This is a genomic window from Rhizobium sp. Root1203, assembly GCF_001424945.1.
Classification (GTDB): domain Bacteria; phylum Pseudomonadota; class Alphaproteobacteria; order Rhizobiales; family Rhizobiaceae; genus Rhizobium.
The window spans coordinates 115344-173014 of record NZ_LMCW01000034.1 but is presented as its reverse complement, the minus strand read 5'-3'; the positions used below and the strand labels follow the sequence as shown (position 1 = coordinate 173014).

53 protein-coding genes (2 of these 53 cut by a window edge) are annotated in these 57671 nt (G+C 60.4%); 25 read left to right on the top strand and 28 right to left on the bottom strand.

Going from position 1 to position 57671, the window contains the following annotated elements; translation table 11 throughout:
- Window positions 1–882 carry the 5' portion of an O-antigen ligase family protein gene (locus ASC97_RS25130; RefSeq protein ID WP_057471146.1) on the bottom strand. It extends 567 nt beyond the left edge of the window, so the window shows 882 of its 1449 coding nt (coding positions 1–882); it begins with the start codon at window positions 880–882; the stop codon falls past the left edge of the window.
- Window positions 883–1141: 259 nt separating this feature from the next.
- Here ASC97_RS25130 and ASC97_RS25125 point away from each other — a divergent pair, with 259 nt between their 5' ends.
- Window positions 1142–2608, top strand: a complete 1467-nt coding sequence (locus ASC97_RS25125) for a hypothetical protein (RefSeq protein ID WP_057471044.1) — start codon at window positions 1142–1144, stop codon at window positions 2606–2608.
- Between the two features lie 56 nt (window positions 2609–2664).
- Here ASC97_RS25125 and ASC97_RS25120 read toward each other — a convergent pair whose 3' ends face one another.
- The 6 genes from ASC97_RS25120 to ASC97_RS25095 are packed head-to-tail and all read right to left on the bottom strand — an operon-like array spanning window position 2665 to window position 8392.
- A complete protein-coding gene (locus ASC97_RS25120; RefSeq protein WP_057471043.1) occupies window positions 2665–3342 on the bottom strand; it encodes a polysaccharide deacetylase family protein in 678 nt (225 codons plus the stop codon).
- A gap of 3 nt (window positions 3343–3345) precedes the next feature.
- The gene (locus tag ASC97_RS25115; protein WP_057471042.1) at window positions 3346–4308 is read right to left on the bottom strand and encodes a glycosyltransferase; all 963 of its coding nucleotides are present in this window, start codon (window positions 4306–4308) and stop codon (window positions 3346–3348) included.
- Window positions 4309–4359: 51 nt separating this feature from the next.
- On the bottom strand, window positions 4360–4617 hold the full coding sequence (locus ASC97_RS25110) for an acyl carrier protein (protein WP_057471041.1): 258 nt from the start codon (window positions 4615–4617) through the stop codon (window positions 4360–4362).
- A gap of 57 nt (window positions 4618–4674) precedes the next feature.
- Window positions 4675–5901 carry a pyridoxal-dependent decarboxylase, exosortase A system-associated gene (locus ASC97_RS25105; RefSeq protein ID WP_057471040.1) on the bottom strand — a complete coding sequence of 409 codons (1227 nt, stop codon included), beginning with the start codon at window positions 5899–5901 and terminating at the stop codon, window positions 4675–4677.
- Complete coding sequence (locus ASC97_RS25100; RefSeq protein WP_057471039.1) at window positions 5898–7487, bottom strand: acyl-CoA ligase (AMP-forming), exosortase A system-associated; 1590 nt, start codon at window positions 7485–7487, stop codon at window positions 5898–5900. The genes ASC97_RS25105 and ASC97_RS25100 overlap by 4 nt, the downstream gene beginning before the upstream one ends.
- A 17-nt stretch (window positions 7488–7504) precedes the next feature.
- Window positions 7505–8392, bottom strand: a complete 888-nt coding sequence (locus ASC97_RS25095; protein ID WP_200959543.1) for a hypothetical protein — start codon at window positions 8390–8392, stop codon at window positions 7505–7507.
- Window positions 8393–8608: 216 nt separating this feature from the next.
- Between ASC97_RS25095 and ASC97_RS25090 the strand changes: the two genes are divergently transcribed.
- The 8 genes from ASC97_RS25090 (at window position 8609) to ASC97_RS25055 (ending at window position 15037) form a co-directional block, all read left to right on the top strand.
- Window positions 8609–9832, top strand: a complete 1224-nt coding sequence (locus tag ASC97_RS25090) for a glycosyltransferase family 4 protein (protein ID WP_244481587.1) — start codon at window positions 8609–8611, stop codon at window positions 9830–9832.
- Window positions 9804–10745 (top strand): glycosyltransferase family 2 protein, encoded by a 942-nt coding sequence (locus tag ASC97_RS25085; RefSeq protein WP_057471038.1) that lies wholly within the window; start codon window positions 9804–9806, stop codon window positions 10743–10745. The genes ASC97_RS25090 and ASC97_RS25085 overlap by 29 nt, the downstream gene beginning before the upstream one ends.
- Window positions 10746–10803: 58 nt before the next feature.
- Window positions 10804–11679 (top strand): hypothetical protein, encoded by an 876-nt coding sequence (locus ASC97_RS25080; RefSeq protein ID WP_113000479.1) that lies wholly within the window; start codon window positions 10804–10806, stop codon window positions 11677–11679.
- A 184-nt stretch (window positions 11680–11863) separates the two neighbouring features.
- Window positions 11864–12268, top strand: coding sequence for a hypothetical protein (locus tag ASC97_RS25075; RefSeq protein ID WP_244481586.1), 405 nt, complete (start codon window positions 11864–11866; stop codon window positions 12266–12268).
- A 184-nt stretch (window positions 12269–12452) separates the two neighbouring features.
- Complete coding sequence (locus tag ASC97_RS25070) at window positions 12453–12995, top strand: copper chaperone PCu(A)C (RefSeq protein WP_057471142.1); 543 nt, start codon at window positions 12453–12455, stop codon at window positions 12993–12995.
- A gap of 58 nt (window positions 12996–13053) precedes the next feature.
- Window positions 13054–13422: a copper homeostasis periplasmic binding protein CopC gene (gene copC / locus ASC97_RS25065; RefSeq protein ID WP_057471036.1), complete on the top strand. Its 369-nt coding sequence runs from the start codon at window positions 13054–13056 to the stop codon at window positions 13420–13422.
- 8 nt (window positions 13423–13430) lie between these two features.
- Entirely contained in the window at window positions 13431–14315 is an 885-nt protein-coding gene (copD, locus tag ASC97_RS25060; RefSeq protein ID WP_244481585.1) for a copper homeostasis membrane protein CopD, read from the top strand.
- 119 nt (window positions 14316–14434) lie between these two features.
- Entirely contained in the window at window positions 14435–15037 is a 603-nt protein-coding gene (locus tag ASC97_RS25055; protein ID WP_057471035.1) for a HupE/UreJ family protein, read from the top strand.
- A 53-nt stretch (window positions 15038–15090) separates the two neighbouring features.
- On the opposite strand, the gene ASC97_RS25050 is transcribed toward ASC97_RS25055, so the two are convergent.
- The gene (locus tag ASC97_RS25050; protein WP_057471140.1) at window positions 15091–15498 is read right to left on the bottom strand and encodes a response regulator; all 408 of its coding nucleotides are present in this window, start codon (window positions 15496–15498) and stop codon (window positions 15091–15093) included.
- Window positions 15499–15783: 285 nt separating this feature from the next.
- Here ASC97_RS25050 and ASC97_RS25045 point away from each other — a divergent pair, with 285 nt between their 5' ends.
- The 8 genes from ASC97_RS25045 to ASC97_RS25010 all read left to right on the top strand — a co-directional run bounded on the left by ASC97_RS25045 (window position 15784) and on the right by ASC97_RS25010 (window position 29793).
- Window positions 15784–21258 carry an alpha-2-macroglobulin family protein gene (locus ASC97_RS25045; protein ID WP_057471034.1) on the top strand — a complete coding sequence of 1825 codons (5475 nt, stop codon included), beginning with the start codon at window positions 15784–15786 and terminating at the stop codon, window positions 21256–21258.
- A complete protein-coding gene (gene pbpC, locus ASC97_RS25040; RefSeq protein ID WP_057471033.1) occupies window positions 21255–23336 on the top strand; it encodes a penicillin-binding protein 1C in 2082 nt (693 codons plus the stop codon). Before ASC97_RS25045 ends, pbpC begins: the two co-directional genes overlap by 4 nt.
- A 27-nt stretch (window positions 23337–23363) precedes the next feature.
- Entirely contained in the window at window positions 23364–24563 is a 1200-nt protein-coding gene (locus tag ASC97_RS25035) for an amidohydrolase family protein (protein WP_057471032.1), read from the top strand.
- 159 nt (window positions 24564–24722) lie between these two features.
- Complete coding sequence (locus ASC97_RS25030; RefSeq protein ID WP_057471031.1) at window positions 24723–27215, top strand: heavy metal translocating P-type ATPase; 2493 nt, start codon at window positions 24723–24725, stop codon at window positions 27213–27215.
- Between the two features lie 9 nt (window positions 27216–27224).
- The gene (cueR, locus tag ASC97_RS25025) at window positions 27225–27620 is read left to right on the top strand and encodes a Cu(I)-responsive transcriptional regulator (protein WP_057471030.1); all 396 of its coding nucleotides are present in this window, start codon (window positions 27225–27227) and stop codon (window positions 27618–27620) included.
- Window positions 27621–27769: 149 nt separating this feature from the next.
- Window positions 27770–28309 (top strand): sigma-70 family RNA polymerase sigma factor, encoded by a 540-nt coding sequence (locus ASC97_RS25020; protein WP_057471029.1) that lies wholly within the window; start codon window positions 27770–27772, stop codon window positions 28307–28309.
- Window positions 28296–29063, top strand: coding sequence for an anti-sigma factor family protein (locus tag ASC97_RS25015; protein WP_057471028.1), 768 nt, complete (start codon window positions 28296–28298; stop codon window positions 29061–29063). The genes ASC97_RS25020 and ASC97_RS25015 overlap by 14 nt, the downstream gene beginning before the upstream one ends.
- 19 nt (window positions 29064–29082) lie before the next feature.
- Entirely contained in the window at window positions 29083–29793 is a 711-nt protein-coding gene (locus tag ASC97_RS25010) for a Bax inhibitor-1/YccA family protein (RefSeq protein WP_057471027.1), read from the top strand.
- A gap of 133 nt (window positions 29794–29926) precedes the next feature.
- Here the strand turns inward: ASC97_RS25010 and ASC97_RS25005 are convergent, their stop codons facing one another.
- From ASC97_RS25005 to repA, 3 genes are read right to left on the bottom strand one after another with little or no spacing between them, the layout of a single operon-like run.
- Window positions 29927–31051 (bottom strand): RHE_PE00001 family protein, encoded by a 1125-nt coding sequence (locus ASC97_RS25005; protein WP_057471026.1) that lies wholly within the window; start codon window positions 31049–31051, stop codon window positions 29927–29929.
- Between the two features lie 8 nt (window positions 31052–31059).
- Window positions 31060–32043 (bottom strand): plasmid partitioning protein RepB, encoded by a 984-nt coding sequence (repB, locus tag ASC97_RS25000; protein WP_057471025.1) that lies wholly within the window; start codon window positions 32041–32043, stop codon window positions 31060–31062.
- Entirely contained in the window at window positions 32040–33236 is a 1197-nt protein-coding gene (repA, locus tag ASC97_RS24995) for a plasmid partitioning protein RepA (protein ID WP_057471024.1), read from the bottom strand. Before repA ends, repB begins: the two co-directional genes overlap by 4 nt.
- 197 nt (window positions 33237–33433) lie before the next feature.
- On the opposite strand from repA, the gene cobF reads away from it, so the two are divergent.
- The 5 genes from cobF (at window position 33434) to ASC97_RS24970 (ending at window position 37752) form a co-directional block, all read left to right on the top strand.
- Window positions 33434–34201, top strand: coding sequence for a precorrin-6A synthase (deacetylating) (gene cobF, locus ASC97_RS24990; protein ID WP_057471023.1), 768 nt, complete (start codon window positions 33434–33436; stop codon window positions 34199–34201).
- A gap of 65 nt (window positions 34202–34266) precedes the next feature.
- Window positions 34267–35628 (top strand): precorrin-3B synthase, encoded by a 1362-nt coding sequence (gene cobG / locus ASC97_RS24985; protein WP_057471022.1) that lies wholly within the window; start codon window positions 34267–34269, stop codon window positions 35626–35628.
- A 2-nt stretch (window positions 35629–35630) separates the two neighbouring features.
- Window positions 35631–36263 (top strand): precorrin-8X methylmutase, encoded by a 633-nt coding sequence (locus ASC97_RS24980; RefSeq protein ID WP_057471021.1) that lies wholly within the window; start codon window positions 35631–35633, stop codon window positions 36261–36263.
- Window positions 36260–36991, top strand: a complete 732-nt coding sequence (locus ASC97_RS24975; RefSeq protein WP_057471020.1) for a precorrin-2 C(20)-methyltransferase — start codon at window positions 36260–36262, stop codon at window positions 36989–36991. Before ASC97_RS24980 ends, ASC97_RS24975 begins: the two co-directional genes overlap by 4 nt.
- A complete protein-coding gene (locus tag ASC97_RS24970) occupies window positions 36988–37752 on the top strand; it encodes a precorrin-3B C(17)-methyltransferase (RefSeq protein ID WP_057471019.1) in 765 nt (254 codons plus the stop codon). The genes ASC97_RS24975 and ASC97_RS24970 overlap by 4 nt, the downstream gene beginning before the upstream one ends.
- Here ASC97_RS24970 and ASC97_RS24965 read toward each other — a convergent pair.
- Entirely contained in the window at window positions 37716–38486 is a 771-nt protein-coding gene (locus tag ASC97_RS24965) for a cobalt-precorrin-6A reductase (protein WP_057471018.1), read from the bottom strand. The two genes, ASC97_RS24970 and ASC97_RS24965, sit on opposite strands and share 37 nt — an antisense overlap.
- On the opposite strand from ASC97_RS24965, the gene ASC97_RS24960 reads away from it, so the two are divergent.
- Together ASC97_RS24960 and cobM are read left to right on the top strand one after the other, a co-directional pair.
- The gene (locus tag ASC97_RS24960) at window positions 38485–39717 is read left to right on the top strand and encodes a bifunctional cobalt-precorrin-7 (C(5))-methyltransferase/cobalt-precorrin-6B (C(15))-methyltransferase (RefSeq protein ID WP_057471017.1); all 1233 of its coding nucleotides are present in this window, start codon (window positions 38485–38487) and stop codon (window positions 39715–39717) included. The two genes, ASC97_RS24965 and ASC97_RS24960, sit on opposite strands and share 2 nt — an antisense overlap.
- Before the next feature lie 10 nt (window positions 39718–39727).
- Window positions 39728–40486 (top strand): precorrin-4 C(11)-methyltransferase, encoded by a 759-nt coding sequence (gene cobM / locus ASC97_RS24955; RefSeq protein ID WP_057471016.1) that lies wholly within the window; start codon window positions 39728–39730, stop codon window positions 40484–40486.
- A gap of 40 nt (window positions 40487–40526) precedes the next feature.
- Here the strand turns inward: cobM and ASC97_RS24950 are convergent, their stop codons facing one another.
- The 7 genes from ASC97_RS24950 to ASC97_RS24920 all read right to left on the bottom strand — a co-directional run bounded on the left by ASC97_RS24950 (window position 40527) and on the right by ASC97_RS24920 (window position 46030).
- The gene (locus ASC97_RS24950) at window positions 40527–41360 is read right to left on the bottom strand and encodes a shikimate dehydrogenase family protein (protein WP_057471015.1); all 834 of its coding nucleotides are present in this window, start codon (window positions 41358–41360) and stop codon (window positions 40527–40529) included.
- Window positions 41361–41363: 3 nt separating this feature from the next.
- Entirely contained in the window at window positions 41364–42431 is a 1068-nt protein-coding gene (locus ASC97_RS24945) for a Gfo/Idh/MocA family protein (RefSeq protein WP_057471014.1), read from the bottom strand.
- Between the two features lie 55 nt (window positions 42432–42486).
- Window positions 42487–43215 (bottom strand): amino acid ABC transporter ATP-binding protein, encoded by a 729-nt coding sequence (locus tag ASC97_RS24940; RefSeq protein ID WP_200959544.1) that lies wholly within the window; start codon window positions 43213–43215, stop codon window positions 42487–42489.
- 81 nt (window positions 43216–43296) lie between these two features.
- The gene (locus ASC97_RS24935; protein WP_057471012.1) at window positions 43297–43938 is read right to left on the bottom strand and encodes an amino acid ABC transporter permease; all 642 of its coding nucleotides are present in this window, start codon (window positions 43936–43938) and stop codon (window positions 43297–43299) included.
- 9 nt (window positions 43939–43947) lie between these two features.
- Window positions 43948–44616 carry an amino acid ABC transporter permease gene (locus ASC97_RS24930; RefSeq protein WP_057471011.1) on the bottom strand — a complete coding sequence of 223 codons (669 nt, stop codon included), beginning with the start codon at window positions 44614–44616 and terminating at the stop codon, window positions 43948–43950.
- A gap of 31 nt (window positions 44617–44647) precedes the next feature.
- The gene (locus tag ASC97_RS24925) at window positions 44648–45091 is read right to left on the bottom strand and encodes a type II 3-dehydroquinate dehydratase (RefSeq protein ID WP_057471010.1); all 444 of its coding nucleotides are present in this window, start codon (window positions 45089–45091) and stop codon (window positions 44648–44650) included.
- 108 nt (window positions 45092–45199) lie between these two features.
- Entirely contained in the window at window positions 45200–46030 is an 831-nt protein-coding gene (locus tag ASC97_RS24920) for a transporter substrate-binding domain-containing protein (RefSeq protein ID WP_057471009.1), read from the bottom strand.
- 253 nt (window positions 46031–46283) lie between these two features.
- On the opposite strand from ASC97_RS24920, the gene ASC97_RS24915 reads away from it, so the two are divergent.
- Window positions 46284–48179 (top strand): bifunctional sugar phosphate isomerase/epimerase/4-hydroxyphenylpyruvate dioxygenase family protein, encoded by a 1896-nt coding sequence (locus tag ASC97_RS24915; protein ID WP_057471008.1) that lies wholly within the window; start codon window positions 46284–46286, stop codon window positions 48177–48179.
- 9 nt (window positions 48180–48188) lie between these two features.
- On the opposite strand, the gene ASC97_RS24910 is transcribed toward ASC97_RS24915, so the two are convergent.
- The 9 genes from ASC97_RS24910 to ASC97_RS24870 all read right to left on the bottom strand — a co-directional run.
- A complete protein-coding gene (locus ASC97_RS24910) occupies window positions 48189–48863 on the bottom strand; it encodes a GntR family transcriptional regulator (RefSeq protein ID WP_057471007.1) in 675 nt (224 codons plus the stop codon).
- Between the two features lie 73 nt (window positions 48864–48936).
- On the bottom strand, window positions 48937–49605 hold the full coding sequence (locus ASC97_RS24905; protein WP_057471006.1) for a GntR family transcriptional regulator: 669 nt from the start codon (window positions 49603–49605) through the stop codon (window positions 48937–48939).
- Between the two features lie 126 nt (window positions 49606–49731).
- Window positions 49732–50352, bottom strand: a complete 621-nt coding sequence (locus ASC97_RS24900; RefSeq protein WP_057471005.1) for an iron-containing redox enzyme family protein — start codon at window positions 50350–50352, stop codon at window positions 49732–49734.
- 679 nt (window positions 50353–51031) lie between these two features.
- Complete coding sequence (locus ASC97_RS24895) at window positions 51032–51532, bottom strand: BA14K family protein (RefSeq protein ID WP_057471139.1); 501 nt, start codon at window positions 51530–51532, stop codon at window positions 51032–51034.
- 241 nt (window positions 51533–51773) lie between these two features.
- A complete protein-coding gene (apnL, locus tag ASC97_RS24890; RefSeq protein WP_057471004.1) occupies window positions 51774–53666 on the bottom strand; it encodes a D-apionate lactonase in 1893 nt (630 codons plus the stop codon).
- Complete coding sequence (locus ASC97_RS24885) at window positions 53663–54697, bottom strand: Gfo/Idh/MocA family protein (protein ID WP_057471003.1); 1035 nt, start codon at window positions 54695–54697, stop codon at window positions 53663–53665. The genes apnL and ASC97_RS24885 overlap by 4 nt, the downstream gene beginning before the upstream one ends.
- Before the next feature lie 2 nt (window positions 54698–54699).
- Entirely contained in the window at window positions 54700–55764 is a 1065-nt protein-coding gene (locus tag ASC97_RS24880; protein WP_057471002.1) for an ABC transporter permease, read from the bottom strand.
- Window positions 55761–57305, bottom strand: a complete 1545-nt coding sequence (locus ASC97_RS24875; protein WP_057471001.1) for a sugar ABC transporter ATP-binding protein — start codon at window positions 57303–57305, stop codon at window positions 55761–55763. The genes ASC97_RS24880 and ASC97_RS24875 overlap by 4 nt, the downstream gene beginning before the upstream one ends.
- A protein-coding gene (locus tag ASC97_RS24870; RefSeq protein ID WP_057471000.1) for a DUF2291 family protein crosses the window boundary here: on the bottom strand, window positions 57302–57671 show its 3' portion. It continues 275 nt past the right edge of the window; 370 of the gene's 645 nt are visible here — the last part of the coding sequence; its start codon lies beyond the right edge, outside the window; the stop codon is at window positions 57302–57304. Before ASC97_RS24870 ends, ASC97_RS24875 begins: the two co-directional genes overlap by 4 nt.

The following is a 57671-nucleotide window of genomic DNA, read 5'->3' as shown; positions in this document are numbered from 1 at the left end:
GTAACCGATGAACGCCAATATCCACAGCAGTTTCCATCGACCCCTAAAGTTGCGGAGGATCCTGTTCCACGTTAGCAGCGCGATCTGGAAAGCCACGCCGGCTATCGGGGCCGACGACATCGATAGAACAGCGGTCCCGCCGACCAGGCAAACGAGGAGTGCGCGTGTGGACGACTTCTTGCTGGCCACAAGGCTGGTCAAGGAAAGCATGCTGCCGCAAAAGACACCGAACAGAATGGAATGACTGAATGGGCCCTGTACCCGCCAGAGGCCCATTCGCGGAACCATTTTCGTCACTTCGACGGTTGGAAAGATCGTCCCGAACGCTGCCAGCAAAGGCTTTTCGCCAGTCATCCATTCATAGAGGGCAAATGGCAGAAGACACATCATCAGCTTGATGACAAATATGATCATGCTGCGAAAATCGCTGGCGGTGCGAATGTAGCAGCGCGCCAGCAAATACGCGCCCGTCCCTTCGATAAACAGCATACCACCCGATTGAAGCGCAGGTCCTATCCCGTGAATGACGGCGAGCGCGAGGGCCGCCCAGATACTGTAGAGATGGAGTCCGATGTCGGCGATCCGGACGGGCCCGATCTTCCCCTGGGCCCACATCGTGATGCAAGGCAACAGAGCGACGATGAGGACAATCCGATAGGCCGAGAGATTGAGTGGGCCCAAAGGCACGATCCACGGGATCACCAGTCCGATCAGAAACAACTTGATTGCAATGGGTAGACCACCGGATGGCGCAATGACCGATTGCTTGCCCGGGTCAAGGCGTCGTCGATCGCTCCTGGCGTTCGGCAGGCTTGAAGCTGCACGTCCGCCAGCCGCGGCTCGATAGAGCGGTTGTCTGCTGGCTGCCTGATACTTAGACATCGTCATGTCCGGACACGCTGGCGGAATTGCCCTATTTCATAATTCTCCAACCTCTCTCAGAGAGACTCGAAAGAAATGGTTCCAGGCGACAATATCCAAAACCAGCTCGAACTGCGATTAATCCTTCCGACATACCTGGTTTCGTCCAAATAGACGATCCTGGCGGCGCTTACTTACTTGAATACTATCGGATAAGCTTGACAGGCTCGCTTTGGGTGCCGTCAAGCCGCCAAGGCAATCCTCGTCCAAGGAACAAGAAATGCTGTCGGGACTTGACAACCGTGATGGGCAATTCGTCATTTCTACCGGCGCCGGGCCATGCCCCAGCGGCTGGCGACAACGGCAGCTCGATGGTCTCGTCCTGAACCTGGCCCCGGGAATAAATGTCGTCCCCGTTCTGGACAAGGACGGAACGTCGATCGGTCTCCTTTTCGGAACTCCTATCGATGTCGACCGAGGCGCTATCGTCGAGGGTCAATATCGCATCGATCGAAAACTCGATGACGTGCAAGCACTCGATGGTCTCATCGAGACGTGCATCTACCGCCTGACGGGAAGCTTTCTGTTCGTCCTCAGCGCTCTTGGATTACGCCGCATCTATCTCGATGCAGACGGCACCCTCTCCGTCGTCTACGATCAGCAGGCGAAGGTTGCCGGTGCGACTGCTGCGGTTCTGCTTGACGCAGTCGGATATCAGGAGCGATTTCGGGCAAAGCTCTACAAATCGCTCGACGTCGACAATGCCGGCTGGTTTACGGCGGGCCTGACGGCGCACGAAGGAATCTCCCGGCTCCTCTGCAATCACTATCTAGACTTGGACACCTGGACTGCGAAACGTCACTGGCCCCTCGCCCCAGTCGAGATTTCCGCGGATCCCACGGCGTCTTGCGCGCGGATTTGCGAGCGCGTCTCTCAAACGATTGCGATCCTCGCCGGTGCAGGAAAAACCAGTGTTGCCCTGACAGCAGGCAACGACTCCCGCCTGCTGCTGGCGTGCTCGCGGCATCTGCTTGCCAATCTTTCCTTTGTAACAGTTGCAGCACCGACCGCCGATGTGGATGTCGCCTGCGCGACCCGGCTGGCACGCCAGTTTGGCTTGCGGCACGAGCTTCTCCCCTACCGCGAAGCCACGCCGGAGGAAGCTGACCTCTGGAGATTTAGAGCCGGGCATTGTGTTGGCGGCAACAACGTCAAGATGCATCCAAGCGTCAAGCCTCTGGAAGGACGATACTTCATAGGCGGCCTTGGGGGGGAAGTCGGCCGAGGTTTCCTTTGGTTGAATGCGGAGCATGACACGGCGATCGACGCGAAAGGTCTGGTAACCAGGTTGAAGCTGCCGCAGAATGACGAGGTGATACAGGCGGTGGAAGCCTGGCTTGCGCCCATTTCGCATTTCGACGCTTTGTTTATATTGGACCTTGCCTATCTCGAACTGCGAATGAGCGCATGGGGCTTCTGCGATTCCTATGTGAAGCCGGAGCAACACGAGATACATCCCATGATATCCAGAGCGAACTACGTCGATATGCTTTCGCTGCCGCCTGCGATGAGGCGGAAAGGCGAGGTGTACTTCAAGGCAATTGAAACTCTGTGGAAGGAAATATCGGAGATCCCGATAAACAAGTACGGCAACTACCGGGACCTTTTGCGCCCTGCCAGAGAGGCGATCAGAAATCCGAGGCGGGCATCCAGAAAGGTCATGCAGATCGTCGGTACCTGGAGATAAGGGCGGCGCAACGTCGATTGGCAACAATCCCGACGATGGTTCCAGACGGGCCGTGCCTAGGTCGAAACCTTCATCGTCATGCCTGCAGCCCTGCGAATTCGGCTCAGGGCAGGCATATGCCCGGCGAGTATCCGTCCGAGCATGCCGTCCGTCGTGTCGTGCCTGATCGACGTGCGCGGCTTCAGGAACGAAAGAGTATCGGCGCTTCCCTTGTCGCTTGAATAGGCGGCTTCATAGCCGGCGTTGCGCAGCATCGACAGGACCCTTGCGTTGTACCGCCCGAAGGGGATCGCGGCGGATCGAACGGTGCACCCGCATATCTCCTCAACCACCTTTTTGGAGGTGTTTAGTTCATTGTCCAGGTCTTTCGCAGGAAGTTTGGACCAATCACGATGATCGATGCCATGGCTGCCGATGCGCATTCCCATGGACATGAGTGAACGGATATCGTCCGCTCCCACCGATCCGGCCCGACCTATGCGGCCTGTCAGCACGAAGAACTCTGCATCAAGACCCCGTTTCATGAGCTGTGGGGCAGCAAGGAGAATGTCGGAGATATTGCCGTCATCGAACGTTATGGACAGCAGTTCGCGGTCGGGATGAGCTGCGATACGATCGAGGACATAGCAAAACCGATCCAGACCGAGCCAATAGTCCGCTTCGCCCGGTTCAAGTGGCTGCGTGTGCTCTCCGATCCCGTGGAAGTTGATTATCCGGCGTTTCGTCGTCTGCATCGTTCAACTCCGCGAACCCATCATAAAATCTGCAGCTGGTCTCAGCGGTTTCAAGGCACATGACAACGCTGCCCGATGCCACGATCCCCGCCAGCACCGCATAGCCTGACCGACAGCAATCGCGAGCCTGAACAATGCCGTCTGCACTACGCCGTGGTGACGGCCAAAGTAGCGGATCCTGTTGGCGGTCATCAGCGCGTAAAGTCGGGCGTTCCTGCCGCTTCCCCCGCTTTCATGCATGACGTGAGATAGGGGCTCGTAGATGACATCGAAGCCTGCTTCCCGGACGCGTCGGAGATAATCCACCTCCTCGCTGTAGAGGAAGAACGTTTCGTCCCATTCGCCAACAATGCGTCGCGCCCGGGCGGAAACGAGCAGGGCCGAACCGGTTGCCCACTCCACCGAACCGCGGCGATCATATCGCTCGGCACCGGTTATGACCTCTCCCAGACCGATCCGTCCCGCTAGCGGCCCGCCCAACAGGGCATCTGCCCAAGCAGTGAGCACGGAAGGTTCGCGTCGCAGGGTAGGATCGATGTGTCCATCCTCGGTGTAGTTCAAGGGAACGGCGACGCCGGTCGATGGCGTGGCCGCGCGCTCCAGCAGCGGTCTTGCCGCATCGGGATACAGCCGGAGGTCGGGATTGAGGATAAGAAGATGGCAATCAGGCTGTACTGTCGCCGCGGCCGCGTTGATGGCTGCGGCGTATCCTGCATTGCGACCCATCCGGATAACGGTTGGGTTGAGGAAATGGGCCTCGGCGATCTCGGCGGACCCGTCCCGAGAATCGTTGTCGACGACGATCACCTCAAAGCGCTCGACACCGTTCAAACCCGCCGGCAGCGAATCCAGCAGCGGCGGCAAGGCACTTGCGCTGTTGAATGCAACAATGACGACCGCCACTCCGGCCGCCTGACCGACCTCCGCCTCAAGCGGATCCTGCCCGTCCTTTTGACTGTTCACCATCTGCAGCCCCCTGCTGGAATTCGGCGCCTTGCATGCATTTCGAAGCGATTTCTAGTGAAGCCGGTTTCGATCTACGAACTGAGCCAGAGAGCCCACGGTTTCGAAGAGTTCGCCGGTGAAATCGCTGTCGTCGATCTGAAATCCGAAGCGCGATTCAATGGCGGCGGCCAGGCTCAACACAGCAAAGGAATCGAGTTCGGGTATGTTGCCGAACAGCGGTGTTGCGGCCCCTTCGATCCGGCCCCGATCCTCGATCCCGAGCGTTTCTACGATGACATCTTTCACAGCTTCGAGTGTTGACGAATTCATGATACCCCTCTCAATATTCCCAATATGTTGAAACACGGAACCTTCGCCGCTCACGCTCTACACCAGGACTTCCGGCGGCAGCGGATGTCCAAGAAATGCGGTCGGGCTGGCGGTCAGACCGTAAGCGCCGGCTTGAAAGATGACGATAAAATCCCCGATTTCTGCGTGTGGAAGCATCACGTTGTCCCCCAGCAGGTCGAGTGGCGTACATAGGCAGCCGACTACGGAGACGTTTTCCAGCTCGGTCTCGCCTATCCTATTCCCAACCACAATCGGATAGTTGCGGCGAATGACCTGGCCGAAATTGCCCGAAGCGGCCAACTGATGATGAAGTCCTCCGTCGACCACCAGATAGATGCGTCCACGGGACACCTTGCGGTCGACGACGCGCGTTACATAGACACCGGATTCGCCGACGATATATCGACCGAGCTCGATGACGACGCGGGCGTCGGGCAGATTGGGACGAATCTCGGTCTCCATCAGCGCTTCGAGCCTTTGACCGACCGGAAGGAGATCCAGAGGATGGTCTTTCTCGAAATAGGGAATTCCAAATCCGCCTCCGAGATTGAGATAACGAACCGGCCACTTGCAGTCACCGGCGAGCCGCTGCAGAAGGGCGACGTTCCTCGATAGGGCTTCGCACAGGATATCGGCGTGGAGGTTCTGGGAGCCGGCAAAGACGTGAAACCCGAGAAGCTCCAGGTCCGCAGCGGCGAGTTCCCCCAGGAGCGCCGGAATTTCCTCGACGTCGATGCCGAATTGCTGGGGGCCTCCCCCCATGCGCATGCCGGAGCCCTTGACTTGAAAATCGGGATTGACCCGCAAGGCCACTCTTGGCCGGATGCCAAGCCGGTGTCCGATTGCGGCGACGCGGGCGGCTTCGTTGGACGATTCCATCTCGATGGTCACGCCGGCCGCGACGGCTTGAATGAGTTCCGAAGTTGTCTTTCCGGGCCCTGCGAAGCTCACGTGCGAGGCCGTCATCGGTGTATCGAGTGCGGTCTTCATCTCAAAGGCCGAAGCAACGTCAAGGGCATCGACAAGACCGGCCAGATGCTGGACGACTGCAGGCATGGGATTGGCCTTGACCGCGTAACTCAACTTGACGTCGGCAGGCAGCATGGAGCGGAGGTAGCCCACCCGCGAGGTGATAAGCCTGCGATCGTAGGCGAAGAACGGCGTGCTGCCGACACGCTCCGCAAGTCGATCGAGGGAAATGCCGCCGACGGCCAGGCAGCTTTGCACCGCCTCGAACATGGCAATGGATGGGTGCGAACTCACGACCTCAATTGCTCCCGTAAAAGAACCCGATCGAATTTCCCGTTCGGATTGGTTGGAATTGCCGTCATCTCGATAACCTGGGACGGCACCATGTATTGCGGCAGACGTCGCTTGAACGCCGTCAGCAAAGCGCCGACGTCGAGCGAATTCGTCATCGGACTGGCAATGAGCACAATGCGTTGGCCCAATGCTTCGTCGTCTATCCCGAGAGCAACGGCGTCGCGCGTAAGACCGCTGGCGTAGGCTACCTCTTCGATCTCGGTCGGGCTCACCCGATAGCCGGAGGTCTTGATCATCTCGTCGCGGCGCCCGACGAAGAACAGGAACCCTTCATCGTCGGCGACGACGGTATCGCCGGAGAAAACTGCAATCTCGGGCGGCCTCCAGCTCGCGTTGGCTCCAGGCAGCGGTCGGAAACGTTCGGCCGTTCGCAGGGGGTCGTTCCAGTAGCCCATTGCGACCAGGGGCCCCCGATGCACAAGCTCGCCGGGTTCGCCCGGATCGCATCGCGTACCGTCTGGCCTGACAACCAGGACCTCGGCATTCGGGATGGCCTTGCCGATCGAATCCGGACGACGGTCGATTTCCGCGGGATCGAGATAGGTCGAGCGAAAGGCTTCGGTCAGCCCGTACATGAGAAATGGCATTGCCTGTGGGAACTGGACCCGCAGACGTTCAAGCGTTGCCTTCGGCATTCTTCCGCCTGTATTTGCGAAATAGCGCAATCTTGCTGCCACCTCTGGGGGCCAGGTCAGGGCTGCGATCTGAATCCAGAAAGGAGGCACGCCGGTAATGCCTGTGACGCGATGTTTCTCGCACAATCGTACGACGTCGCCGGGCAAGAGATAATTGAGCAATACGACATGCGCGCCCGAATTGAACCCGGTCGTCAGTTGGCTCAGGCCCGCATCGAAGCTCAATGGCAATACGGAAAGGATTGTATCGTGCGGACCGTTTTCGAGATAGTCGCTGACGCTTTCCGCGCCGACGATCATGTTCCGGTGGCTAAGCACAACGCCCTTCGGCTTGCCTGTGCTTCCTGAGGTGTAGAGAATTGCCGCCATATCGCAATCGACGGAAGCAATTTTGGGAATTTCTCCAGTGGCGCCGGAGAACATCGGAGTCCAGCCACGCGTCTGACGAACGCCGCCATCAGGCCGGTCAGTCTCGGCCGTCTCCTGATCCACCAGCACAACGTGCTCAAGCCCGTCGTTGCCGGCAAGGTACTCGCGCAGCTGTGCCCAACGATCCGTCGACGTCACCAACAGGCGGACATTGCAGTCGGCGAGGATGTAGGCGACCTGCTGAGGCCGAAGTAACGGGTTCACCGGAACCGTGACGCAATCCGCCGCCGTCGTGCCGAATATCGCGACGACGGTCTCGATACGCTTTTCAAGAAAAATGGCGACGCGATCGTCGCGCTGCAGCCCGATTGCCGCAAGAGCCGATGCAAACCCACAAACCCGCTGCCACAGTTCGATGTAGCTGCATGTCGTGTCCTTGTATGTCAATGCAGGCGCGGCAGGATGCTGCAATGCCCCGTGACGAAGCAGATGTGACAGATTTGTCCTGGTTGCTGATCGCATGAACACCTTACTCCCTACTACCAAGGCACGCACGTCAGTTCACTGTAGAGATAGTCTACGTCGCCCGGGACAAGCCGGCTGCTGCGAAACATCTTTGGTCGCGGAGACCGAAGTGCGATCGACAGACCTGGAGGTGAAACGCCCTGACGGTTCTCGATCAAAGTCGCCATAATTCCAAAGCGGGTCAGCAGGCAACTGTAGACATGGCCTGCAATCGCCTGGAAAAATTCAGGATTGCCGATATGCAGGATAGACGCAAACAGGGGCAACTGCTTGCGTCGGTCCCTTCGAAACATGACGTAGCAGTGCTGGTCGCCCCGAAGTGCGACAAGATGATGTGCTGCCGGGGCGCGCGCGTGATCCCGATAGATCTCGAGATCGCGCCCCTTGAGGCAAGAGCCGATCGTTGACGCCTCGGAAACGATGCGAACTCCGCTTCCCCATCGCGGCAGCGGCAAATTGGGTACCAGCGCTGCCGCGGTGTCCAGATGCTGGAAGTTCAGGCGTGCGTTCAGTGGAACCACGCTGCCGCTTGGCGACAGGTCGGTGAAAGTGTAGCCGTGCTGGTCGAGCAGAGCTTTCAGAAGCTTCAGTCCGTGGAAACGGTAAGCCTCGAGAACACACCATGCGGCGAGGTTGCAGAAATTCTCTTCCTGGTCGCCGATACGGCGCTTTGAATAGAACGCGACATAGACGCCGAGAATGCGGTTCTCGCCCACAAGCATGAAGCCATGATTGGGGGAAATCGATTGCCAGGACGGCTGGATCGCGGCCGCCCAGGTCGACGGCGAAAGCCTGCCGTTCAACTCGGCATGAAGAAAATTCGCAACCGCGGGAACGTCGCCGGGAGCAATCGGCCGGATCACGACAGCCCCGTCTGTCGCTTTGAAATCAGAGTTTGACACAGCCCACCAATTCCTTCGCAATCACGCTAAAACATATGCTCGCAAGCATTGGCACAAGTATTAGTGTAGGTATCTTTAGCCATAATTGCGATTGGAAGGTAGTTACACAAAAGGTCTATTGCTTATCCCGTTTGCTAACTTGAGGGTTACGATTGCGCGGTCGTATGGTCAGGCCTCTTCGTGTCGAATACACGAGCTTGGGAGGCGGCCATTTCTATGAGAAATCACATTCTAATTTTGGTTGAGAACCTGCCCGTCCCCTTCGATCGTCGGGTCTGGCAGGAAGCACAGGCGCTGAATGAGGGTGGCTACGAGGTTTCGGTCATTTGCCCTATGGGAAAAGGACACGATCAGGCTTACGAAGTATTGAACGGCATTCATATCTATCGGCATCCCCTCCGGGAGGCCGATTCCGCTGCTGGGTACTTCCGAGAGTATTGTTTCGCGCTGTTTCACCAACTCCATCTCTCGTTTCGCGTTCGGCGCCGGCAGCCGATCGACGCGATCCAGGCATGCAACCCGCCGGACCTGATGTTCCTGGTGGCCCTGGTCCACAAATTGCTGTTTGGAACTTACTTTGTATTCGATCACCACGACCTGAGCCCAGAGCTCTATGTCAGCAAGTTCGGGCGAAAGGACTTCTTTCACAAGCTGCTTCAGTTCTTCGAACGCCAGACTTTTCGCGCTGCAGACACCAGCATAGCCACCAATGAAACCTTTCGCGACATTGCCGTCGCCCGCGGGGGCATGGATCCGGACCGTGTCGTTGTGGTCAAGAGCTACCCGGAGGCATCCCGATTTCGGCTGACCGACGCGGATCAGTCCCTGATTGTACCGGGAAAGCATCTCATCGGTTACATCGGGATCATGGGCGCGCAGGACGGCGTCGAGACCCTGGTGAAGGCGGTCGCAGACATCGTGCATGTGCGAAAGCGCAACGACATCAATTGCCTGATTATCGGCGACGGGCCGGAGTTCGGGCGCCTGAAGGCGATGGCCGAAGACCTCAAACTTGGCGACACGGTGCGTTTCACCGGCTATCTCAGCGGCCAGCCGCTTATGGCCCATCTTTCGGCGCTCAATCTCGGGATCATTCCCGATCCGCCGAACGACTTCAACGACAAGCTCTCCATGAACAAGGTGTTCGAGTACATGATGCTGGGCCTGCCGTTCGTTCAGTTCAATCTGCGCCAGGCAACCAGCGATGCCGGAAACGCCGCCCTCGTCGTCTCCGAGCATTCGCCCCAAGCGCTCGCGGATGGCATTCTGGAACTCGTCGACGATCCGGAACGACGCCTGCAGATGGGCTCGGCCGGGCGTGCGGTGGCCGAGCGAAAATTTCGCTGGACGGGCGAAGCTCATCGGTATCTCGGTGCTTACCGCGATCTATTTCGACGGAGATTGGACGTCAATGATCAGCGTCATTATCCCGCATCTTGATCAGGCAGAGGCGCTGAGAGTGTGCCTGACATCCCTGGCTTCCCAGACAGGGACGCAGCAGGCAGCGGAAATCATCGTCGTCGACAACGGTTCCAAAGCTCCACCGTTCGAGATTTGCTCCAAGTTTCCCGCCGTCGCTCTTTTGTCCGAGCCGGTTCCAGGTCCGGGGCCGGCACGCAATCGCGGGGTAGCGCATGCGTCCGGTGATATCCTGGCGTTCATCGACGCCGACTGCGTTGCGGGCAAGGGCTGGCTGTCTGAAATCGAGCATCGATTTACGGCGGATGCCGAAACGGATGTCCTGGGAGGCGATGTACGGATCGCATGTGAAAACCCTGGCCGGCTGACACTGCTGGAAGCCTATGAGAGTGTATTCGCCTATCGCATGAAGGAGTATATCGCCAAGCAGGGATTTACGGGCACCGGCAACCTTGCGATGCGTGCAAAGGTTTTTGGCGCAGTCGGTCCATTTGGCGGAATCGACGTCGCCGAGGATCGGGATTGGGGCCAGCGGGCACTGCGGCAAGGTTTTCGAACACATTATTGCCCGACGATGGTCGTCTATCACCCGGCTCGCAGGACCCTTGGCGAACTTGCTCGAAAATGGGACCGGCATACAGCGCACGATTTTGCGCGCATTCAGGCGCGGCGGGGCTGGTGGCCACTTTGGATTTTGCGCGCCGGGGCGGTTGCCGTCTCGCCTGCTGCAGAGGTGATCCGAATTGGCCGTTCGGATCGGCTGAAGGGCTTGCGCGCTCGCGCACTCGCGTTTGCAGGGGTAGTGCTTGTTCGTAGTTACAGAGCCTGGATCATGCTCGCGCTGGCATTTGGTGCGGACGCCGCGAGTTTAAGCGGCCGGTGGAACCGGGAGATGCTGCCGCTTGGCCCCGATGGGGATGCGTCTTCCCGATGAGCAGCCAAGCGATCATAGAAAATGCGACAAGCGCCTTACCGGGTAGGAGGCCAGACCATTGACCGCACTTTCGAGCTGGCCGGCCGTCGCGGCTTCGCTGTTGATTGCGCTGGGTCCGGATGCCGTTCAGTCAAGCGAGGTTCCCCCGATACCTGTTGACTTGAGCAGCTTCCCTGGACCCGGCAATACCGGCGTCCCGAAGGGAACCGTTCTCGCGCCATATGACGGACCATGCGATATAACCGAGCCGAACACGGTCATTGATGCCCGTTCGGTAGAGTGCGACCTGTTTGTGAAGGCACCGGGCGTGCGGATTACGCGTAGCACCACGGGACGGATCGAAGTCGACACTCCGGGCGCTTCGCTTACGATTGAAGACAGCCTTGTCGACGGGGGCAGATGGAAGGGACCAGCCATAGGCTTTTCAGACGTCACCGCGCGGCGCGTCGACGTGAGGGGCGGGCAAACGAGCATCCAGTGCACGCCCAATTGCCTCATCGAGGATTCCTGGCTCCACGGACAATATCTTCAACCCGGCCAGCCGCAGCATCTCGGCGGTTTCTTGTCCAACGGCTGGCATGATGTGACACTTCGGCACAATACCATTGTTTGCGACGTTGAAGACGACAAGGAAGGTGGCTGCTCGGGCAGTGCCCAGATTTATGGCGACTTTGCCGTGCTCACGCGGTTCACGTTTGAGCGCAACCTGTTTCTCGCCACACCGGGTGGCTATTGCACATCATTCGGATACAACCCGGGAAAGCCCTTTGGCAGCAATCCAACGTTTATCGTCGTGACAGGCAATGTCTGGACACGGGGCCCCAATGGAAAATGTGGGTCATACGGCCCCACGACGTCGTTCGATCCGGGCGGCGAAGGCAATGTCTGGAGCGGAAACGTTTGGGAGGACGGGTCGGTAATGGTGGCCCAATAAACGTTTTCGCGGGTTCCACTAATGAAACCGGAACCCCCGATCGGCTGCCGCGCCTGTGGGTACGCCGTGCCACATCTCGTCGTTGCAGGGTTGGTCTGGCTTGTGCGAGTTGCCTAAATTGCCGCATTGCAGTTTAGTGGAATCCTCCGTACAGACAGCGGAACCGAGAGACGGTGAGGACAAGGTGACAGCCGGAAGAACGAACGCAGCTCAGTGGCTGGTGCGCATGACTTGCGCCATCGCTCTGCTGTTCGTCGGCTTTGCTCATCAGGCCCCCGCCTTCGCCAACGGCACTTTCATCGCTCCCGAGTTTGCAGAATACGTTCTTCCCGACGGCACGTTGCCCGTCATCTGCATTGCCGGCAAGGTCGATGGAAAGCACACGCATGATCAATTCCATGCCGCCAAGTGCGAAGCCTGCCGGATAAGTTCCTCGGTCCTGTTGCATGCTCCCGGTTCCGGCGGCATCGAGCGTCTTCTGATCAAGGCAACCGATGCGTCACGGGTCGAGGTCCTTGTCTTTCACCGGCAATTATTTCCTCGCAGCAGAGGCGCAAGGGCGCCCCCGCGAAATCCCGCTTTTGCTTGAACCTGCGTTCCGACAGATGTCGTGACGCTTGTCGCCATTCCAGCGCTTCGCCTTGCTGTGTCGCGTTCGGCCCAATTCAGATCATAGTCATGTCAAATCTCGTCCCGCACCGAAGGCCGTCGCCACGCTGGCACGACGTCGTGCGCGGTCAGACGAAGCGTCGTCCCCGCAAGGAGCAACCATGATGAAAAAGTTCATTATCCCAATAGCCAGCCTGTTGTTTGCAGGTCTGTTTGCCACGTTCTCAACCGCTCACGGCTTCAAGGCGGGTGACATCGAGATCGGCCACCCGCATGCGCGCGCTATGGTCCCCGGTGCAAAAGTCGGTGGCGGCTACATGAACATCACCAACAACGGGTCGACAGACGACAGGCTGGTCAGCGTGTCCTCCGATCGGGCAGCGTCGGCCGAGGTTCACCTGATGAGCGTCGATGGTGGCGTCATGACGATGCGGCCGGTGAGTGGCGGCCTCGTGGTTCCCGCCGGCAAGACGGTCGAGCTCAAGCCAGGCGGTTATCACATCATGTTCATGAGCGTGACGCAGCCCTTCAAGGCAGGCGAGATGATCAAGGCAACGTTGACCTTCGAAAAGGCAGGTGCCGTCGACGTGGAATTTTCCGTCGGCAACGCAGGCGGACCAAGCGGGGGCGGTGACCACTCGACCATGGATCACAAGAATATGGATCACACGGACATGGGCGGCATGGATATGTCCAAGCCGCAATAGGACCATTCCCGTCCACCGGACGTTCCGCGCGTTTCCCGTATCCCCAGGAGACATCCTCATGCATGAATTCACCCGCCTTTCCGTCATCTGCGCTGCGATATCCCTCGGCCTTTGCGGCCAGGCGCTGGCACACGCACACCTCACCGCCAGCGTTCCTGCCGACAAGGCGACGGTCGCAATCGCACCGACCGAGATCGATTTGCGCTTTTCCGAGGAACTGGAACTCAAATTCTCAGGAATTTCCATCGTTGGGCCCGGCAAGGCTGCGGTCAAAGTCGGCGACGCAAGACTGCTGGACGAGGGCAAGACGCTGACACTACCCGTGACTGAGAAGCTCGATGCCGGCCGCTACACGGTGGAGTGGCACGTGCTTTCGACCGATGGCCACAAGACCAAGGGCGCCCTTGATTTTGTCGTCAAGCCCTGACGTTGACCGTGACCTTTGATGGGGACCATGGCCTGATCCTGTGCCGCTTCCTGTTCGACGGCGCAGGTCTCTTCCTGTGGGGTGTGTCGGTCTATCTCGCCTGCCTCGTGCCGGCACGGTTGTCGCAGCTGTTGGATCACCGGCTTCGCGTGTCGCGCAACGTTGCGGTCTTGACGGTTATCGCGACGACGGCCGGGATGCTTCCATTGCGGGCGGCGGCGATAGGCGACGGATGGCGCGATGCCCTTTCGTCAAGCGTGCTGCAAACCGTTGTGCTTGATACCGGTGTGGGTCGGGCGTGGCTGGCACAGGCCTGTCTCAGTGCCCTGCTCATCGCTACGTTTGCACTGCCAGGCAGGCACCGGCCGCCGGCGCGAGCCGTTTGCGCCGGGCTACTGGTGCTCACGCTCGCGATAAGCGGCCATGCGGCGATGAACAGTGGCTGGTTGCGGGTCCTCCATCGGGCGAACGATGCCCTTCATCTGCTGTCGGGCGGTGCATGGCTTGGCGCTCTTGTGCCGGTTCTCGCCGTTCTGCCATTGCTTCACGATACCAAGTGGCAACATGAAGCCCGGCCGGCGTTGACACGATTTTCCACAGCGGGGCACGTTGCTGTCGCGCTTGTCCTTCTGTCGGGGACCGCCAATACGATGCTGATCGTCGGAGGCGTCCCGTCGGATTGGTCTCGCACCTATCAGGTGCTGCTTGCCGCAAAGATCGGGCTGGTCGGCGTCATGGTGACCCTCGCGATCGTCAACCGATACGTGATTGTGCCTCGCCTTGGCCTCAGTCGGTCTCTGCTTGCGCTGAAGCTCGCAACCATAGCCGAGCTATGCCTCGGCGTAGCTGTCGTCGCGCTCGTTGCATGGTTCGGCACGTTGGCGCCGGTCTGACCCAATTTCCGTACCCACAGCACCTACGTCAAATGACGGTAGTGCGCACTTTTTCTCTTTATCGGGCCGGTCTGCCGTGTCACGTTCCGAGGCGACATTGCACATTTAAAGGGGCCCACATGTTTACAAAAAGCGTTAAATTCGGCGCCGCGCTCGCGGCTCTTTTCCTTGCTCCGTCGCTTGCTTTTGCCCACACCGGCGTTGGGGATACATTCGGCTTCGTTCATGGTTTCAGCCATCCGCTTTCCGGCCTGGACCATGTGCTCGCCATGGTCATGGTCGGCGTTCTTGCCTGGCAGCTTGGCGGCCGCGCCGTCTGGGTTGTGCCGACGACCTTTGTTCTGGTGATGGCCGGAGGCGGCGTACTCGGCATGACGGGTGTCGCCATTCCTTTTGTCGAGATTGGCATCGCGCTGTCGGTCATCATTTTGGGGGCGATCGTCGCGCTTGGTATCAGGGCTCCCGTCGCAATTGCTGCAGGCATCGTCGGGTTGTTCGCGATCGCTCACGGTCACGCTCACGGTGCTGAAATGCCAGCAGCCGCAGCCGGCCTGGCGTATGCGGCCGGCTTCATGATGGCGACCGCAGCGCTTCATGTTGCGGGTCTTGCGATCGGCTCTCTGATCGGCAAAGTCGGCGGTCGCTCTGGCACATTTGCCACGCGCGCGGCAGGCGGCATAGCAGCGCTGGCAGGCGTCAGCCTTCTGGCAGGCCTCATCTGAAACGGGCGGTCCGCGAAAAGGCGGGCTTTTCAGCTCGGGGGAGAAGCGATCTCTTAGCCGCACCTGCGGCGTGCTTCCGCGGCGCGCTTCAGCGATCTCTCCACGACCGACGGCATTGCCGGCTTTGTGACGACCCCCAATGCCCCTTGCAGCTGGCCGGCAACCGCCTCCGGATTGCCGGTCATGAAGACGACGGTAACGCCGTATTCCTCCACCAGACGGCGGCCGATCTCCGGACCCGTCGGACCATCGGAAAGATTGACGTCGACAAATGCGATGTCGGCTGCCGGTGCCAGTTCCAACGCCTGGTCCTTTCCCGATGCAAGCCCGGCGACATCAAAGCCCATGGCCTTGACCGTCGCCTCAAGATCGAGGGCGATGAACAGCTCGTCCTCGACGATCAAGACCCGGTGCTTTTCGGCAGCCCTATCCGCTGGATTACGCTCTACGCTCGTACCAATCACAGTTCTCGCCTTTCATTCGAAAGAACTCGATCACATAACGGGTCCGTAGCAGATATGTTCCACCGCGATGCAGATTTGTTTCGACGTAAGGTGTTGTTAACATTAAAAAATGTTTAACGTCAACGGATTGCCTCCAGGTGATGCGGTACCTGTCACGAGGTTGTTTCCTGGCGTTCCGATAAGGAACAGGGTTAGTTGCCGCGCAGCTCATGCGCCGAGTTGACAAGCGGAACGGGAGACCGGAGAGTGACGTGATCCAGCGCCAGCATCTTGGGGGGCACTATGTCTGCACGCGTGTTTTTCGCGGCTGTCGCCGTTACTCTTTCGACCTTGTTTGCAGGGGTTGCGGCTCACGCAGCAGAGACGAAACGGGAGATCCAGACCGTACGGGATGCCGATTATTTCGGCTTCGATCTGCGCACCGAGCAAAACGTGACGCTGGAGCAGTGCAAGGCGAGCTGCATCGGCGACAAGGTCTGCAAGGCATTCACCTACAATCCGACCGCAAAATGGTGTTTTCTGAAGTCCGATTTCAAGACGATGAACGCTTTCCCCGGCGCGATTGCTGGTAAAATTATTTCGACCGCGAAGGAGCAGGAGCCGGATATCGGCGCCGCCCCGCGTGTTGCGTTCCTCTCAGGCGATGTCCTCCAGCAGGCGCGCGACGACAAGGCGAACCTCGAAGTTGCCGAGGACCAGCAGGGCCAGAGTGCCGACAGCCTCATTGCCAACGCGCGTATCGATCTGACTGCCGGCAATGTTGTCGATGCGTTGAAATCGTTCCGCAGCGCACTGGCGCTGACGCCGGAGAGTGCCGACCTGTGGCTGGAAACGGCGCGCGCGGGCGACAGCTTTGTCAAAACCGACGCCAACAGCGGCAGTGACATCTACGCTCAGGCCGTGCTTGCTGCGCTCAATGGCTACGATCTAACCCGAACTGCGACCAGTCGCGCCGACGCGCTCGCAGTGCTTGCGGCTGCCCTTGAGAAGAATACGAACTATCGTGCGGCCCTCAATTCCTACAAGGCAAGCCTCGCACTTGTGAACTACAGGGAAGTCCAGGCCGCTTTCCTCCAGCTGAAATCCACGCAGGGTTTTCGCATTACGGAGCATACGGTCGACGCTGACAGCGCAACGCCCCGTGCCTGTGTCACGTTCTCCGATTCGCTCGTCAAGACGACCGACTACACGCCGTTCGTGACCCTCAACGGTGCCGCTCCAAAAGCCCTTGAAACCAAGGACAAGCAGATCTGCGTCGAGGGCCTGACGCACGGGGAAAACTACAAGATAGCCTTCCGCACCGGCCTGCCTTCTTCCGTCGATGAAGTTCTGGAAGCTCCGGTTAGCCTCGATATTTATGTCAAGGATCGCACTGCGAGCGTGCGTTTCACCGGCGACAGCTTTGTCCTGCCGTCGACGGCCAGGCGTGGAATTCCGATCGTTTCCGTCAATATGGCGTCATCCAATCTCAAGCTTTACCGCATTGGCGATCGGGGTATCGCCCCGTTGCTGACGAGCTCGCAGTTTCTCACCCAGCTCGACGGCTACAGTGCGCAACGCATCGAGGATGACAGCGGCGAGCTGGTCTGGCAGGGCACGATCGATATCGCCAACGACCTGAACAAGGATGTGGTCACCAGCTTCCCGGTGGACGAGGCGCTGCCGGAGCGAAAGCCCGGCGTTTATGTGCTGACGGCAACCGCACCGAACGCGCCGGATCAGGATTGGAACGCCCAGGCAACCCAATGGTTCGTCGTGTCGGACATCGGCGTCACGACCTACGCCGGTACGGATGGCCTCAACGTGTTTGCGCGTTCGCTGGCTTCGGCCAAGCCGATGGCCGGCGTAGAGCTTCAGCTGCTGGCAAAGAACAATGAGGTGCTTGGAACGGCCACGACGGACGAAGACGGCCGCGCGACCTTCACGGCGGGGCTGATCCGCGGCACCTCGGCGCTGACGCCGGCCGTGATCACGGCAAGGAACGGGGCGTCCGACTACGTCTTCCTCGACATGACCCGCGCCGGCTTCGACCTTTCGGACCGCGGCGTTACCGGCCGCAGCTCGCCTGGAGCAATCGACGTTCTGACCTGGACCGAGCGTGGCATATACCGCGCGGGCGAGACGGTTCATGCAGCCGCCCTTGCCCGCGACACCGATGGCAATGCGATTGACAACCTTCCGCTCACCTTCATCTTCCTGCGTCCGGACGGCGTCGAGGATCGTCGGATCGTGCGGCAGACCAGTAACATCGGCGGCTACGCGTTCGATTTCGACGTTCAGGCCAATGCGATGCGCGGCACCTGGACGATGAACGTCCATACCGATCCGAAGAGCTCTCCGATCGCGACGAAGAGCTTCCTCGTCGACGATTTTGTGCCGGATCGTACTGATATGGAACTCAAGACCGAGGCCAAAGTCATCGGCCCTGAGACACCGGCGACGGTCAATATCAGCGGGAAATATCTCTACGGTGCGCCAGCCGCCGGCCTGACCCTTGAAGGCGACGTGGTCATCAAGCCAACGCGCCAGAGCGAGGCCTTTCCGGGATATTTCTTCGGTCTTGCCGATGAAGAGGCAAGCGAGGATTCGCGCCAGTCGATCGAAGGACTGCCGGAACTCGACGAGAACGGTGAGGGCGTCACCGACCTGACAGTCGGCGATCTGCCGGCGACGACGCAGCTTCTCAACGCCACTGTCTATATCAGGATGCAGGAAACAGGCGGCCGTGCCATCGAGCGTTCGCTGGTCATTCCGGTGAAGAACCAGGGACCGATGATTGGAATCAAGCCAGAGTTTGCCGGCGATCTCGGCGAAAACTCGATCGCCAAGTTCACAGCCATCGGCGTCAGCGCAGACGGTCAGAAGGAAGAGATGAAAGGGCTTCGCTGGAAGCTCTACAAACTCAACCGCGATTACCAATGGTATCGCGACGGGACAGCGTGGAAATACGAGCCGGTCTACACTGCAGAGCAGGTTGCGAACGGCAATGTCGACTTGAGCATGGACGGAGGCAAGATCTCTTCGCCCGTCGGATGGGGTCGCTACCGGCTGGAGGTCGAAAGCACCGAGGCCGACGGCCCGACGTCGAGCGTCGAATTCGATGCCGGCTGGTTCGTCCAGGCAACGTCGACGGAAACGCCCGACGGGCTGGAGATCGCGCTCGACAAGGAAAGCTACAAGGTGGGTGAGACGGCGAAGCTGAAGGTTTCGTCGCGATATGCCGGCGAACTAATGATCGTGGCGGGCACGGAGACACTCGTTGCCGTCCAGAATGCTGCGATCGGAGACAAGGGCGGCGAGGTGGATATCCCGGTCACCGCGGACTGGGGTGCCGGCGCTTACGTCACGGCGACCCTGTTTCGCCCGGGCAATGCCCAGGACAGCCACATGCCGATGCGCGCGATCGGCGTCAAATGGCTGAAGGTCGATCCGGCCGACCGCGCGCTGCAGGTCAAAATCGGCGCGCCTGAAAAGATGCTGCCGCGCGGACCGCTGCCCATCACTCTTGCTGTTGCAGGCGCCGGTACCAACGAGGACGCCTATGTGACGGTTGCCGCTGTCGATGTCGGCATTCTCAATCTGACCCGCTACGAGCCTCCGAATCCGGGGGACTGGTATTTCGGGCAGCGTCAGCTCGGCCTTGAAATCCGCGATCTCTACGGCCGCCTCATCGACGGCTCGCTGGGTGCGGCCGGCAAGCTCAGAACCGGTGGCGACGGCGGCGCAGTCGCGCTACAAGGCAGCCCTCCCACACAGAAACTCGTCGCATTTTTCTCCGGTCCGGTGAAACTGGACGCCGAGGGGAAAGCGCATGTGAGCTTCGACATCCCGCAGTTCAACGGCACCGCGCGCGTCATGGCGGTGGCATGGTCGAAGTCGGGCGTCGGCCAGGCGACCAGCGATGTGATCATCCGCGATCCCGTTGTCGTCACTGCCAGCCTTCCGCGCTTTCTGGCGCCGGGAGACACATCGGAACTTCGTCTCGATATCGCCAACACGGACGCGCCGGCAGGCGACTACAAGCTTGCGGTCACAGGCAATGATGCCATTGCGGTCACCAACGGCTCCCAGACGATCCGTCTTGAGGAAGGGGCCAAGTCGGCCTTGACGCTCGCGGTCACCGGCGGGCAACCAGGCAACGGCAGCGTTTCGATCAATCTTTCCGACGCGGCCGGGCTCTCGCTGGACCAGACCGTGGATGTGCCCGTTCGGCCCGCGGTCCTGCCGGTGACCGAGCGTCGCGTGCTGGCGCTGAAGCCGGGCGCCACGCTGACGGTCGACAAGGCACTGCTCGCAGACAGCGTCTTGCCGGGTGCATCCGTGAGCGTCAGCGTCACCAGGTCTGCCGCGTTCGACATTCCGGCGCTCTTGATGTCGCTCGACCGTTATCCGTTCGGTTGCGCGGAGCAGACGACGAGCCGGGCTCTGCCCCTGCTCTATCTCAGCGAACTCGCCAAGCAATCCGGCCTGGAAGACGATGCGGATGTGAAAAAGCGGGTTCAGGATGCAATCTATCGCGTGCTCTCCTATCAGGCATCCGCTGGCAGCTTCGGTCTCTGGGCCCCGGACAGCGGCGACCTCTGGCTCGATTCCTACGTTTCCGACTTTCTGACGCGGGCCCGCGAGCAGAAGTACGACGTGCCCGACCGTGCGCTCGCGCAGGCACTCGAAAATCTTCAGAATGCCCTCAGCTACGATGTCAACGTCAAGGATCAGGGCGACCAGATCGCCTACGCACTTTACGTTCTTGCGCGCAACAAGAAGGCCGCGATCAGCGATCTGCGCTATTACGCCGATACGATGATCAACGACTTCCCCACCCCGCTTGCCAAGGCCCATATCGCCGCGGCCCTTGCGCTCTACGGTGACGCGACACGCTCGAAGAATATCTTCGTCGACGCTCTGCAGATGTCGGAGCAGTCGATGGTCACGAGGGTCAACCTGTCTCGCACCGACTACGGCTCGGTTCTCCGGGACGGCGCGGCCATTCTCGCGCTTGCAGCAGAAAGCCGTCCCGTACCCCCCGTGGTGCCGGAACTCGCGAAGGCAGTCGCCAAGGAGTGGGATCGAGCCAAGTACACCAGCACGCAGGAACAGGCATGGATGCTGCTTGCCGCGCGGGCGATCCAGGGCGGCGACGATTCGCTCAAGATCGACGTCAACGGTGCGCTCCACAGCGGTGCCTATATGGCGACAATGTCGGGCGACGCCCTGATGGGCAATCCGCTGACGCTTGCCAACCGGACGGGCGATCCGGTATCGGCCGTCGTGACGACTGTTGCCGCCCCGGCTGTCCCGCTGCCGGCCGGTGGTGACGGCTTTGCCATCGATCGGACCTACTACACACTGGATGGCGAACAGGCGAACGTGACCGAAGCCAAGCAGAACGAACGCTACGTGGTCGTGGTGCACGTGGCAGAGAGCAACAACTGGCCGTCACGCATCGTCGTTACGGACCTGTTGCCGGCGGGCTTCCAGATCGACAATCCGAGCCTCGTCGACAGCGCGCAGCTGACCAACTTCGACTGGATCGGCGATATCACGGCCGCCCACACGGAATTTCGCAACGATCGGTTCGTGGCGGCATTCAACCGTTCGGCAGACGACAACCGCGAGATCAACGTCGCCTATGTCGTTCGCGCCGTGACGCCCGGCATCTACGATCATCCTGCTGCGAGCGTCGAGGACATGTATCGTCCGCAGCTGTCGGCACGCACGGCGACCGGCAAGATGGAGGTCGTTGCAGCGCAGCCATGAGACTGAGCCGGAAACTTGCGATTGGTGCTGCGAGCGGCGTCGTCCTGACCGGCGCAGCGCTCGTTGCGCTCGACGCGGCGGACAGGGCTTTCCCGCCGCCACTCGACAAGGCCGATACGGTCTCCTCTGAAGTGCTGGACGCAGACGGCAAGCTGCTGCGCGCCTTTGCGACGCCGGAAGGTCGGTGGCGGCTGAAGACAAGCGTCGCCGATGTCGATCCTCAGTTTCTGCGGATCCTCGTCGCCTATGAAGATCGCCGCTTCTACGAGCATGGCGGCGTCGACCCCTGGGCAATTGGGCGGGCAGCCGTCCAGCTCCTCACCAACGGTCGCATCGTTTCAGGTGCGTCCACTCTTTCGATGCAAGTGGCACGACTGATCGAGCCGCGTCAGGGCCGCTCGCTGTCTGCCAAACTGCTGCAGGTTGTGCGCGCCATCCAGATCGAGCGAAGGCTTTCCAAGCAGCAGATTCTCGATCTGTACCTCACCCACGCGCCGTATGGCGGCAATCTCGAAGGGGTGCGGGCTGCGAGCCTCGCCTATTTCGGCAAGGAGCCGAGGCGCCTGACCGTGGCACAGGCTGCCCTTCTGGTAGCCCTTCCGCAACTGCCCGAACGGCGCCGCCCCGACCGCAATCTCACGTCGGCGGAAGCGGCCCGCAAGCGCGTACTGGAGCGGGTCGCGGTTGTCGACGTCGTGGGAGACGGCGAGGCGGAACGCGCCGAGGCGGTGCCGGTCCAGGAAAGGCGCATGCAGCTTCCCGCGCTCGCCGCCCATGTTGCGGAAGCCGCGTTGCGCAAGGAGCCAGCTGTCTCGCAGCATCGCACGACCCTGAAGAAGCAGGTACAGGACGGGCTCGAATCTGTTGCGCGCGCTGCGGCCCTCAGGCTTGGACCGAAGCTCTCCCTTGCGATGGTCATGGCGGATGCGCAGACCGGCGAGATTGTCGGGGAAGTCGGTTCAGCCGACTATTTCGACGCCAGCCGGTCGGGCTGGATCGATATGACGCGCGTCAACCGCTCACCGGGCTCCACGCTTAAGCCATTCATTTACGGCCTTGCCTTCGAAGAGGGGCTGGTCAGCCAGGAAACGATCATCGAGGATCGCCCTGCCGATTTCTTCGGTTACCGGCCGCGCAACTTCGACATGAGCTATCAGGGCGATGTCACGGTGCGAGAGGCCCTGCAGCTGTCGCTCAACGTTCCTGCCGTCAAGCTGCTCGACGCCGTCAACCCGGCGAAGCTTCTGATCCGTTTCCGGCGCGCGGACGTGCACCCCGTTCTGCCACCGAACGAGACGCCCGGCTTGGCCATCGGCCTTGGCGGCCTCGGCATCACGCTCAAGGATCTGGTGCAGCTCTATACGGCGCTGGCCAATCGCGGCCACGCGGTCAGGATCGGTGACGGAATCAACAGTCAGCCCGGCAAGATCGATGGCGAAGCGCTGCTCGATGCCGTCGCAGTCTGGAACGTTGCCGATATCCTGTCGGGCGTCGTTGCGCCGGCGGGAGCCCCGCAGCGCGGCATCGCCTACAAGACGGGCACGAGCTACGGCTACCGCGACGCCTGGTCCGTCGGATATGACGGGCGCTATGTTCTCGGCGTCTGGGTCGGTCGTCCCGACAACGGAGCTGCACCGGGTTTGACCGGTTACGGCACGGCCGCCCCCATTCTGTTCGAAGGATTCGCGAAGTCGGGTATTGCGACGACACCCCTTCCCCGTCCTCCATCGGGCGCAATGCGGATCGCCCAGGCACAACTGCCGATCAGCCAACGCCGGTTCGCGATCAATCCAAGCGGGCTTCTCGCGACGTCCGGCCGTGAGGCAGCACCTCAGATCGTCTATCCGCCCGAGGGCGCACACGTTGACCTCGGTGCCAAGAGGGGCGATCTGTCGCCGCTGATGCTGAAGCTGCAAGGCGGGCGGGCGCCGTTTCGCTGGCTTGCCAACGGCAAGCCGCTACCGGATCTCTCTCGCCGCCGAACCAATCAATGGGTGCCGGACGGAGGCGGCTACTCCAAGCTCACCGTCATCGATGCCATGGGCCGGGCCGCGAGCGTCGGCGTTTTCGTCGACTGATAGCAATAGAAAAATCGGAGCAAGACGTTGACCTTCAGCCAGACCCTCTTCACACGCGCGAAATTCCCTGATGGAAAGCTCCGGAACGTCACGATGTCCGGTGGACGCATCACCGCGATCAGCACTGGCGGAAACGATGCAGGGGATGGGCAGGAGATCATAGACCTCGCCGGCGCGCTGCTGCTGCCTGGCTTCGTAGAAGGTCACATCCACCTCGATACGAGTTTTTACGGCGGCAAATGGATTTCGCACAAGCCTTGCACCAACGGTTTCGACGTGCACGAGCGGGTCGCGTTTCAGCGCCAGAACATGGCGATCGCCGAGCCGATGGACGTCCGCGCGCGCAAGCAGCTGGAGCTTTGCATCGCACATGGGGCCACGATCATGCGCAGCCATGTGATGGTCGATGCCTCGGTCGGGCTGACGTCGCTCGAGACTATCCTCAAGGTCCGCGAGGAATATCGCAATCTGATCGATATTCAGCTCGTTGCCTTCCCGCAAAGCGGTATCCTGAAAAGCCCAGGCACGGCTGACCTGATGGACGCAGCGATCGGTCTCGGTGCCGATCTCGTCGGCGGCCTCGATCCGGCAAGCTTCGACCGCGACGTGGAGGGTCACTTGAACGTTGTCTTCGGTATCGCTGAGCGGCGCGGCGTGGGGGTCGACATTCATCTGCACGACGCGGGTACGCTCGGGGTCTTCACCATCGAGCAGATATGCGACCGGGCGTCGGCGCTCGGCATGCAGGGGCGCGTCGCCGTCAGTCATGCCTACGGGCTTGGTGACGTGTCAGCCGATATGGCGAAACGGACAGCGGAGAAACTTGCGGGCTCGGGCGTATCCATCATGACCAATGCACCCGGTGCACACAGTTTTCCACCGGTCGTGCTCCTCCGATCGGCTGGGGTTACGGTGTTCTCCGGCAGCGACAATATCCGCGATTCCTGGTGGCCGTATGGCGATGGCGACATGTTGAGCCGGGCGATGATGATCGGCTATCGTTCCGGATTCTATACGGATGAAGAACTGGAGGCCGCGTTCGACGTCGTGACAGCCGCAGGGGCCAAGGCACTGGGGATTGAGGGCTACGGCCTTGTCGAAGGCGCAAAAGCCGATTTCGTCGTGCTCGAGGCCGAACACATTCCGCACGCGGTAGTCGAGCTTCCAAAGCAGCGTTCCGTCTATAAGGGCGGCAAACTCGTGGCGAGAGACGGAAATCTCATCTGAGGGCTTTGACGTCTACAAGGGCAGCCTACGGCGACGTCTCGCCTGCCCGGCGGTACCCGCGACCAACAATTCCGCCAGAGGATCATTTTCTTCTTGACCTTCCAGTCGCTGGAAGGTTCATAAGCCTATCCACCGCCCCCGTGGGCGAAGGAGAATCTTATGGATCACACCCACTGCCATCACGATCACCAAGATCATCACCGTGACGAGGCTGATGAAGGTCTGGTGCGCGATCCGGTCTGTGGCATGACCGTCGATCCGACTGGGGGCAAGCCCTCGCTCGACCATGGGGGCCGGAACTATCGGTTCTGCTCCGACGGGTGCCGGAATAAGTTCGAGGCGGCACCCGAGGAATACCTGACGGGGATAGACCCGGTCTGCGGCATGAACGTTGATCGCGCCACTGCAGAGCATTTCCTGAAATTCAAGGGCGAAAAGTTCTATTTCTGCTCGGCCGGATGCAAGACGAAGTTCGAAACGGATCCTGCGGTCTATCGCGACGGAAGCAGGCCGGTTGCAAAGGCAATGCCTGAGGGCACTCTCTACACCTGCCCGATGCATCCGGACGTGGTCAGCGATCGCCCGGGCGATTGCCCGAAGTGCGGCATGGCGCTGGAACCGATGGGCATTCCGCCTGCGGACGAAGGCCCGAACCCCGAACTTGTCGACTTCACGCACCGGCTGTGGGTCAGCGCTGCGTTGTCGATCCCGCTGCTGTTCATCAGCATGGCACCGATGGTCGGATTGCCGTTGCGCGACCTGATCGGTGAACGGCTGTCGTCCTTTATTGAGCTGCTTCTTGCCACGCCCGTGGTCGTCTGGGCCGCCCTTCCCTTCTTCCGCCGCGCATGGGCATCGCTCGTCAACCGCAGCCCGAACATGTGGTCATTGATCGGCCTCGGCGTCGGCACCGCATACCTCTATAGTGTGGTGGCGACACTCGCTCCGGGCCTCTTTCCGCATACGTTCCGCGGTCATGGCGACGCCGTTCCGGTCTATTTCGAGGCGGCTGCGGTCATCGTCGCGCTCGTCTTCGTCGGCCAGGTGCTCGAGCTGAAAGCACGCGAGAAGACAGGCTCCGCCATCCGCGCCCTTCTCGACCTTGCGCCAAAGACGGCGAGACGGCTTGGGGCGGACGGCGCGGAAACCGACGTTCCGGTCGATGACATTGCAGTCGGAGACCGCCTTCGCGTGCGCCCCGGTGAACGTATCCCCGTCGACGGATCGATCATCGAAGGGGAATCCACTGTCGATGAATCCATGATTACCGGCGAGGCGATGCCAGTCGAAAAGGAAACGGGCGACGGTGTCACCGGAGGGACCATCAACAAGAACGGCATGCTTATCATGACTGCCGAAAAGGTTGGCGTAGAAACGACTTTGTCGCGCATCGTCGACATGGTCGCCAAGGCCCAACGTTCGCGGGCGCCCATACAAGGTGCGGTGGATCGCGTTTCGGCGGTCTTCGTTCCCGCCGTCGTGGCCGCCGCCCTGCTCGCGTTCGTCGTCTGGGCTTTTGTCGGCCCTGAGCCACGCATGGCGCATGCGCTTCTTGCCGCCGTCGCCGTCCTGATCATCGCCTGCCCATGCGCGCTGGGCCTTGCAACGCCGATGTCGATCATGATCGCCACGGGCCGCGGCGCTCATGAGGGCGTGTTGATCAAGGATGCCGAGGCGCTTGAGCGTTTCGCCAAGGTCGACACCCTGATCGTCGACAAGACGGGCACACTCACAGAAGGTAAGCCGAGGCTGACCGATGTCGTGACGCTCGGCCGGCTGGACGAAGAGCAGCTCCTGAGGCTGGCCGCCAGCCTCGAGCGCGGATCCGAGCACCCGCTTGCCGAAGCCATCCTTTCGGGCGCCAGGGAACGCGGCGTCGCGCTGACCGACGTCAGCGCGTTCGAGGCCAGAACCGGCAAGGGTGTCTTTGGCAGGGTCGCAGATGCAACGATCGCACTCGGAAATGCCGCGATGATGGAGGATCTCGGCATCGACGTCGCACCGCTTTCCGCCCGGCTTCAGTCGCTGCGGGATGAGGGCAAGACCGTGATGTTCGTTGCGGCGGACGCCGAACTTGCCGGCTTCGTGGCAGTTGCCGACCGGATCAAGCCGACGACGGCCGCTGCCATCAAGGCGCTCCACGATCGCGGCTTGAGGATCATCATGGCGACGGGCGACAACGAGCGGACTGCGCGTGCCGTTGCAAGGAGCCTCGGGATCGATGACGTTCGTGCCGATATCCTGCCCGAAGGTAAGAAGGCGCTGATCGATGGACTTCGTTCCACGGGCGCGGTAATCGCCATGGCAGGCGACGGCGTCAACGATGCGCCGGCGCTTGCTGCTGCCGATGTCGGGATCGCCATGGGCACGGGCGCTGACGTTGCGATGGAAAGCGCGGGGATCACCCTGGTGAAAGGCGACCTCAACGGCATTGTGCGGGCGCGGGGGCTTGCGGAAGCAACGATGCGCAACATTCGCCAGAACCTCGGCTTCGCGTTCGGCTACAATGCGCTCGGCGTACCGCTTGCCGCAGGCGTGCTCTATCCGGTCTTCGGGCTGCTGCTGTCGCCGATGATCGCGGCCGCCGCTATGAGCCTGTCATCCGTATCGGTCATCAGCAATGCACTGAGACTTAGGTTCGCCAGGCTATAGGAGACGATGATGAATATCGGTGAAGCATCGGAACGCTCCGGCCTGCCGTCGAAAACCATCCGCTATTATGAGGACATCGGCCTGATCCGTCCCGACCGGGGCGGAAACGGCTATCGCGACTACGCGATGACGGACGTTCACAAGCTACGATTTCTCCAGAGGTCCCGCGGCCTTGGTTTTTCGGTCGAGGAGTGTCGGCAGTTGCTGGCGCTGTACGAAGACAAGAGCCGCGCAAGCGCCGACGTCAAGGAAATCACGCAGACCAAGCTCTCGGAAATTGACCGCAAGATCCGCGAGTTGACGGAATTGCGCCGAACCCTTGAGCATCTCGTTCACGCCTGCCATGGCAACGAACGCCCGGATTGCCCGATCCTGGGCGAGCTGTCGGGTGAACGTGACGCCTAGCACGCTTGCCGCAAGCGGGGGATCCATGATTCCGGACGCCCGGCAGGTGAATTTGCGAGGCGAACCATGCTCGCGTCCCGACATGCGCGAAAGTGCGATTTTTTCAGTTTCCCGGGAATAAAACCGCGCGCAGGTTCGTATACTCATTCATGGAACGGAAAGAACGCCCATTCGATGTCATTGGCCAGCTCGCAGCGCTTCGGCGCTACGCCCGCTCGCTTGTGCGCAATTCGGATGACGCCGAGGATCTGGTCCATGATGCCCTGGTTCGGGCATTCGAAAAGAAACAGAGCTTCCGTCATGGACGCAACCTGCGCACATGGCTCCTCTCCATTTTACACAACGCTCACATTGACCGCGTCCGGCAGAGCCGATCGCTGACGCGGCGGCACGATGAAGCGGCAGCCGAGGCCGATCAGTCTCTTCCGGCCGGCCAGGAGCATGCCGTGCGATTGCAGCAGGTGCGCGGCGCCTTCTTCCGCCTTCCGGAAGAGCAGCGCGAGGCGCTTCATCTCGTGGCGATCGAGGATCTCTCCTATCAGGAGGCCGCCGCTGCGCTCGGTATTCCGCTCGGCACATTGATGTCGCGGATTTCGCGTGCACGTGCGCAGTTGCGCGAGTTCGAAGAAAAGACACCACGTAGCTCGCATTTGAGATTGATCGAAGGGGGCGGCAATGAACACAGTTGATCCGATCATCGACGCCGATCTCGACGCCTATGTGGACGGCGAACTCGACGTTGCGCGCCGCATCCAGGTCGAATCCTACCTGTCGGAGAACCCGGCGACCGCGGCCAAGGTGATGGCTGATCTCAGCATCCGGGGCGAGCTGCGCCTGGCGTTGGCGAACGATAGCACGTTTGGCCGTGCGGAGACGCGCGACGCCGCGCGGCGTCTTGAGCGCGGTCTCGCTTACGGTCGCATATTTCAGACGGTCCAGCGGATCGCCGCCGTTGGAGTTCTCGTTGCGGCTGGATGGGTGGCGCATACGTCGTTCGGCGCATTTACCGCAACGGAGGTCGCGGCCTCCGTCCCTGCCCCGGCCTATGTAGAGGATGCTGTTCGGGCGTATCATACCGCAATCCTGCGGCAATCCGTGCCGTCACAGGTCGTTGCAAGCTACAAGGCGGAGGATATCCGCGCTGCAACGGCCATCGTGATGCCGCAGATTCCGAAGGACTGGACGATCTCCGATGTACAGATTTTCCCCTCGGAGTTCGGCCCTAGCGTCGAAATGGCAATCCGCACCGAAGACTCGAAACAGATTTCTCTGTTTGCCGTCCGGCCGGGCGCGTTTTCCGTTCAGTCGGTAAAGCATATCGCTTTGGACAATGCCGAGGCTGCCTATTGGCAGATCGGCGATGTGGCCTACGCGCTTGTGACCGCCGACCGCACCATCCCCCTGGACCGAGCAGCCGACCAGCTCGCCCGTACCCTTTACTAGTTCAATCGAGGAGATCTGTATGAACCCGATCAATCAGCGCTACGGCTCTGCCGTTGGCTCGCAGGCACTCTTTGACGAGGGTCTTCGCCAGCACATGCTGCGCGTCTACAACTACATGGGCATAGGCCTTGTCATAACAGGTATTGTCGCATTCGTCGTCGGCAGCACGCCGGCCCTCTACGTGCCGATCTTCCAGTCCCCGCTGAAGTGGGTGGTCATGCTGGCGCCGCTCGCCTTCGTCTTTTTCTTCTCGTTCAAGATTCAGACGATGTCGGCAAGTGCGGCTCAGACGATGTTCTGGGCGTTCTGCGCCGTCATGGGACTGTCCCTCGCTTCTGTCTTCCTGGTTTTCACCGGCACGAGCATTGCGCGCACGTTTTTCATCGCCGCAACGATGTTCGGCACGACGAGCCTTTACGGCTATGTGACGAAGCGCGATCTTTCGCGCATGGGCTCATTCCTGATGATGGGCCTCATCGGTGTCGTGATCGCCAGCGTGGTCAACATCTTCCTCGGCTCAAGTGCACTGCAGTTTGCGATTTCCGTCATCGGCATTCTCGTCTTCGTCGGTTTGACTGCCTACGACACGCAGAACATCAAGGAACAGTACGGGGAAAATTACGACCAGGAATCGAACCAGAAGCTTGCCGTCTTCGGCGCGCTGTCGCTCTACCTGAACTTCGTCAACATCTTCCAGCTGCTGCTCAACTTCACGGGCGAGCGGGAATAGGAACAAGCGCTTCTGGGGGCAATGGAAGCGCTCGAGCGCCCGGTCCGCACTCTGTGACAGGATGCGTGGATCGGGTGTTCACCAAAGGGAAGTGGCCGGGTCATGCCCGGCCACTTTTCTTTTTGTCTGCAGTTCAGATGATGCCCCAGGCGCGGTAGCGTCCTCGCCCGGTGATTTCGCGGATACCGATATCGTTGAGCAAATTGAGAGCACCCCGGCTGCTGACCCGCAGTTCGCGGGCCACCATGGTCGAGGAGACCATCGGACGCGACAGCACGAAGCTCGCGAGTTCCGGCAGGCTGCTGTTGGAACGCCGATCCTTGAAACGCATCTCCATCTGTGTCTGGGCAAGGAGAAGGCGGTCCATCTCCCTCAGACCAAGGCCGGCGCTCTCCGCCATGGCTTCAAGAAAAGACTGCAGGCGCACAGATCGGTCTCGGGATCGCCGCCGTTCGTGACGAATGGTCTTCAGACCCGCGTAGAACGAAAACAGGTGTGACGTGACCTTGCCGCGCGCCCGCAGGTAGCTTGCAACAAGCAGGCCGCCAAGCCAGTGCTGGCGTCGCAACGGCTCGATTTTCTCCCATGCTTCGAAGAGCAGTGCCGCTCCAACCGTCGGCGGCAGTTCGTCTGCGACGACGATAAGGTTTCGCCATTCGCGCAGCCGCTCTTTTTCGTCCCACTCCTCGTCGTCAAAGAGGCCGAGAGGATCGTCAGTACGGGCTTCCATCACCGGCCGTGTCACAGCGCCCGCTGCTGGCCTGCCCAAATGGCTGTCCAGCAAGCGCTGGGAGCGCTCCAGCACGGCGTCAATCTCTGCCAGTTCGGCAGACAGGGGCTCGTCCAACCCCTCGCCGTCTTCCTCGACAACCGGCGCGGCACTCTTGCTTTCGGGAGCCCGCTCCTCCTCGCCTCCGATTCCGGCGAGGACCGCGAGGCCTGCACTGCTGAGCGCCCAGGCCGGCGCACTCATCCATATTCGTCTCCGCGCGCGCAGGATCCCGTGTGCGATGGTCAGCTCATGGCTCGGCGCCCGCGCATCCATATGCGCATCGTGGAGAACGAGGTCTTCGAGGTGCACAAGCTCGCCTGCGACCCACATGGCGCCAACGGCATCGAAGAAATGACCGCGTTCGGCGAAACCCTCACCGACCGAGGAGCGTTGCGCTCTCTCATCCAGCCTCGCCAGCCCGTCCTCGGCGTGAACAAGGCCAGGCAATAAATTCTTCAGCAGGGAGGGGTCAATGTCATATGCCATCGTTAAGTCTATTTGTCTGCTCGATAGGCTTCGTAGAGCGCGTCGAGCCTCTCGGAGAGATATTCACCGAACTCCGGCGCATCCTCCAACTTCAATGCGAGCGTAAATGCATTTCGCAGCTTCCTGACGCGGCCCTTGATCCTGCCATCCAGTGAGGGGGTCCAATCATATTCAACGGCATCAGGCTTTTCCGGCTTCCTGGCAAGTTCGGCGACCACCAGTTCGAAGCGGCGATCGCTTTCAAGGCCTCCGAAAGCCTTCGAGCGGATCAGCGTCTGAACCCTGGCCGTTGCTGCCGCACTCCAGCCCTGCGAAAGCGCCAGCCACTTGCGCCGTCCCGTGCCCGGGGCTGCGCCGATAGCCCCGATGACCTCGATCGGCACTGTTTTTGCAACGGAGATCAACTTGGAAAGTTCTGTCTTGTCGGTCGACAATGCCTTCATGATCACCGGCCGATCGAACCCTCTGCATTCAAGATTGAAGGCGAAAACAGCCCGTTCGATATAGGAAAGGTCTCGCCTTGCAGAGTTCTCGATCCCCTGAGCGATCACGACATCCGTGTCGTCGAGCTTGCGGACGACTGCCTGCACCTTGCCGCCCAGCAGCCGGATTGCCTGCAGGCGACGATGGCCATAAGCAACCTGATAGCGAGTTACGTCCTTCGGATGCGGGCGGACCAGAATGGGCACTTCCTGCCCGTTCTCGGCGATCGACCGCACCAGTTCGTCATCCGTATCGACCGGCAGGTCGCCAAGCCGATCGCGGATGAAGGAGACGTCGATCAAAGATGGGTCCAGCTCGACAATGCGCTCACCCGAGAGGAGCGCCTCCTGCATTGCCTTGCTGTCTTCCTCCATGCGGCCAAGCGTCAGTGCCATCGAGCGCACGGGCCCTGCCGGTCCTCGTACAGGGGACTGATCCTCCAGGTTGGCCGCGGCCAACTCCTGCGCAGTGTCGTCAAAAAGTCCCTTCAGCCGATCGCGTCTGCTCATTTCCGACCCCACGCCTTATGGATTTCCGCAAGCACTTCACTGTTTGCCGCATTGACCGATTCCAGCGCCCGGTCGTAGGTCGACCGACGCACCTGACCTCGTTCGATTTCATAGAGAGATTGTTTGGTCAGCCCCGCATCCGCAATCGCCGTTGATTTGAGGATAGTCGCCGTCAGCACGTCATCGGCGAAAAGGCTTCGCAGCAACGCAACGATCTGGGACTGGGGCGCATCGAAGGGCTCATGGCGGGTCACCACATATTTTATGAAGTCGTGCTGCAGGTCGCCGCCGGCCTTGCGCACCACGGAAAGAAGGTCAGACGTCATCAGCAGGAACTGCGACATGGAGGCGACATCAACCATCTGTGGATGGATCGTGATCAGAAGCGAGGTTGCCGCGCATACCGCGCCCAGGGTGAGATAGCCCAGCTGTGGCGGGCAATCGATGACGACGACGTCGTAGTCGGCTTCCACTTCGGAGATTGCCACACCGAGGCGGCGAAAGAACACCTCCCCCGTTCGATGGCGGTCGCTGAGCGCGCGAGGCGTCTCATGTTCGAACTCCATAAGTTCAAGATTGCCGGGGACGAGGTCCAACCCGTCAAAATAGGTCTTGCGCACGATGTCCTTCAGCGACCGGCGGCTCTCGTCGTAGCGGATCGCGCCATAAAGAGTATCGCCGTCGCCGAGATCGAATTCCGGCTGAACACCAAGCATGGATGACAGGGACGCCTGCGGATCGAGATCGATCGCCAGGACGCGATATCCGCTGAGCGCCAGGTATTGCGCAAGATAGAGCGAGGTCGTCGTCTTCGCCGAGCCGCCCTTGAAGTTGGTCACAGCCACAGTCTGGAGTTTCTCGCCTGGCCGGCGACGCGGAAGATAGGACAGCGCATCCTTCGGCTTTATCGTCGCCATATGCAGGCGAAGCGCGTTGATCTGCCCGAGCGTGTATGATCGCCGCCCACTTGCCGTCACATCTGGCTGCGGCCCTTTTCCGTCAAGGGAGAGCTGCCGCAGGTAGCCGTCCGATACGCCGATCATCTGTGCCGCTTCGCCCGAGGTGAAGGTCCGCAGCGTCTTTTGCGACAGCGGCGGAAACAGCTTTTCGCGCAGAAGCTTCAACTGCCGCGAAAGTTGGTGGGCATGTCGCTCGATTCGGATATCCGTCGTCGATACGCTAATGTTGTCCAAAACAACCGATCTCCAGAAATGCGCTTTTTGGTCGATTCTTCGCTGAAAAGCGTATCGAGGATGGCACGATTCGCGATTCGCGGCAATGACAGCGCCGGCCGGCCTCGCCCAAGTTGGCCGCGGCCAACTTGGGCGAGAGACCTTGCGGAGACCGGCTGACTGCTGCAAAACGAGCTCAACCGACCAGAGGAGCAGTCGTGCGCCACATCCATATCATCGGCATCGGAACTGGAAATCCGGAGCACGTCACCGTCCAGGCTATCAACAGCATGAATGCCGCCGATGTAATCTTCGTGCCGACGAAGGGGAAGGACAAGGAAGGTCTTGCTTCGGTCCGTCGCGATATCTGCGGGCGCTACCTGACCAACCCGCGCACGGCGATTGCCGAATTTGCCGTTCCAACGCGCGCGACGGCCGAACGGTCATATGTCGAAAGCGTCGACGAATGGCATGCCGCGCTCGCGCAGACCTACGTGCGTTTGATCAACGGGCTTCCCGGGGACGGTACCGGGGCAGTTCTCGTCTGGGGGGATCCAAGCCTCTATGACAGCACGCTCCGCATAATCGAGCGCGCCAGGCGGATCGGTGCCGAGAAGTTCGAGTACACGGTCGTCCCAGGCATCACCAGCATTCAGGCGCTCGCCGCCAGTCATCGCATTCCTGTCAATCTCGTCGGGAAACCGCTGGAGATCACGACGGGCCGTCGACTCGTTGAAAACGGCAATCGTGCGGACAGCACGATCGTGATGCTGGACGGTGAGCAGGCGTTTTCGAAGATCGAGGATCCCGATGCTGAAATCTTCTGGGGAGCCTATCTCGGAACGAAGGACGAAATCGTGACCTCTGGAAGGTTGGGCGATGTCGCTGCGGATATTGTCAGGATGCGAGCGGAAGCCAGGGCCCGTCATGGCTGGATCATGGACATCTACCTGCTGCGCAAAGGACGCGACTTCGACGATCTTTGATTGCCGGATCATTTTGCTCTCAATGTTTCGATCATATAAGGAGATCGTCGAAGGAATTGGCGGACATGGCGCACGGCGAACTGACAGCAGAGCAAGCAATCGACGCACAGAGTTTGCCGTCGGCGCGGCGCGGCGCCTGCCCCACATTGGACAGGCCCATGCAGACCGGCGACGGACTGCTCGCGCGCCTCCGACCGGCGGGCGGCACCTTCACGCTTCATCAGCTCAGGCAGCTCACCCAGGCCGCGCAGCAATACGGAAACGGCATCCTGGAGCTCAGCGCCCGTGGCAGTGTCCAGATCCGTGGACTGGCCGCCGACACGGTCGATCCGATGGCATCCGAAATCGATGCGGCCGGCATTTCTGTTCCGGCAGGGCCCGTGATCGAGCTGCCGCCACTGCATGGGATTTTCGCCGATGAGGTCGTGGACACGGTCGCGATGGAACAGCTCATCCGGATACAACTGGCAGAGCTTCTGCGATCGGCCGCGCTTGCGCCGAAACTGTCGATTATTGTCGATGGCGGCGGCGTTTTTGGTCTTGCCGCGATCAGCGCCGATATCCGTCTTGTGGCTCTCGCGCCAGGGATATGGGTGGTCGCAATCGCCGGAGACGGGCGCAGCGCCCGCCCGATCGCGCAGGGCACAGCAGATCAAGCCGTACATGCGGTCGGCGACGTTCTGCGGTTGCTCATATCGATGGGGCGGTACAAGCGCTGTCGCGATATCGCAAGCGTTTGGCGGCCCTCCACACCTCGCATGGACGCCTTGCCAACGGCCTGCCCGCCGGGCGGACAAGCCGCCCCAGTCGGGGTTCACGCCGCCCCTGACGGCACCATTACCGTCGGACTGAAACCGCGATTTGGGCAGATGCGCGCAAGGGAGATCGCAGGCTTTCTGAACGCGATCGAAAGCCTCGGCGTTCGGGACATACGGCCTGCTCCGGGGCGCTGCTTGTTCATCACCGGGCTGACGCCGCTCGATGCCACATCGGTGCAAAAGTTGGCTCCGCAGCATGGATTGTCAGCCGACCTTTACGAGCCCTCCGATCACATTGCCGCCTGCTCCGGGGCAGGGGCTTGCGCATCCGGTCACTACGCCACCAAGACCCTGGCGGAAACGATCGTAGCCGGCTCACCCGCGCTGCTGGACGGGACCTTGACCGTCCATCTGTCGGGTTGTTCAAAGGGTTGCGCGCATTCGCGACAGGCGCTTACCATCGTTGGCACAGCCGATGGTTACGATCTCATTTTCGATGGGCGGGCCTCGGATGCGCCTGATGCACAGATTACTGGCGGCGACATCGAATCCGCTATAGAGAAGCTCGCTTGCCTCATCAAGGACGAGGGAAACGCTGGCGAATCGGCTGCCGCCTGCCTTAGACGGCTCGGCAAATGCCACGCCACAAGAGCGCTGCGACAGGGATAGGAATGCCAGAATACGATTACATTCACAGCGGTGACGCCATTTACGAACGCTCCTTTGCGATCATCCGCAGCGAGGCCGACCTGTCTCGGTTCACTGTCGAGGAGGCCGAGGTCGCGGTGCGCATGATCCATGCATGTGGTCTTGTCGAGGCGGCAGAGCATTTCGAATTTTCTCCGCACGTCGTCGGTGCCGCACGCTCCGCTTTGCAACACGGTGCGCCAATCTTCTGCGACGCGGAAATGGTTGCTCACGGGATCACCCGGACAAGATTGCCGGCGAAGAACGAGGTGCTGTGCACTCTCCATGATCTTCGTACGCCAAACCTGGCCAAGCAGACCGGCAACACCCGCTCTGCGGCCGCGATTCATCTCTGGTTGGATCGATTGGCCGGCAGCGTCATTGCGATCGGCAACGCGCCGACGGCTCTGTTCCATCTGTTGGAACTTCTTCGCGACGGTGCGCCCAAACCGGCCGCGATCATCGGGATGCCGGTCGGCTTCGTCGGCGCGGCTGAATCCAAGGACGCGCTGGCGGAAAACTCCTATGGCGTGCCGTTTGCGATCGTGCGCGGCCGCCTCGGCGGCAGCGCGATGACGGCAGCGGCCGTGAACGCCATTGCAAGGCCGGGCCTATGACCAGCAGCGGCCGTCTTATCGGGGTCGGGACGGGGCCAGGTGACCCTGAACTCCTCACCGTCAAAGCCGTCAAGGCAATCGCATCCGCCGATGTTGTCGCCTATTTCGCCAAGCGGGGCAGGGGCGGCAACGGCAAGGCTATCGTCGAGCACCTGCTGACCGGCGACACCACGCTACTGCCACTTTATTATCCCGTTACGACGGAGATCGAAAAGACCGAAGACGAATACCGAAGCCAGATCACCGCATTTTACGACCAGTCGTCAGATGCGGTGGCGACTTACCTGGAGACCGGCCGAACAGTCGTCGTGCTCAGCGAAGGCGACCCGCTGTTTTACGGCTCCTACATGCACCTGCATGTCCGGCTGGCCCATCGCTACCCGACCGAGGTCATTCCTGGCATAACCGCCATGTCGGGATGCTGGTCGGTCGCGGGCATACCGATCGTTCAAGGCGACGACGTCTTGTCGGTGCTTCCCGGCACGATGGCAGAGGCCGAGTTGCAACGTCGGCTGTCCGACACCCAGGCCGCCGTCATCATGAAGGTCGGGCGCAATCTGCCGAAAATTCGCCGCGCGCTGGAGGCATCCGGGCGCCTTTGCGAGGCGGTCTATGTGGAACGTGGTACGATGGCCAATGCTACCATGGTGAAGCTTGCCGACAGGCCGGATGTCGAGGCGCCCTATTTCTCGCTTGTGCTCGTCCCGGGTTGGGAGAGCAGTCGATGACCGGTACGCTGTTCGTGATTGGAACGGGTCCGGGCAATCCGGACCAGATGACGCCGGAAGCACTGAGCGCAGTCTCCCAGGCCACGGAATTCTTTGGGTATGGGCCGTATCTAAACCGGCTGACATTGAGAGATGATCAGCGGCGGCAGGCATCCGAGAACAGAGAGGAGCTCGACCGCGCCGGCGCCGCGTTGCGGGCGGCGGCCTCAGGAGCGATCGTCTGTGTCGTTTCTGGTGGAGATCCCGGTGTTTTCGCCATGGCTGCAGCCGTTTGCGAGGCGATAGACAGCGGACCCGTCGAGTGGCGTGACATTGACCTGGTTGTCCTGCCTGGCATCACGGCGATGCTCGCGGTGGCAGCCCGTACCGGGGCGCCGCTTGGCCACGATTTTTGTGCAATATCACTGTCAGACAATCTGAAGCCCTGGAATATAATAGAAAAGCGTCTTGAAGGCGCGGCGAGCGCCGGATTTGTGATCGCTCTCTATAATCCGATCAGCAAGGCCCGACCGTGGCAGCTGGGCAAGGCGTTCGAGGTACTGCGCGCCCATCTTCCACATGCCACGCCCGTTATTTTCGGACGCGCTGCCGGACGTCCGGACGAGCGGATCACGGTCCAGCCTCTTGCGCAGGCCGATGCCGCGATTGCGGATATGGCCACCTGCGTGATCATCGGTTCGGCGGAAACGCGGGTCGTCGTCCGTGGCGAAAAGGGCGATCTTGTCTATACGCCGCGTTTCATGTCGGGAGGAAACAGGTGATCTATCTCCGCTACCGCCGCCTCGGCAGTCGTGACCGTCCGCATCGAGGGAGCTGGTGCCCGCGCTATCATCAGCACCTCGATGCCGCCGTGCCGCGCCGCCGCGATCTTGGCGTAGGTCGCGGAGCCGCCGCTATTCTTCGCAATGACGGCGTCGATGCGATGGGTTGCAAGCAATCGGGTCTCGCTTTCAATGTCGAAGGGGCCGCGGTCGAGGATAAAGCACACGTCAGGCAAGACGATCGGCGGCTCGACGGGGTCGATGCTGCGAGCGAGATAGAAGTGCTGCGGGGCAGCCTGCGCGTGGTAAGCCTCCTGCCGCCCGATTGCCAGGAACACCCGACGCGGGGCGGAGCCGAGCGCCGAGATCGCTTCGGGAACGTTGGCGACATGCGTCCAGTTGTCTCCGGGTTCCACAGTCCACGCAGCGCGACGAAGGGCAAAGGCGGGGATGCCAACCGTCGCGACTGCCTTGCTTGCATTTTGGGAAATTCTGGCGGCGAAGGGATGCGTGGCATCGATCAACAGATTGAATCCGCCATCGCGCAGGAACGCCGCAAGGCCCTCCGCTCCGCCAAAACCACCAATTCTCGTCGGAACAGGCTGAACGGACGGTTTGGCCGTGCGTCCAGCCAGCGATATCACGACGTCGTATCGTTCGTGGCCGGTCAGCACCTGCGCCGTGGCGGTTGCCTCGGTGGTGCCGCCGAGCATCAGAATGCGGATCTTGCCCATGCCTGATATCTCTTGCGCCTCCGAAAAACCCTGGCTGACTATTATCGGCATCGGCGAGAATGGTCCAGACGGGCTCGGCGAGGAGGCAAAGCGACTGATCGCCGCCGCGCCTGTCGTGTTTGGCGGTGCCCGGCATCACGCGCTGGTGGCCGATCTCATCGCCGGCGAATGCCGGGCCTGGGACAGTCCCTTTGAACATTCGATCGAGGCGATCATGTCTCGCCGGGGTTCGCCCGTCGTCGTGCTCGCCTCGGGCGACCCGTTCCTTTATGGCGTCGGAGCCACATTGTCCCGACGAGTGGACCCCTCCGAGATGCGGACCATTCCGGCGCCGTCCTCGTTCAGTCTTGCCGCCTCGCGGCTAGGCTGGCCGCTGCAGGAGACGACATGCCTATCGCTTCACGGTCGACCGCTCGATCTCGTTCGTCCGCATCTCCATCACGGTCGGCGCATCGTCGCCCTGACGTCGGATGCCGATACGCCAGGTCAACTTGCAGCACTGTTGAGCGCGACGGGCTTCGGCCAGTCGCAGCTGTCGGTCCTTGAGGCGCTCGGTGGCGAGGGCGAACGGTTGAGACACTGCCGAGCCGACGGCTTCCGGCTGACGGACGTCGATCCGCTGAACCTATGCGCAATCACGGTCATTGCCGGGGAGGGAGCGAGAACGCTGCCTTTCACCACCGGCCTTGACGATGCTCTGTTTGAGCACGACGGCCAGATCACCAAGCAGGACATCCGCGCGATAACGCTCTCGGCGCTCGCACCCCGCCATGGAGAACTCCTCTGGGACATTGGCGCGGGATCCGGCTCCATCGGCATTGAATGGATGCTCTGCGATCCTTCCATGCGCGCAATCGCAATCGAGCAATCGGCCGACAGGGCGCTGCGCATTGCGCGCAACGCGATGGCTTTCGGCGTGCCGGGGCTGGCGGTTGTCGAAGGAATCGCGCCCAATGTGCTCGGTGCTCTCCCAGAGCCCGACGCCATCTTCATCGGTGGTGGCGGCAGCGAAGGCGGTGTGCTCAGCGCCTTAATCTCGGGCCTGAAAAGGGGAGGGCGACTTGTCGCAAACGCCGTGACCCTGGAGATGGAGGCAAAGTTGATCGCCGTTTATGATGAACTCGGAGGGTCGCTGAGGCGAATCGAGATTGGTCAGGCCACACCCATCGGCGGCATGACCGGGTGGCGGCCCGCGATGCCCGTGACCCAATGGCGCTGGACCAAGAACTGAAGGTGAAGACATGACTGTGCATTTCATAGGAGCCGGCCCGGGGGCTGCAGACCTCATTACCGTGCGTGGCCGCGCTCTCATCGAGCGCTGTCCGGTCTGCCTCTATGCCGGCTCGATCGTGTCGCCGGAACTGCTGAGGTATTGCCCACAGGGCGCCCGCATCGTCGATACGGCGCCGATGTCGCTTGACGAGATTGAGCAGGAATACGTCAGCGCCTCAAACGCCCGCGAGGACGTCGCACGACTGCATTCGGGCGATCTTTCCGTATGGAGCGCGGTTGCCGAGCAGATCCGCCGCCTTGAAAGGCATGGCATTGACTACACGATGACGCCGGGTGTTCCCGCGTTTGCCGCCGCGGCCTCCGCACTTGGGCGCGAGCTGACGATCCCGACGGTTGCGCAGAGCCTCGTGCTGACCCGCGTTTCCGGTCGCGCGTCACCGATGCCAGGTGGCGAAACGCTGGCGAAATTCGGCTCGACCGGCTCAACCCTCGCCATCCATCTTGCCATCCACGCATTGAAACAGGTCGTCGACGAGCTCACGCCGCTCTACGGCGCGGAATGCCCGGTGGCGATCGTCGCCAAGGCCTCCTGGCCCGACGAGCGGATCGTGCGCGGCACGCTTGCGGATATCGAGGCCAAGCTTATCAACGAACCGATCGAGCGCACTGCAATCATCTTCGTCGGGCCTTCGCTCGCAACCAGCGACTTCCGCGAGAGTTCGCTCTACGATCCCGCCTATCAGCGACGGTTCAGGGGAAGGGTCTAGGGACTTTCTCCGGACATTTGGCTACCGCTTCCGCAGCGTCTCACCGACCAAGTTTGGCGATGGCGCGCAGATTGACAGCCGTCGTCGTCGGGAATTCGAAGAATTCGAGATAGGCCGGGATCTGTTCGAACAACATGTCCGTCCCGACCTGAAAGGCACAGCCGCGTGCGCGAACCGCCTCGAGAAAAGGTGTCATGTCCTTTGTCATCACGACTTCGCCGACGAAGGTCGACGGCGAAATGCGGTCAACATCGATCGGTAGCGGGTCACCCCGCCGCATTCCAAGGGGCGTTGCGTTGACGACGATGTCAAAGCCTGCGGGATCGGCAGAGCCGCTCGTTACCGCCAGGTGCGGGTAGTACTTCGTCAGTCGGCCAAGCAGCGCCATCGTTGTCGTCTCGACGGCGTCGAAGATTGCGAGACGTTCAACACCTGCCTGGGCCAGTGAGGCAGCGATTGCCGAGCCGACGCCACCGGCACCGACGACGAGCGCGCGTGCGCCCGCAACCTGTGTGCCTTTGCGCAGCACGCCCCGGACAAAACCCTCGCCATCGAACATGTCACCGATCAGCCGTCCATCCGCACCGAGGCGAACGGCATTGCATGAGCCAGCGACCTTGGCGTTCGTCGACGCTTCGTCCAGCAACCCCATGGTCGAGATTTTGTGCGGCATCGTGATAAGAGCGCCGTGGATGTTGGAGAGGCGGAAAAGAAGCTTCAGAAACGCTGAATAGTCTTCCGGTCTGCAGCCCATCGGCACCACAACTGCATCAATTCCGTTTTTCTCGAAGTACGGATTGTAAATCAGCGGCGCCTTGAATGCCTCCGTGGGATAGCCGAGGTGAGCGATGAGCTTGGTTGTCCCGGTAATCATGTTCTAGACTTTCTGATGGTCGGAAGCGCTCCGAACGTGGGAGAGATGGACGGTCTGGCCTGAGCGCGCCGATGTCTTGATCGCTTCGATGACCTTGAGGGAAGCGAGCCCCTCGCGTCCGCTCACAAGGGGCGTGGCGTCGCCGCGAATGACATCGCAGAAGTGGCGGAGCTGAACCTGCAGGGGATCGGCCGGGACGAACGGAATGCGCTCACGGACAAGTGGCTGCATCCAATCGGGGGCGGAAGGATTTCTCCAGAGCGTCAGATGCGGGATGTCAAGGGAAGCCTGCGTGCCGCCGACCTGGTAGCAGGATTGATCCTGACGGGGAAAAGCCGGGTTCTCGCCCGCCGTCATCTCCCAGCTCCATGGCGCGGCCACGGCGTCACTCACGCCGATCGTCCCGAGGACGCCGCTTGCAAAGCGCAGCGCGACGACGGCGGTATCCTCGACAGGATGAAGTCTGACGGAGTGCGATTCCATGGCGGAGACGGCTTCGATTTCGCCGAAGAGATATCGGAAGAGGTCGACATCGTGGATCAGGTTCACGAAGATCGGGCCGGCACCCGCCTCCCGCCGCCAAGGAGTTTCGAAATACGCGGCGGGCTTGGCAACCCAGAAAGTGCCGTGCATTGTAACGATCCGGCCCAGTCGTCCGCTGGCGACGATCTCCTTGGCCGTCTGGATCATCGGATTGTATCGCCTGTGATGACCGACCAGAAGCGGTACTCCCGCCTTTTCGCAGGCTGCAACGAGTATTGCTGCCGCATCGACATCGTCGGCGATAGGCTTCTCGACGAGAACAGGAATGCCCGCGGCTATGACCTCCATGCCGTTCTCGACATGCAGCTGGTTCGGCGTTGCGACGATGATCCCGTCCGGCCTGTCCTCGGGACTGATGTCTGCGAAGCTCCGGCTCCACCGGACGCCGACACTCTCTGCGAAGTCGCGCCCGGCAGGGGATGGGTCAATAACAGCCGATAGGACAGTTCCGGGCTCCGACATAATTCGCTCGGCATGGCGTTTCCCAATGAGGCCGGCTCCCATGACTGCAATCGCTAGCGGCTTCATGGCCGGCTCCCGAGATTTGCGAAGAATGCGGCGACTTGCCAACCTCCAGGCCTGTTCACTTCCGAAGGATCTCCCCGAGGAACTTCCTGGTTCGTTCATGCCGTGGGTTGGTGAAAAACTCGGCAGGCGGGGCTTCCTCGACGATCGCGCCGCTGGCCATGAAGATCACGCGATCCGCCACCTGACGGGCAAAGCCCATCTCGTGGGTGACGCAGATCATCGTCATGCCCTCATCGGCCAAGCCCATCATCGTATCGAGGACTTCCTTGACCATCTCCGGATCGAGCGCCGATGTCGGCTCGTCGAACAGCATCACTTTCGGCCGCATGCAAAGGGCGCGGGCGATTGCCACACGCTGCTGCTGGCCGCCGGAGAGTTGCACCGGGTATTTGTCGGCCTGCTCCAGGATTTTGACACGTTCGAGAAGCCCGCGCGCCCGCTCCTCGGCCTCTGCCTTGCCAAGGCCGAGTGCCCGCATCGGCGCAAGCATGCAGTTCTGCAGCACGGTCAGATGCGGGAACAGGTTGAATTGCTGGAAGACCATGCCGACTTCGCGCCTGATCGCATCGATTGTCTTGGCCTGGTTGCCGAGAAGCATGCCGCCGACGCGGATTTCGCCCTTGCTATAGGTCTCGAGATGATTGATGCATCGAATGAGTGTCGACTTTCCACTGCCCGAGGGGCCGCACAAGACGATCCTTTCGCCCCTGCGCACCGACAGGTTGATATCATGCAGGGCTTGAAACGCACCAAACCACTTTTCGACCCGTTCCATCGTGATCATGGTATCTACGCTCATCGCAGGAGTGAGATCGGTCATGGTAGAGCTCCACGTATATTGGCAAGGCGCATAAGTCCGCGCGGATCAGCGCGCTGACACGGCAAATCGTCGTTCCAGGCGCGCACCCAGGATGGTCAAAGGCAGGCACATCACGAAGTACAGCGCTCCGACGATCCCGAAGACCGTCAGCGGTTCGAAGATCTGATTGGAGATGATGTTGCCGGCGCGCGTGAGTTCGGTGAAACCCACGATCGATGCCAGCGAGGTGCCCTTGATCAACTGCACCAGGAAGCCGACTGTCGCGGGCAGCGAGATACGGAGCGCCTGCGGCAGGATAACGTCCTTCGTGCGCGATACGTATCTGAGGCTGAGGGCCTTTGCGGCCTCCGTCTGGCCGCGCGGAACCGCCTCGATTGCTCCCCGCCAGATCTCGCCGAGGTAGGCGCTGGCATGAAGCGTCAAGCCGACGGCGACGGCAATCCAGGCGTCGAGCCTCAAACCCACCAGCGCCAGCCCGTAATAGACGACGAAGAGCTGCATCAGAAGCGGTGTTCCCTGGAAGACCGCAATGTAGCCGGCCGTCACGCGCTCGAGAAGAGATATGCCGGAGGTTCGTGCGAGCGCGACGCAGAGACCCGCAACGCCGCCGCAGACGAAGCCGACCACCGACAGGACAACGGTCCATTTCAAGCCGATCAGGAGGAAGACGAATTCTTCTGGACCCATGAGACCCTCCTACTTGACGGGATACTTGAAGTAGCGCGCTGAAAAGAGCGCAAAGATGCGCATCATCAGCCAGGAGATCACGAGATAGAAGACCGTGACGGTGAAGTAGACCTCGAAGCTCCGGAAGCTCTCCGATTCAATACGCTGGGAAACGGATGTCAGCTCATAGGCGGAGATCGCGGAAGCAATGCTGGTGGACAGCGTCAAGAGCACGAACTGGCTGGTCAGGGACGGATAGATCGCCCGCAGCGCCGGCTTGAGGATGATGAGCCTGAAGACCTGAGCCTTGTGCAGGCCAAGGGCGAGACCGGCTTCCATCTGCCCCTTCGGGATGGACTGGACGCCACCGCGAATGATCTCGATTGCGTAGGCGCCGCCGTTGATGCCGAGTGCGATAATCGCCGTCGGGGTCGGGTCGAGCCTGATACCGGCAAGGGGAAGGGCAAAATAGATGAAGAATATCTGGACCAGAAACGGCGTGTTGCGGATCAGCTCGACAAAGGAGATGATCAGCCATCGCACCGGCTTGAGAGGAGAGTCTCGCAGCGCAACCCCGCCAATTCCGATGACGATTGCGAGCAGCATTCCGCAAATCGCAAGCAGGAATGTTCCGAGACAGCCGAAGAGGAGACTCGGCAGGCCATCGATGACAGGAGTGAAGTCCAACTTATAGTTCATCGCGATCTTTCCGGTCGGTCTTTCCTGAAGTTCAATCCCGCCTGACCATTCCTGCCATTGCCTGGACGGCGAGCTCATATCCGTCGGCGCCAAAGCCGATCATGATGGCTGTTGCGATGCGCGAGATCAGCGAATTGTGATAGATGCTCTCGCGCGCATGGACGTTCGAAATATGCAGTTCGATCTTGGGCGGATCAAACGTCTTCAGCGCATCGAGAAGCGCGATCGAGGTAAACGTATAAGCCGCCGGATTAATGATGATGCCACAGGCGTCCGTGCGGGCCTGGTGCACACTCTCAACCAGCTCGCCCTCGAAATTGGTCTGCCGAAACTCGAGCGTAAATCCCAGGGATTCGGCCTTCGCCATGCATCGCTCGCGGATGTCGGCGAGCGTAGTGGTGCCATAGATGGTGGGCTCGCGCTGGCCGAGAAGATTGAGGTTCGGCCCGTTGAGCACAAAGATTGGTTTGTTCATGATCGCGCTCCCGGACGCGGGGCAAGCCGCCTCTCGACATGGTGGTGGCATTGGTGGGCATCGCCGGGACGCCCACCGTCTGGATAGAGTTTTGGATGGTTGGAGCTGTCAGTTTGCCGCGAACGGGATGCCGTCAAGGCTTTCCGGGAACGTCGGAACCGGGACCTTCATCCACTTGTCGTAGACCGCCTTCAGCTCACCGTTCGCCTTGATCTTGTCGATGAAGGTGTTGAGCGCGGCGTTGATTTCCTTTTCTCCGAGACGGGTGCAGGCACCGTTGTAAAGTTTCTGGAATTCAAGCTTGTTTTCGAATTCGCCCGGACGAGCCTTCTCAACGCGGTCCATGTAGAAAATATTGCCGCCGAGCGTATCGACCTGGCCGGAAACAAGAGCCTGGACGCTCGCTGCGTCGCCATCGTAGCGCCGGATGGTCGTGTTCGCCGGCGCGTTCTTGGTCACCTGCGTATCCTGCGCAGCTCCCTTCGCTACACCGACTGTGAATTTCGCCATGTCGGCATTGGTCTTGATCTCGGCCGATTTAGGCCCGATCAGGACGATGGCATTGGCAACATAGGGCTTGCTGAACTGCACGGCCTTAGCGCGATCCGGCAGCATGGCCATCGTTGCAAAGAGAACGTCAACGCGGCCAGCGGTCAGCGCGGGAATGCGGTTGTTGACTTCAAGCGGCACGAATTCGACGGGTACGCCCAGCTCCTTGCCGAACAGGGTCGCGATATCGGCATCGAGACCGTCCTGCTTGCCGCCGCTGGTGACAAAGCCCCATGGCGGGTTGTCGCCCTGAATTCCGACGATGAGCTTTCCCTTGGCCTTGATTTCATCCGGCGTAATTGCGGCCGCCGGCTGGGCCAGAGTGACGGCGGTCACCAGGGCTGCGGCTCCAAGCATGACATTTCGGCGGGTCAACATAGACTTGAACATGTAATTCCTCCTCCTTTGGCGGTCGTTCGACCGGACAGCCACCCTCACCTTTGGCTGTGAGAGAAATGATTGCCAGAGACAGAGCGTCAAATCAACCGAGTTTTTCGAAATCCTATGAGAATTTATGATATACCAATCTAATTGAAATTCTCACTACATTTGCAATAATAGTAGAGGACGAGATGGGGGCTGCCGCAAATGTCGGGCGCCAGCGCCGATTGAATCCCTCGCACGTACAGCGAAAGGCTTTGAAATGAAGACCTCGATTGCGACTGTCACGATCAGCGGCGAACTGCCGGAGAAGCTAGAGGCGATCGCCCGCGCCGGTTTCGAGGGCGTCGAGATCTTTGAAAACGATTTCCTGGCGTTCGACGGGAGTCCGGCAGACGTCGGAAAGCTCGTTCGCGATCATGGCTTGGAGATCACTCTGTTTCAGCCGTTTCGCGATTTCGAGGGCATGCCCGAACCGCTTCGAAGCCGCACGTTCGACCGCGCGGAACGGAAGTTCGACGTGATGCAGGAGCTTGGAACGGATCTGGTGCTCGTGTGTTCAAACGTCTCGCCAGCTTCGATCGGCGGAATCGACCGCGCGGCAGCCGACTTCAGGGAACTCGGCGAACGCGCCGCCAAGCGTGGACTGAGGGTTGGTTATGAGGCGCTCGCATGGGGGCGCCATATCAACGATCACAGGGATGCCTGGGAAATTGTCCGCCGAACCGATCATCAGAATGTGGGTCTTATCCTCGATAGCTTTCACACGCTATCGCGCAAGATCGACGTCAACTCCATCCGCTCCATCCCCAAGGAGAAGATATTCATCGTCCAACTCGCCGATGCCCCGCTGATCGACATGGATCTGCTGTACTGGAGCCGTCACTTCAGAAACATGCCGGGCGAGGGCGACCTCCCCGTCACCGCGTTTACGGAAGCCGTCGCTGCGACAGGCTATGACGGCTATTTTTCGCTCGAGATATTCAACGACCAGTTTCGGGGCGGTTCCTCGCGTGCGATCGCCGCCGATGGCCATCGTTCCCTGATCTATCTTGGCGACCAGGTGCGTCGCGATCTCGGGGATAAATATCTGACCGGAGCGGCGATGCCGAAGAGGGCATCCGTCGACGGCGTCGGCTTCGTCGAGTTTGCCACCGACGAGGAAGACGCCATCGAGCTGGTTGCATTGCTGCACACCCTCGGATTTCGCAAGACCGCGGTCCACCGAACGAAGAAAGTCTCGATCTTCGAGCAGGGTGATATCCGGATCCTCGTCAATGTCGATCAGGCGGGATTTGCGAATGCAGCCTACGCGGTGCATGGCACATTCGCCTATGCCATCGCCCTTGTCGTCGACGATGCCGCAAAGGCGTATGCTCGAGCCCTTGCGCTTGATGCGGAACCCTTCCTTCAGCCTGTCTCGGAGGGGGAGCTGGAGTTGCCTGCCATCCGCGGCGTCGGTGGCGGGGTCGTCTATCTCATTGACGACAAGAGCGCGTCGGGTCGCTTCCCGGAGATCGACTTCAAGCCGGTCGCGCAGGAGAGCTGCGCGGCGTCGGCCGGCCTTCTGCGTATCGATCATATCGCCCAGACCGTGGCCTATGATGAAATGCTTACCTGGCTGCTGTTCTACACGTCGATCTTCGAAACAAGCAAAACCCCGATGGTCGATATCATCGATCCGGCCGGGGTGGTCCGCAGCCAAGTCGTCGAAAACGAGACCGGGCAACTCCGGATCACCATGAACGGAGCGGAAAATCGCCGCACCCTGGCAGGGCACTTTATTGCAGAAAAGTTCGGATCGGGAATCCAGCACCTGGCGTTTGCGACGGACGATATCTTTGCGACAGCGGGGAATTTGCGGGCCTGCGGTTTCAAATCCCTGCACATCTCGCCGAATTACTACGACGACGTCGAGGCGCGCTTTGGCCTGGATCCTGCCCTCACCGAGCGGCTGAAGGCGGAGAACATCCTCTATGACCGCGACGAGCACGGCGAGTATTTCCAGCTCTACAGCGGAACGTATGGCGAGGGGTTCTTTTTCGAGATCGTCGAGCGCCGCGGCTACCGCGGATACGGCGCGCCCAACGCGATTTTCCGGATTGCTGCACTCAAGAAGCAGATGCGTCCTGAAGGGATTCCGAAAGACGCGCTTTGATCTCTCGGCCTACAGGATACGGCCGCTCTTCAGCACATGCTCCACGCCGCTTTGGACGTGCCGTCTGACAACGTCCGTCGCTCCGGCGACGTCACGTTGAATGGCAAGGTCAAACAGAAGCCTGTGGTCGTCGACTACAGGCTTTCCGCGAAAGCTTTCAGCCAGCATGTGATAGCGAAGGAAGCGGTCGAAGACGGACGACAACGTCGCCATCAGCGTCGAGGAGTTGCAGGCCGAGACGATCGCCTGATGGAATTCCCAATCATATCGCACCCAGTCGACGGTACGAGAGACATCGCCTGCGAGGAGCTTGCGTTCAGCAGCAGCCAGCCTGTGGTGCGCGGCGACGATCCGCCCTTCCCATTCGAGGTTTCCCGCCCCGAAGGCAAGCCCGATCGCATACGTCTCAAGAACAATCCTGAGATCGGCGAGCTCGAGGAGTTCCCGTCGCGACGCGGGACTGACCTCAAACCCGCGCTGCCCTTCGGCGACAACGAGATTTTCCGTTGTCAAACGGCTCAGTATTTCGCGCAGCGAGGAGATGCCGATGGAATAGCGCTCCTTTGCCTGTTCCAGCTTGATCTTGGTTCCCGGGGGCAATGTCCCGGAAATGATGTCCTGGCGTATTTGCCGGAAAACGACATCGCTTACTGTTTCAGCAGGGTCTTGGACGTGCTTGAGCATGGTTTTCCTTGTTACCGGACTGTCGTCGATGGGGTGGTAGCCCAGAGCACGACGAGACATGCGCGTATCGTGTCTATTTCAGCGTGCCCTTCGCCAGCGCGTGTTCGACGCCGCCTTGGATATGCAGGGCAAGCACTTGCTTGGCTGTCTCGCCATCGCGCCGCAACGCCGCGTCGAGTAGTTGTTGGTGTTCGTTCGCTGCGACTTCGCCACGATAGGATAGGGCGATCATCTGATATCTGAGATATCTGTCGAAGATCACCGAGTGCGTCTCCATGAGTAGCTTCGATCCACACGCGGATATCAGCGCCTGGTGGAACTCCCAGTCGTAGCGCTTCCAGTCTTCCGCCTTGCTGGTGTCGCCGGATGCCATCACCTTTTCCATCCGCGCCAGCTTATAATGGGCGGAAACCAGCGGAGCCTCCCATTCCACGTCGCCGTACATGAAGGACTGCTCCAGCGCATGCGTTTCGAGCAGAAGCCTGAGTGCCGCCGTCTCCTTGAGGTCGGCAACGGACACTGGAGACACTTCGAACCCTTTTTGTCCCTCAGCAAGGACAAGGCCCTCGGAAGATAGCCGGTTCAACACCTCCCGCAGCGTGCTGATACTGGTTTCGTAGGAATCCTTCAGGCTTTCGAGCTTCAGCTTCTGCCGGGGAGCCAGACGTCCGAAAATGATGTCGGCCCGAATTCGCCGATAACTGCTCTCCGCAATCGTCTCACTCAGGATCTGCTGCGACATCAAGGGTCTCTGATATTTCCGGTATCATCGGATATATCGCCTTTTGCCAATCTCGATCAAGCAGCCATTTGCGCAATGCCCACCACAATTCTATCATATCATAGTCCGCAATCCACCGCCCGCCTCTCAGGAGGTGAGCCGGGAAACGCATTCCGCCAAACCGATGCTCGCGCTCATGGCGGAGATGCCCATCAAGGACATCTGGTTTTCGGACAACGGCAGGGAATCGATAAAGTCATCCAATTCCTTGACGTGCTGGGGGTCGAGTTCGCCATGCATCCGATAGGTACGAAACAGTGGTTTTGGAAGTCCTGTCCGGCGCTCGAGGTCATCATAGACGTCTGTGGTCCCCGGATCGCTTTCCAGCACGGAAATGTATCCGAGCAGCCCGACCGGGTGATGGTGAAAAATCCAGTAGTATTGCGATCCGACGAACGCTGCCGTTGTCGGCAAGGGGATGCGATCGAGAATCTGCTGCCGCGACAGGCCAATCGCACCCAGGTCCTCAAGAGTCCATTCATCGTGGTCTTTTTCCTCGTCGATATGCTGAGCAAGGTAGTCGGCAAGCGGCTGGCGGAGTGGATCGGAAGGAGAAAGCTTCAGTGCTTCCGACCGCGCCACTTCCATCATCGGAACGCTCGCGCGGATGATTTGGTGAAGCAGAATCAGATATTCCGGAAAGAGCTGTGCAAGATCAGGGCTTCTCCAGAGTGTCTGGAGTGCCTCGCCCAAATGTGCGTTCGTCATAGCCATTCTAAAGCGCAGTCGTTCACTGCTCTGCATCGGAGCTACCTCGCATGGTTCAATTTCTACCGGCTCTGCCAACCCCCTCCATGCGCATGTAATTCGGTCACGGACAGGCTGTGCGCGTATATGAGTTATGACTTATATACGCGCGAATGTGTAGTCCGCGGCTGCCGCGTTGATTTCCGTTTAGCGGTAAGCAGAAAAATCGGGCAGGATGAGGTTGCGGACCGCCGATATAAGGACCATCGCCCGATGCGCATCTTCCCGGCGTTACTCGGCATCCTGTGGAGAGGCGTGGATGCCCGCCGCCTCGAGTTTGGCCAATGCATATTGAACGGAGGCAAGTTCACCGGTATTTGTTCGACGGCGGTGAGGGAGCAGGAACCCACCCAATGGCGGTGTTGGGCGCAGTCTCCTACGCCCGCCCAGCTGGTTTAGATATTGAATGCGAGAAACGCGTGAACTGTCATAAACCGTACATTTCTGCCGGGGCCCCGAGCAGTGGCGAAGCTGGCGGGCGGCCATTTGCCTCCGGCTTTGATTGGCTTTGGAACCAACAGTGTTGTCCCACGTCCGTCGCCCTCCCGGTCGTCGGGCTTCTGGGAGCAATACCCAAAACAATGGTGCAGTTTCAAGCTCTTCCGCGAGACCTCGGTGTTCCGGCTTCGGCACCGTGATCCTAATAGGGACCGATGCACTGGCGCCGAGGACCGTAATACGGCTGGAAGGTGTTGTCGTAGGCCCTGTAGGAACGATATCGGGAGTAGCACCAGTCGGCATGCGAGTTGCCGTAATATCGTGGCTGATCATAATAATACCGTGGCTGGGCGAGCGCACCGCCAATGATCGCGCCTGTCGCCAAGCCGCCGAACAGCAGTCCGTAATCATTGTAGCCGCCGCCATAATACCCGCCACCATAGAAGCCACGGCCATAGTAGCCTCCATATCGCCCGTAGCGATACCCGCCATACGGTCGATAGCCACCGTAATAGCCGCGACCATAATTTCGGTAACCGCCCCATCCGCCGCCGTAATAACGGCCGTAGTGCCCACGATATTGGATCAGCTGGCGGTCCGAAGCCTGTACCGTCGGGGCGTTGAAGGATGGGAATGCGTGCGCTGGCATCACGCTCGACAATGCCGCCACCAGAGACAGGCAAAAGACTATGAGCTTGCTCATTTTGATCACCCTGTGCTTTCACAAGACAAACGGCTGAGACGGTGTTTTGTGCCCCCTTGGATCACGGTCACGCCAAAGTGATTGCCCGCGTGGCCCGTCGACGGGCCCAGCGCACCGCGCCATCGAGAGGTATCCTCAAGCGAGGCCCGCTCAGGCGTTTGGGTGCCCATCCAGACGACAAATTTGGTCCCTTTCGGCCATCATGTCAAAATGATTTCGACGCGGGTTCCGCAGGCTGCCCCTACGCCTCCTCGGTACAATATCTATCCGCAAGCGCAATCGATGTGACTTCATAGGGCGACAGGCCAAGCATGCCGCCGATTGTCCCATCAGCGCGTCGGAACGGCCCGAGGTCGACCTGTTGCGCGCTATTCGTCACGTTGACCATCCACAAAATCGTAGCGGTCGGCGCCGTCGTGATGAACGCCAGGATCCGCGAGGAATTCGACGACGTGCATTCTACCCATTCGCAGCCAGCGAGCCTGGCCAGGGTTTTCACGGCCCTGAAAAGGGGGCGCCGGGCACCCTCGCCGGCGGGCTCGGACGGGCCTGCCAGAAGGCCGAACTTGCCGGTCAATGCTGAAAGCGTCAGACATTCCAGGTCGGCATCCAGCACCTTCGCCGCATAACCGAATGCAAAGGCCTCGGCGAAAAGACCATTGTGACGCGGATCGCTATTGGCCATCGGCATGCGGACGCCATCCGGATTGTCCATTGTGCGGCTGCCGTAGGGGTTTTGGCGCATCGGAATGGTCGAGGGTCCGATCCGGTACCGCTTGTTGCCATAAATCGCGCGAACCGAACGTGTGATGAAGGGAAGGGCTTCGAGCGTTTGCATCACGCTCAGGTCGTCGGCGGCATGCACAATCGGATTCGTGCAATGGCTGATGAAGTCGAGCGGTTCCGGCGGTACGCGCTTGCGATTGAGTTCGGTGAAGTAACTCAGCATGCCTCCTCCTAGGCAAATTCCCCCAAAGGCGGCCTGGGCAGCAGCGTAGACTTCGCTGAGGGAAGGGCATTCAGGCCATTTGCTCCCGGGCGGCGTTGATTGCCGGTCGACGGATGGAGAAACGACAACCGCGTCGGGCTTGAACCCGGCACCACGCATCGCCGCGGCAATTTCGCTGGTCTCGAGATCAACGGGTCGTTTGCATGCCAATGCAATTTCGAGGGTCGACTTGCCCGCATGATGCTCCAGGACGCCTGCAAACAGCTTGAACGCATGCGCATCATGCCCAGCTGCGGGGTCAAAATGGAAAAGCAATTCCTGCGGACCGATTTCGGCAAGCGCTGTAGTCGCGTCTAGGACAGCCTCCGCTTCCTCCGGGGTCACGATAATCCCAATCGGAGGCATCCGGCCGCGCCGTTCTCCCCTGGCAAGCTCGACCGGGCGCAATACTGCCCCTGCCTCAGCCGTATGGGGGCGGGCGTCGACAATCTCGAGAACGATGCGTTGGACAACAGGGTCGCCCGCCGGTATCCAATAGGGCCATGGGAGCGCGAGAGGGCGGACATAGGTTTTGTAGGACGCATCCGACCAGTTCCGCTGGTCCTCCATCTCGAAGACATCTCCCTCCATACAACACTTGGCTGTAAGGCCCGGGATCACAGTATGGGTGATGGCGTTGATGTCCTTGAACGGTTGCCACGGCTCGATCAGATCGGGAAATCGTGTCTCCTCGCGCTCCCCGTTGGAATGCTCGACCAGGACAGGCGTTCCCGCAACGCCCACGATCGGATGAAGAATACAAAAACCGCACCGGTTGGTCTCGAAGCCGCCTTTTGAGAGTGCCTCAGCCTCGAAGATCAAGGGCGCACCGGCTTCCGCCGAAATGCGGACGGTTATCATAAGCTCGGTCGCACCCGGCCCGTGGCAGTGCGCGACATAGCTGACCGCAAAAGCATTATCCCGCTGGTCGATCTTCAGGTCGGCGATCTCTGGGGCATAGGTACCCCAGTCGCGGTCGCGCACGAGATAGGACACGGCTCGCAGCACTTCGACACCGTCATAGGCAATGGTGCGAAGATTGCCGCCACTCAGATCGGCGGTCAGCCTGCCGGCCTTCAGGCTCACTGGCTGCGGCTCGACCTCGTTTGTTCCATAGATCAGGACTGCATCGACAGCCGCGCTCATCGCAGCATCGATCCGATATCGACTGCCTGGCCGCTGGCCGCGCTCTCATAGGCCGCTTCGACAAGAGCAAAGGTCTTGAGGTTGTCCGCACCCGATGTCGATGTCTCGCCGCCCACGGAAAGACAATCGGCCCAATGCTGCTGGATGGCAAACACGCTTTCCTGGATGTTGTGCCAGGGACGCGATGCCCATGAGAGCATCCTTGGCGAAACGTCCGACACCTCGGTGCCATTCCTGCCATTGACCTCAAGGCGGTAACCCTGCGTGAGCCTTATGCTGCCCTCGGTTCCATCCAGTTCGATCAGGGTTTCCGGGAAGGGCTCCGTCGAGAGTTTCGACGCATAACTGACGTCGACTATCGAGGTCGCGCCGCTTCCATGATCGAGCAGAATGGTCGCGACATCCTCGCCTTTGATCGACTGGTTGATGCGCCTCGTGCGTGCGCTGAGCTGCGTGACATCGCCGAGGATATACCGCGCGATATCGAGCGTATGGATGCCGAGATCTTCGATGATGAAGCGTTCGCTTTCGGCGAGATAGGGCTGGCCGGAAAAGACATCGTAGCCGGACCGGAATGAGAAGCGACCCCAGAAGGGATCGCCGACAATCCCGTCCTCCAGCACTTTCTTGACGTGCTGTATTGGCGTCTGCCAGCGGAAATTCTCATGCACCATGAGTGGAATGTCGGCATCCGCGCAAACCTTCACCATGGCCTTGGCGTCATCAAGCGTCTTGGCAAAGGGTTTCTGGCAGATCGCAGGGATCTTGTGCGCGGCGGCCATCTCCACCAAAGCGCGGTGGCTCTGAACCGTGGTCGCGATATCCACGAAATCAAAGCCACCATCGGCAAACATCTGCGCGGCATCGCTGTAGCGGCGCTCGATACCGAACTGATCACCGACGATCTTCAGACGCTGGGGATCGCGGTCGCAAATCGCAACGATCTTTGCGCCCGCAACGTCCTGCCATGCATGCATCTGGTTGACTGCAAAAAAGCCGCAGCCGATGAGCGCACCATTCAAATCCGCCATGCCTAGCCTGCCTTTGCCATTTGCATCAGGGTCACGCGCTGCTGAAGCCGCCGCTGCGCTTGGTCGACGACCACCGCGATGATGATCACCAACCCCTTGATGACCATCTGCCAGAACGATGAAACGCCCATCATAACCAAGCCGTCAGAAAGAATGCCGATGACAAAGGCACCGATGATCGTACCCCCGATTGTTCCGCGCCCGCCGGACATCGATGTCCCACCAAGCACAGCCGCGGCGATTGCGTTCAGCTCGAAGCTTTCGCCGGTGGCCGGATGTGAGGCCATCAGTTCGGACGAGATCACAAGGCCAACGATCGCAGCACAAAGCCCTGAGAACATGTAGACGAAGATCTTGACGACATCCACTCGAATGCCGGACATGCGCGCAGCCCGTTCATTGCCGCCGACTGCAAAAATATGCCTTCCGATCGGGGTCGAACGTGCAACATATGCAGCGATCAACGCAAGCACGATCAGGATCCAGATCGATACGGGCAGGCCAAATATGCGTCCGGCGCCGAAGACGTCGAAGCCGGTGGTCGCATATTCGGGCCGCCCGACGAGATTGGGGAAGGTCTGGCCATCGGATGATAGGAGGGCGAGACCTCTGGCTATGTAAAGCGTGCCAAGTGTTGCGATGAACGGCGCGACGTTGAGCTTGGTGATCAAAAGCCCATTGATCAGGCCGATCGCCAGACCCACGGCCAGAGTGATCAGCACGATCTCGTACATGTTGAAGAAGATGGTGTAGCCGATCGGCAATTCGACCCCGTTCAATATGAGGGCGCCGGCGACCATGCCGCATAGTCCTACGATCGAGCCGGCCGAAAGGTCTATGCCGCCTGTGATGATGACGAAGGTCATGCCCATTGCCAGGAAGGCGTTGAGTGCGACGTGCTTCGACATCAGGATCATGTTGGCGGTCGAGGTGAAATTCGGTGCGAATATCGCAAAGAAGATGATCACGGCAAAAAGCGCGATGAAGGTTCTGAGCTTCATCAGGGTCAGAAGGACGGAGCCGTTCGACCGCTTGGCTCCGAATGTGGAAGAGGTGTCCGCCGTCATGACGCGAGCTTTCCTGTTTGTCCGTGGCCTTTGGCGGATGCCGCGATGATGGCTTCTTCCGTCGCTTCGTGTCTGTCGAAGACAGCGACCAGCTTGCCGTTGCTCAGCACGGCGATACGGTCGGAGAGAGCCATGACCTCTTCAAGGTCGGAGGTTGAAAATAGTATTGCGAGGCCCTTGCCGGCCAACCTACGCATGGTGCGAAACACATCCGCCTTGGCGCCGACGTCGATGCCGCGGCTTGGCTCATCCATCAAGAGGACCTTGGGGTTCGTCATCAAGGCTTTCCCGATCACAACCTTTTGCTGATTGCCGCCCGACATCGATGTGACTTCGAAATCGGGATTGGGAGCCTTGATCGAGAGGTCGCGGATCATCTCACCGATTGCCTGCTTTTCGGCGCTGGCCTTGATATGGAATATCCGGGTAAAGCGCCGCAGGCTCGCGAGCGTCAGATTGCTTGCGATCGACAACACCTGAACAAGGCCTTCACGCTGGCGATCTTCCGGGATCAGGGCGAGCCCACGCCGAATCCGGCGGGTGGTGTCGCGTTCCGGAACCTCCGAGCCGTCGATGAAGATCTTTCCTGTGGAATGCCGATGCCTGCCGATGACGCACTCGAAGAACTCGCTTCGACCGGCACCCATCAATCCATAGATGCCAAGGATCTCGCCTGCGCGGACCGAGAGAGAGACATGATCAACGGCGAGGCCGCCTGTTCTTCGCGGCAGGCTGATCTCCTCGGCCCGAAATGCCTCCGCTCCAAGGGGATGATCGACCGCCTTGGCGAAATCCTTGGCGTCCGATCCGATCATCGAGCGCACGATCCATTTGGTATCGATGTCGCGCACCATCGCCTGGCCGGTGATCTGACCGTCGCGAAGTACCGTGATGTAGTCGCCGATCCGCATCAGTTCTTCGAGCCGGTGGGAGATATAGACGATGGCGACGCCCTGCGCCTTTAATTCCGAAATAACCTTGAAGAGGATCTCGACTTCGGCCGCGGACAGAGCGGACGTCGGCTCGTCCATGATCAGGATCCGTGCGTTCAGCGACATCGCCTTGGCAATCTCGACCAGCTGCTGCTGGCCGATCGGCAGATCCTCGACCATTGTCTTGGCATTGATGCCGGCATCCAGCCGTCGCAGAAACGCGTTGGCCTGTTCGATCTGCGCCCTGTGGTCAATACCCCTAATGCCCCGGGTAATCTCGCGGGTCGCAAAGATATTTTCGGCAACCGTCATGTTGGCGAAGAGATTGAGCTCCTGGAAAATCATTCCGATGCCGCTCGCCTGCGCGTCGGCCGGGTTGTCGAAAGAGACCTGTTTACCATCGAGGACGATGCGGCCAAGTGTCGGACGCTCGACGCCAGCAATGATCTTCATCAAGGTCGACTTGCCGGCACCGTTTTCCCCAACGAGCACGTTGACCGCGCCGCGCCGCAGTTCGAGATTGGCGCGCTTGACGGCGACGATGCCCGAATAGACCTTGGACACGTCGTCGAGACGCAGGATGACGTCCTGTTGGATTGGATCCCTCATTGCCCCACCGTCAGTTGCGAAGGGGTGATCAAGGGCAATTGACCGGACGCGGGCAGCGGAAAGGCGCCCGTCACGCTCACCGGCTTGCCGTCCAGTCCATCACGCGGAAGAGACGCCAGAACGGCGGTGTCGACCTTCTCATTGAAGGCCTTGCCGAACTGCGCCCACTCGATTTGGTTCTTGAACTCGTTGAAATTCACGAACTCCAGCGTGTCGCGCAGGGCAGTGCCTCGGATCGCCGGACCGATCTGCACCTTCGCATCGGCTTTCCGGTCGCCATCGGTATCGATATCGATCGTTGCGGCGCGCGACGCGGTGTCTGCCGCTACGATTTTCCCGGTAAGCTTGACCGCATACGTCCAGGGG

What these genes read in the sequence shown, in the direction of transcription:
- ASC97_RS25125 (WP_057471044.1), top strand. Translation starts at nt 1,142, where the DNA reads ATGCTGTCGGGACTTGACAACCGTGATGGGCAATTCGTCATTTCTACC.
- ASC97_RS25120 (WP_057471043.1), bottom strand. Translation starts at nt 3,342, where the DNA reads ATGCAGACGACGAAACGCCGGATAATCAACTTCCACGGGATCGGAGAG.
- ASC97_RS25115 (WP_057471042.1), bottom strand. Translation starts at nt 4,308, where the DNA reads ATGGTGAACAGTCAAAAGGACGGGCAGGATCCGCTTGAGGCGGAGGTC.
- ASC97_RS25110 (WP_057471041.1), bottom strand. Translation starts at nt 4,617, where the DNA reads ATGAATTCGTCAACACTCGAAGCTGTGAAAGATGTCATCGTAGAAACG.
- ASC97_RS25100 (WP_057471039.1), bottom strand. Translation starts at nt 7,487, where the DNA reads ATGCGATCAGCAACCAGGACAAATCTGTCACATCTGCTTCGTCACGGG.
- ASC97_RS25090 (WP_244481587.1), top strand. Translation starts at nt 8,609, where the DNA reads ATGAGAAATCACATTCTAATTTTGGTTGAGAACCTGCCCGTCCCCTTC.
- ASC97_RS25085 (WP_057471038.1), top strand. Translation starts at nt 9,804, where the DNA reads ATGATCAGCGTCATTATCCCGCATCTTGATCAGGCAGAGGCGCTGAGA.
- ASC97_RS25070 (WP_057471142.1), top strand. Translation starts at nt 12,453, where the DNA reads ATGAAAAAGTTCATTATCCCAATAGCCAGCCTGTTGTTTGCAGGTCTG.
- copC (WP_057471036.1), top strand. Translation starts at nt 13,054, where the DNA reads ATGCATGAATTCACCCGCCTTTCCGTCATCTGCGCTGCGATATCCCTC.
- ASC97_RS25055 (WP_057471035.1), top strand. Translation starts at nt 14,435, where the DNA reads ATGTTTACAAAAAGCGTTAAATTCGGCGCCGCGCTCGCGGCTCTTTTC.
- ASC97_RS25045 (WP_057471034.1), top strand. Translation starts at nt 15,784, where the DNA reads ATGTCTGCACGCGTGTTTTTCGCGGCTGTCGCCGTTACTCTTTCGACC.
- pbpC (WP_057471033.1), top strand. Translation starts at nt 21,255, where the DNA reads ATGAGACTGAGCCGGAAACTTGCGATTGGTGCTGCGAGCGGCGTCGTC.
- ASC97_RS25030 (WP_057471031.1), top strand. Translation starts at nt 24,723, where the DNA reads ATGGATCACACCCACTGCCATCACGATCACCAAGATCATCACCGTGAC.
- cueR (WP_057471030.1), top strand. Translation starts at nt 27,225, where the DNA reads ATGAATATCGGTGAAGCATCGGAACGCTCCGGCCTGCCGTCGAAAACC.
- ASC97_RS25020 (WP_057471029.1), top strand. Translation starts at nt 27,770, where the DNA reads ATGGAACGGAAAGAACGCCCATTCGATGTCATTGGCCAGCTCGCAGCG.
- ASC97_RS25015 (WP_057471028.1), top strand. Translation starts at nt 28,296, where the DNA reads ATGAACACAGTTGATCCGATCATCGACGCCGATCTCGACGCCTATGTG.
- ASC97_RS25010 (WP_057471027.1), top strand. Translation starts at nt 29,083, where the DNA reads ATGAACCCGATCAATCAGCGCTACGGCTCTGCCGTTGGCTCGCAGGCA.
- ASC97_RS25005 (WP_057471026.1), bottom strand. Translation starts at nt 31,051, where the DNA reads ATGGCATATGACATTGACCCCTCCCTGCTGAAGAATTTATTGCCTGGC.
- repB (WP_057471025.1), bottom strand. Translation starts at nt 32,043, where the DNA reads ATGAGCAGACGCGATCGGCTGAAGGGACTTTTTGACGACACTGCGCAG.
- cobG (WP_057471022.1), top strand. Translation starts at nt 34,267, where the DNA reads ATGGCGCACGGCGAACTGACAGCAGAGCAAGCAATCGACGCACAGAGT.
- ASC97_RS24980 (WP_057471021.1), top strand. Translation starts at nt 35,631, where the DNA reads ATGCCAGAATACGATTACATTCACAGCGGTGACGCCATTTACGAACGC.
- ASC97_RS24975 (WP_057471020.1), top strand. Translation starts at nt 36,260, where the DNA reads ATGACCAGCAGCGGCCGTCTTATCGGGGTCGGGACGGGGCCAGGTGAC.
- ASC97_RS24970 (WP_057471019.1), top strand. Translation starts at nt 36,988, where the DNA reads ATGACCGGTACGCTGTTCGTGATTGGAACGGGTCCGGGCAATCCGGAC.
- ASC97_RS24960 (WP_057471017.1), top strand. Translation starts at nt 38,485, where the DNA reads ATGCCTGATATCTCTTGCGCCTCCGAAAAACCCTGGCTGACTATTATC.
- ASC97_RS24965 (WP_057471018.1), bottom strand. Translation starts at nt 38,486, where the DNA reads ATGGGCAAGATCCGCATTCTGATGCTCGGCGGCACCACCGAGGCAACC.
- cobM (WP_057471016.1), top strand. Translation starts at nt 39,728, where the DNA reads ATGACTGTGCATTTCATAGGAGCCGGCCCGGGGGCTGCAGACCTCATT.
- ASC97_RS24950 (WP_057471015.1), bottom strand. Translation starts at nt 41,360, where the DNA reads ATGATTACCGGGACAACCAAGCTCATCGCTCACCTCGGCTATCCCACG.
- ASC97_RS24945 (WP_057471014.1), bottom strand. Translation starts at nt 42,431, where the DNA reads ATGAAGCCGCTAGCGATTGCAGTCATGGGAGCCGGCCTCATTGGGAAA.
- ASC97_RS24940 (WP_200959544.1), bottom strand. Translation starts at nt 43,215, where the DNA reads ATGATCACGATGGAACGGGTCGAAAAGTGGTTTGGTGCGTTTCAAGCC.
- ASC97_RS24935 (WP_057471012.1), bottom strand. Translation starts at nt 43,938, where the DNA reads ATGGGTCCAGAAGAATTCGTCTTCCTCCTGATCGGCTTGAAATGGACC.
- ASC97_RS24930 (WP_057471011.1), bottom strand. Translation starts at nt 44,616, where the DNA reads ATGAACTATAAGTTGGACTTCACTCCTGTCATCGATGGCCTGCCGAGT.
- ASC97_RS24925 (WP_057471010.1), bottom strand. Translation starts at nt 45,091, where the DNA reads ATGAACAAACCAATCTTTGTGCTCAACGGGCCGAACCTCAATCTTCTC.
- ASC97_RS24920 (WP_057471009.1), bottom strand. Translation starts at nt 46,030, where the DNA reads ATGTTCAAGTCTATGTTGACCCGCCGAAATGTCATGCTTGGAGCCGCA.
- ASC97_RS24915 (WP_057471008.1), top strand. Translation starts at nt 46,284, where the DNA reads ATGAAGACCTCGATTGCGACTGTCACGATCAGCGGCGAACTGCCGGAG.
- ASC97_RS24910 (WP_057471007.1), bottom strand. Translation starts at nt 48,863, where the DNA reads ATGCTCAAGCACGTCCAAGACCCTGCTGAAACAGTAAGCGATGTCGTT.
- ASC97_RS24905 (WP_057471006.1), bottom strand. Translation starts at nt 49,605, where the DNA reads ATGTCGCAGCAGATCCTGAGTGAGACGATTGCGGAGAGCAGTTATCGG.
- ASC97_RS24900 (WP_057471005.1), bottom strand. Translation starts at nt 50,352, where the DNA reads ATGACGAACGCACATTTGGGCGAGGCACTCCAGACACTCTGGAGAAGC.
- ASC97_RS24895 (WP_057471139.1), bottom strand. Translation starts at nt 51,532, where the DNA reads ATGAGCAAGCTCATAGTCTTTTGCCTGTCTCTGGTGGCGGCATTGTCG.
- apnL (WP_057471004.1), bottom strand. Translation starts at nt 53,666, where the DNA reads ATGAGCGCGGCTGTCGATGCAGTCCTGATCTATGGAACAAACGAGGTC.
- ASC97_RS24885 (WP_057471003.1), bottom strand. Translation starts at nt 54,697, where the DNA reads ATGGCGGATTTGAATGGTGCGCTCATCGGCTGCGGCTTTTTTGCAGTC.
- ASC97_RS24880 (WP_057471002.1), bottom strand. Translation starts at nt 55,764, where the DNA reads ATGACGGCGGACACCTCTTCCACATTCGGAGCCAAGCGGTCGAACGGC.
- ASC97_RS24875 (WP_057471001.1), bottom strand. Translation starts at nt 57,305, where the DNA reads ATGAGGGATCCAATCCAACAGGACGTCATCCTGCGTCTCGACGACGTG.